The organism is Shinella sp., from assembly GCF_052438155.1.
GTDB lineage: Bacteria > Pseudomonadota > Alphaproteobacteria > Rhizobiales > Rhizobiaceae > Shinella.
The window spans coordinates 1-54,276 of the sequence record NZ_JBQVPI010000028.1; the positions used below are offsets into that span (position 1 = coordinate 1).

64 protein-coding genes and 1 pseudogene are annotated in these 54,276 nt (G+C 61.8%); 19 read left to right on the forward strand and 46 right to left on the reverse strand.

Translation table 11 applies throughout. The features are described from left to right. Positions 1–138 (reverse strand): alanine--tRNA ligase-related protein (locus ACT6VE_RS28905; protein WP_444801777.1); only part of this gene is annotated, 138 nt, incomplete at its 3' end. A gap of 374 nt (positions 139–512) precedes the next feature. Then, complete coding sequence (gene recA, locus ACT6VE_RS28910) at positions 513–1,595, reverse strand: recombinase RecA (protein ID WP_444801734.1); 1,083 nt, start codon at positions 1,593–1,595, stop codon at positions 513–515. Between the two features lie 230 nt (positions 1,596–1,825). On the opposite strand from recA, the gene ACT6VE_RS28915 reads away from it, so the two are divergent. Next, complete coding sequence (locus ACT6VE_RS28915) at positions 1,826–2,773, forward strand: carbohydrate kinase family protein (protein WP_444801735.1); 948 nt, start codon at positions 1,826–1,828, stop codon at positions 2,771–2,773. A 46-nt stretch (positions 2,774–2,819) separates the two neighbouring features. Next, positions 2,820–3,746 (forward strand): pseudouridine-5'-phosphate glycosidase, encoded by a 927-nt coding sequence (locus ACT6VE_RS28920; RefSeq protein ID WP_444801736.1) that lies wholly within the window; start codon positions 2,820–2,822, stop codon positions 3,744–3,746. A gap of 45 nt (positions 3,747–3,791) precedes the next feature. On the opposite strand, the gene ACT6VE_RS28925 is transcribed toward ACT6VE_RS28920, so the two are convergent. From ACT6VE_RS28925 to ACT6VE_RS28950, 6 genes are all read right to left on the reverse strand, one after another. Next, the gene (locus ACT6VE_RS28925; protein WP_444801737.1) at positions 3,792–4,553 is read right to left on the reverse strand and encodes an ABC transporter permease; all 762 of its coding nucleotides are present in this window, start codon (positions 4,551–4,553) and stop codon (positions 3,792–3,794) included. Continuing rightward, the gene (locus tag ACT6VE_RS28930; protein ID WP_069058986.1) at positions 4,550–5,476 is read right to left on the reverse strand and encodes an ABC transporter ATP-binding protein; all 927 of its coding nucleotides are present in this window, start codon (positions 5,474–5,476) and stop codon (positions 4,550–4,552) included. Before ACT6VE_RS28930 ends, ACT6VE_RS28925 begins: the two co-directional genes overlap by 4 nt. A 93-nt stretch (positions 5,477–5,569) precedes the next feature. After that, entirely contained in the window at positions 5,570–6,391 is an 822-nt protein-coding gene (locus ACT6VE_RS28935) for a sulfite exporter TauE/SafE family protein (RefSeq protein ID WP_444801738.1), read from the reverse strand. Between the two features lie 372 nt (positions 6,392–6,763). Continuing rightward, positions 6,764–7,417 (reverse strand): glutathione S-transferase family protein, encoded by a 654-nt coding sequence (locus ACT6VE_RS28940; protein ID WP_444801739.1) that lies wholly within the window; start codon positions 7,415–7,417, stop codon positions 6,764–6,766. Positions 7,418–7,531: 114 nt separating this feature from the next. Beyond that, a complete protein-coding gene (locus tag ACT6VE_RS28945; RefSeq protein ID WP_444801778.1) occupies positions 7,532–8,764 on the reverse strand; it encodes an extensin-like domain-containing protein in 1,233 nt (410 codons plus the stop codon). A gap of 275 nt (positions 8,765–9,039) precedes the next feature. Continuing rightward, a complete protein-coding gene (locus ACT6VE_RS28950) occupies positions 9,040–10,860 on the reverse strand; it encodes a methyl-accepting chemotaxis protein (protein WP_444801740.1) in 1,821 nt (606 codons plus the stop codon). Between the two features lie 204 nt (positions 10,861–11,064). Here ACT6VE_RS28950 and ACT6VE_RS28955 point away from each other — a divergent pair, with 204 nt between their 5' ends. Together ACT6VE_RS28955 and ACT6VE_RS28960 are read left to right on the forward strand one after the other, a co-directional pair. Continuing rightward, on the forward strand, positions 11,065–11,445 hold the full coding sequence (locus ACT6VE_RS28955) for an acyl-CoA thioesterase (protein ID WP_069058990.1): 381 nt from the start codon (positions 11,065–11,067) through the stop codon (positions 11,443–11,445). A gap of 19 nt (positions 11,446–11,464) precedes the next feature. Next, positions 11,465–12,055, forward strand: a complete 591-nt coding sequence (locus tag ACT6VE_RS28960; protein WP_444801741.1) for a hypothetical protein — start codon at positions 11,465–11,467, stop codon at positions 12,053–12,055. 1 nt (position 12,056) lies between these two features. On the opposite strand, the gene ACT6VE_RS28965 is transcribed toward ACT6VE_RS28960, so the two are convergent. From ACT6VE_RS28965 to ACT6VE_RS28975, 3 genes are all read right to left on the reverse strand, one after another. Next, complete coding sequence (locus tag ACT6VE_RS28965; RefSeq protein ID WP_444801742.1) at positions 12,057–13,226, reverse strand: DUF1501 domain-containing protein; 1,170 nt, start codon at positions 13,224–13,226, stop codon at positions 12,057–12,059. A 10-nt stretch (positions 13,227–13,236) separates the two neighbouring features. Beyond that, complete coding sequence (locus ACT6VE_RS28970) at positions 13,237–14,703, reverse strand: DUF1800 domain-containing protein (protein ID WP_444801743.1); 1,467 nt, start codon at positions 14,701–14,703, stop codon at positions 13,237–13,239. A gap of 67 nt (positions 14,704–14,770) precedes the next feature. After that, on the reverse strand, positions 14,771–15,124 hold the full coding sequence (locus ACT6VE_RS28975; protein WP_444801744.1) for a DMT family protein: 354 nt from the start codon (positions 15,122–15,124) through the stop codon (positions 14,771–14,773). A gap of 170 nt (positions 15,125–15,294) precedes the next feature. Between ACT6VE_RS28975 and ACT6VE_RS28980 the strand changes: the two genes are divergently transcribed. After that, on the forward strand, positions 15,295–17,292 hold the full coding sequence (locus ACT6VE_RS28980; protein WP_444801745.1) for a putative bifunctional diguanylate cyclase/phosphodiesterase: 1,998 nt from the start codon (positions 15,295–15,297) through the stop codon (positions 17,290–17,292). Here ACT6VE_RS28980 and ACT6VE_RS28985 read toward each other — a convergent pair whose 3' ends face one another. Then, positions 17,293–17,712, reverse strand: a complete 420-nt coding sequence (locus ACT6VE_RS28985; RefSeq protein ID WP_444801746.1) for a DUF6220 domain-containing protein — start codon at positions 17,710–17,712, stop codon at positions 17,293–17,295. A 3-nt stretch (positions 17,713–17,715) separates the two neighbouring features. Continuing rightward, positions 17,716–18,303, reverse strand: coding sequence for an NAD(P)H-dependent oxidoreductase (locus tag ACT6VE_RS28990; RefSeq protein WP_444801747.1), 588 nt, complete (start codon positions 18,301–18,303; stop codon positions 17,716–17,718). 88 nt (positions 18,304–18,391) lie between these two features. Between ACT6VE_RS28990 and ACT6VE_RS28995 the strand changes: the two genes are divergently transcribed. From ACT6VE_RS28995 to ACT6VE_RS29010, 4 genes are all read left to right on the forward strand, one after another. After that, positions 18,392–19,300 carry a LysR family transcriptional regulator gene (locus tag ACT6VE_RS28995; RefSeq protein ID WP_444801748.1) on the forward strand — a complete coding sequence of 303 codons (909 nt, stop codon included), beginning with the start codon at positions 18,392–18,394 and terminating at the stop codon, positions 19,298–19,300. Between the two features lie 199 nt (positions 19,301–19,499). After that, positions 19,500–19,796, forward strand: coding sequence for a hypothetical protein (locus ACT6VE_RS29000; protein ID WP_069058996.1), 297 nt, complete (start codon positions 19,500–19,502; stop codon positions 19,794–19,796). A 14-nt stretch (positions 19,797–19,810) separates the two neighbouring features. After that, positions 19,811–22,255, forward strand: coding sequence for a hypothetical protein (locus ACT6VE_RS29005; protein WP_444801749.1), 2,445 nt, complete (start codon positions 19,811–19,813; stop codon positions 22,253–22,255). A gap of 22 nt (positions 22,256–22,277) precedes the next feature. After that, positions 22,278–22,526 (forward strand): hypothetical protein, encoded by a 249-nt coding sequence (locus ACT6VE_RS29010; RefSeq protein WP_444801750.1) that lies wholly within the window; start codon positions 22,278–22,280, stop codon positions 22,524–22,526. A gap of 50 nt (positions 22,527–22,576) precedes the next feature. Here ACT6VE_RS29010 and ACT6VE_RS29015 read toward each other — a convergent pair whose 3' ends face one another. Further along, a complete protein-coding gene (locus ACT6VE_RS29015; RefSeq protein WP_444801751.1) occupies positions 22,577–23,524 on the reverse strand; it encodes a DUF3137 domain-containing protein in 948 nt (315 codons plus the stop codon). Positions 23,525–23,637: 113 nt separating this feature from the next. On the opposite strand from ACT6VE_RS29015, the gene uvrB reads away from it, so the two are divergent. After that, entirely contained in the window at positions 23,638–26,736 is a 3,099-nt protein-coding gene (gene uvrB / locus ACT6VE_RS29020) for an excinuclease ABC subunit UvrB (protein ID WP_444801752.1), read from the forward strand. Positions 26,737–26,742: 6 nt separating this feature from the next. Here uvrB and ACT6VE_RS29025 read toward each other — a convergent pair whose 3' ends face one another. Continuing rightward, positions 26,743–27,204 carry a hypothetical protein gene (locus ACT6VE_RS29025; protein ID WP_444801753.1) on the reverse strand — a complete coding sequence of 154 codons (462 nt, stop codon included), beginning with the start codon at positions 27,202–27,204 and terminating at the stop codon, positions 26,743–26,745. A gap of 257 nt (positions 27,205–27,461) precedes the next feature. Between ACT6VE_RS29025 and ACT6VE_RS29030 the strand changes: the two genes are divergently transcribed. The 6 genes from ACT6VE_RS29030 (at position 27,462) to ACT6VE_RS29055 (ending at position 32,425) form a co-directional block, all read left to right on the forward strand. Continuing rightward, positions 27,462–28,436: a hypothetical protein gene (locus ACT6VE_RS29030; RefSeq protein ID WP_444801754.1), complete on the forward strand. Its 975-nt coding sequence runs from the start codon at positions 27,462–27,464 to the stop codon at positions 28,434–28,436. 1,520 nt (positions 28,437–29,956) lie between these two features. Next, positions 29,957–30,157: a hypothetical protein gene (locus tag ACT6VE_RS29035; RefSeq protein ID WP_444801755.1), complete on the forward strand. Its 201-nt coding sequence runs from the start codon at positions 29,957–29,959 to the stop codon at positions 30,155–30,157. 107 nt (positions 30,158–30,264) lie between these two features. Then, positions 30,265–31,257 (forward strand): endonuclease/exonuclease/phosphatase family protein, encoded by a 993-nt coding sequence (locus ACT6VE_RS29040; RefSeq protein ID WP_444801756.1) that lies wholly within the window; start codon positions 30,265–30,267, stop codon positions 31,255–31,257. A 64-nt stretch (positions 31,258–31,321) separates the two neighbouring features. Next, on the forward strand, positions 31,322–31,492 hold the full coding sequence (locus ACT6VE_RS29045) for a hypothetical protein (protein WP_444801757.1): 171 nt from the start codon (positions 31,322–31,324) through the stop codon (positions 31,490–31,492). A gap of 21 nt (positions 31,493–31,513) precedes the next feature. Further along, positions 31,514–32,149, forward strand: a complete 636-nt coding sequence (locus tag ACT6VE_RS29050) for an alpha/beta hydrolase family protein (RefSeq protein WP_444801758.1) — start codon at positions 31,514–31,516, stop codon at positions 32,147–32,149. A 99-nt stretch (positions 32,150–32,248) separates the two neighbouring features. Then, entirely contained in the window at positions 32,249–32,425 is a 177-nt protein-coding gene (locus ACT6VE_RS29055) for a hypothetical protein (protein WP_160859753.1), read from the forward strand. 107 nt (positions 32,426–32,532) lie between these two features. Here the strand turns inward: ACT6VE_RS29055 and ACT6VE_RS29060 are convergent, their stop codons facing one another. Further along, the gene (locus tag ACT6VE_RS29060; protein ID WP_444801759.1) at positions 32,533–33,474 is read right to left on the reverse strand and encodes an alpha/beta fold hydrolase; all 942 of its coding nucleotides are present in this window, start codon (positions 33,472–33,474) and stop codon (positions 32,533–32,535) included. 264 nt (positions 33,475–33,738) lie between these two features. Here ACT6VE_RS29060 and ACT6VE_RS29065 point away from each other — a divergent pair, with 264 nt between their 5' ends. After that, positions 33,739–34,053, forward strand: a complete 315-nt coding sequence (locus tag ACT6VE_RS29065; RefSeq protein WP_444801760.1) for a DUF1883 domain-containing protein — start codon at positions 33,739–33,741, stop codon at positions 34,051–34,053. Here ACT6VE_RS29065 and ACT6VE_RS29070 read toward each other — a convergent pair. Together ACT6VE_RS29070 and ACT6VE_RS29075 are read right to left on the reverse strand one after the other, a co-directional pair. Then, complete coding sequence (locus tag ACT6VE_RS29070) at positions 34,050–35,357, reverse strand: replication-associated recombination protein A (protein WP_444801761.1); 1,308 nt, start codon at positions 35,355–35,357, stop codon at positions 34,050–34,052. The genes ACT6VE_RS29065 and ACT6VE_RS29070 overlap by 4 nt on opposite strands. Next, on the reverse strand, positions 35,354–36,757 hold the full coding sequence (locus ACT6VE_RS29075; protein ID WP_444801762.1) for a DegQ family serine endoprotease: 1,404 nt from the start codon (positions 36,755–36,757) through the stop codon (positions 35,354–35,356). The genes ACT6VE_RS29070 and ACT6VE_RS29075 overlap by 4 nt, the downstream gene beginning before the upstream one ends. A 204-nt stretch (positions 36,758–36,961) precedes the next feature. On the opposite strand from ACT6VE_RS29075, the gene msrP reads away from it, so the two are divergent. Beyond that, the gene (gene msrP, locus ACT6VE_RS29080) at positions 36,962–37,903 is read left to right on the forward strand and encodes a protein-methionine-sulfoxide reductase catalytic subunit MsrP (RefSeq protein ID WP_444801763.1); all 942 of its coding nucleotides are present in this window, start codon (positions 36,962–36,964) and stop codon (positions 37,901–37,903) included. Further along, the gene (msrQ, locus tag ACT6VE_RS29085) at positions 37,903–38,547 is read left to right on the forward strand and encodes a protein-methionine-sulfoxide reductase heme-binding subunit MsrQ (RefSeq protein ID WP_444801764.1); all 645 of its coding nucleotides are present in this window, start codon (positions 37,903–37,905) and stop codon (positions 38,545–38,547) included. Before msrP ends, msrQ begins: the two co-directional genes overlap by 1 nt. Before the next feature lie 54 nt (positions 38,548–38,601). Here the strand turns inward: msrQ and rplQ are convergent, their stop codons facing one another. From rplQ to tuf, 28 genes and pseudogenes are all read right to left on the reverse strand, one after another. Next, positions 38,602–39,024, reverse strand: a complete 423-nt coding sequence (gene rplQ, locus ACT6VE_RS29090) for a 50S ribosomal protein L17 (protein WP_444801765.1) — start codon at positions 39,022–39,024, stop codon at positions 38,602–38,604. A 141-nt stretch (positions 39,025–39,165) separates the two neighbouring features. Beyond that, the gene (locus ACT6VE_RS29095) at positions 39,166–40,176 is read right to left on the reverse strand and encodes a DNA-directed RNA polymerase subunit alpha (RefSeq protein WP_069059013.1); all 1,011 of its coding nucleotides are present in this window, start codon (positions 40,174–40,176) and stop codon (positions 39,166–39,168) included. A gap of 100 nt (positions 40,177–40,276) precedes the next feature. Next, positions 40,277–40,666, reverse strand: coding sequence for a 30S ribosomal protein S11 (rpsK, locus tag ACT6VE_RS29100; protein WP_069059014.1), 390 nt, complete (start codon positions 40,664–40,666; stop codon positions 40,277–40,279). Between the two features lie 244 nt (positions 40,667–40,910). Next, entirely contained in the window at positions 40,911–41,279 is a 369-nt protein-coding gene (gene rpsM, locus ACT6VE_RS29105) for a 30S ribosomal protein S13 (protein ID WP_444801766.1), read from the reverse strand. Between the two features lie 263 nt (positions 41,280–41,542). After that, on the reverse strand, positions 41,543–42,127 hold the full coding sequence (locus ACT6VE_RS29110) for an adenylate kinase (RefSeq protein WP_444801767.1): 585 nt from the start codon (positions 42,125–42,127) through the stop codon (positions 41,543–41,545). Next, the gene (gene secY, locus ACT6VE_RS29115) at positions 42,124–43,464 is read right to left on the reverse strand and encodes a preprotein translocase subunit SecY (protein ID WP_444801768.1); all 1,341 of its coding nucleotides are present in this window, start codon (positions 43,462–43,464) and stop codon (positions 42,124–42,126) included. Before secY ends, ACT6VE_RS29110 begins: the two co-directional genes overlap by 4 nt. A gap of 414 nt (positions 43,465–43,878) precedes the next feature. Further along, a complete protein-coding gene (gene rplO, locus ACT6VE_RS29120; protein WP_444801769.1) occupies positions 43,879–44,358 on the reverse strand; it encodes a 50S ribosomal protein L15 in 480 nt (159 codons plus the stop codon). A gap of 11 nt (positions 44,359–44,369) precedes the next feature. Continuing rightward, positions 44,370–44,573, reverse strand: coding sequence for a 50S ribosomal protein L30 (rpmD, locus tag ACT6VE_RS29125; protein WP_069059019.1), 204 nt, complete (start codon positions 44,571–44,573; stop codon positions 44,370–44,372). A gap of 13 nt (positions 44,574–44,586) precedes the next feature. Further along, positions 44,587–45,153 carry a 30S ribosomal protein S5 gene (gene rpsE / locus ACT6VE_RS29130; RefSeq protein ID WP_069059020.1) on the reverse strand — a complete coding sequence of 189 codons (567 nt, stop codon included), beginning with the start codon at positions 45,151–45,153 and terminating at the stop codon, positions 44,587–44,589. Positions 45,154–45,277: 124 nt separating this feature from the next. Further along, a complete protein-coding gene (gene rplR / locus ACT6VE_RS29135) occupies positions 45,278–45,640 on the reverse strand; it encodes a 50S ribosomal protein L18 (protein ID WP_069059021.1) in 363 nt (120 codons plus the stop codon). Between the two features lie 12 nt (positions 45,641–45,652). Further along, entirely contained in the window at positions 45,653–46,186 is a 534-nt protein-coding gene (gene rplF, locus ACT6VE_RS29140) for a 50S ribosomal protein L6 (protein ID WP_069059022.1), read from the reverse strand. 42 nt (positions 46,187–46,228) lie between these two features. Further along, entirely contained in the window at positions 46,229–46,627 is a 399-nt protein-coding gene (gene rpsH, locus ACT6VE_RS29145; RefSeq protein ID WP_069059023.1) for a 30S ribosomal protein S8, read from the reverse strand. A gap of 12 nt (positions 46,628–46,639) precedes the next feature. After that, on the reverse strand, positions 46,640–46,945 hold the full coding sequence (gene rpsN, locus ACT6VE_RS29150) for a 30S ribosomal protein S14 (RefSeq protein WP_444801770.1): 306 nt from the start codon (positions 46,943–46,945) through the stop codon (positions 46,640–46,642). A gap of 34 nt (positions 46,946–46,979) precedes the next feature. Beyond that, positions 46,980–47,537, reverse strand: a complete 558-nt coding sequence (gene rplE / locus ACT6VE_RS29155; RefSeq protein ID WP_444801771.1) for a 50S ribosomal protein L5 — start codon at positions 47,535–47,537, stop codon at positions 46,980–46,982. Beyond that, positions 47,530–47,841, reverse strand: a complete 312-nt coding sequence (rplX, locus tag ACT6VE_RS29160) for a 50S ribosomal protein L24 (protein ID WP_069059026.1) — start codon at positions 47,839–47,841, stop codon at positions 47,530–47,532. Before rplX ends, rplE begins: the two co-directional genes overlap by 8 nt. Before the next feature lie 12 nt (positions 47,842–47,853). Next, positions 47,854–48,222, reverse strand: coding sequence for a 50S ribosomal protein L14 (gene rplN, locus ACT6VE_RS29165; protein WP_003495199.1), 369 nt, complete (start codon positions 48,220–48,222; stop codon positions 47,854–47,856). 236 nt (positions 48,223–48,458) lie between these two features. Further along, positions 48,459–48,695 carry a 30S ribosomal protein S17 gene (gene rpsQ / locus ACT6VE_RS29170; RefSeq protein ID WP_069059027.1) on the reverse strand — a complete coding sequence of 79 codons (237 nt, stop codon included), beginning with the start codon at positions 48,693–48,695 and terminating at the stop codon, positions 48,459–48,461. A gap of 13 nt (positions 48,696–48,708) precedes the next feature. After that, positions 48,709–48,909, reverse strand: a complete 201-nt coding sequence (rpmC, locus tag ACT6VE_RS29175; RefSeq protein WP_069059028.1) for a 50S ribosomal protein L29 — start codon at positions 48,907–48,909, stop codon at positions 48,709–48,711. 12 nt (positions 48,910–48,921) lie between these two features. Beyond that, positions 48,922–49,335 (reverse strand): 50S ribosomal protein L16, encoded by a 414-nt coding sequence (gene rplP, locus ACT6VE_RS29180; RefSeq protein WP_069059029.1) that lies wholly within the window; start codon positions 49,333–49,335, stop codon positions 48,922–48,924. Positions 49,336–49,373: 38 nt separating this feature from the next. Beyond that, positions 49,374–50,108, reverse strand: a complete 735-nt coding sequence (gene rpsC, locus ACT6VE_RS29185; RefSeq protein WP_444801772.1) for a 30S ribosomal protein S3 — start codon at positions 50,106–50,108, stop codon at positions 49,374–49,376. Next, a complete protein-coding gene (rplV, locus tag ACT6VE_RS29190) occupies positions 50,108–50,497 on the reverse strand; it encodes a 50S ribosomal protein L22 (RefSeq protein WP_069059031.1) in 390 nt (129 codons plus the stop codon). Before rplV ends, rpsC begins: the two co-directional genes overlap by 1 nt. A gap of 2 nt (positions 50,498–50,499) precedes the next feature. Beyond that, positions 50,500–50,778 carry a 30S ribosomal protein S19 gene (gene rpsS, locus ACT6VE_RS29195; protein ID WP_023517272.1) on the reverse strand — a complete coding sequence of 93 codons (279 nt, stop codon included), beginning with the start codon at positions 50,776–50,778 and terminating at the stop codon, positions 50,500–50,502. Between the two features lie 15 nt (positions 50,779–50,793). After that, the gene (gene rplB, locus ACT6VE_RS29200) at positions 50,794–51,630 is read right to left on the reverse strand and encodes a 50S ribosomal protein L2 (RefSeq protein WP_444801773.1); all 837 of its coding nucleotides are present in this window, start codon (positions 51,628–51,630) and stop codon (positions 50,794–50,796) included. Positions 51,631–51,661: 31 nt separating this feature from the next. Beyond that, positions 51,662–51,955, reverse strand: coding sequence for a 50S ribosomal protein L23 (locus tag ACT6VE_RS29205; protein WP_444801774.1), 294 nt, complete (start codon positions 51,953–51,955; stop codon positions 51,662–51,664). Beyond that, positions 51,952–52,572, reverse strand: coding sequence for a 50S ribosomal protein L4 (gene rplD / locus ACT6VE_RS29210; protein WP_444801775.1), 621 nt, complete (start codon positions 52,570–52,572; stop codon positions 51,952–51,954). Before rplD ends, ACT6VE_RS29205 begins: the two co-directional genes overlap by 4 nt. Before the next feature lie 12 nt (positions 52,573–52,584). Further along, entirely contained in the window at positions 52,585–53,268 is a 684-nt protein-coding gene (gene rplC, locus ACT6VE_RS29215; RefSeq protein ID WP_444801776.1) for a 50S ribosomal protein L3, read from the reverse strand. Between the two features lie 168 nt (positions 53,269–53,436). After that, positions 53,437–53,745, reverse strand: coding sequence for a 30S ribosomal protein S10 (rpsJ, locus tag ACT6VE_RS29220; RefSeq protein WP_003507767.1), 309 nt, complete (start codon positions 53,743–53,745; stop codon positions 53,437–53,439). Between the two features lie 189 nt (positions 53,746–53,934). After that, positions 53,935–54,276: pseudogene (tuf, locus tag ACT6VE_RS29225) on the reverse strand (elongation factor Tu); the annotation flags it as partial.

Consider the following 54,276-nt stretch of genomic DNA (forward strand, 5'->3'; position numbering starts at 1 on the left):
GAACTGCACCATGCCGGCGTTGGTGAACATCAATGTCGGGTCGTTGCGCGGCACGAGTGGACTGGACGATACGACCTCGTGGCCGTTCGTTCGGAAATAGTCGAGGAAAGTCGACCGGATCTCATTCACGCCGTTCATATCGCGTCCTTCATCTCTGCACTGTCTGCACCTGTCTACGGCGCATTACCCACCCAATTGCATTTCAGCAGATGCGAAACCGCCCCGCCGGCCGGAGTGCCCGCCCGGAGGCCACTGGAAAGACCATCCATCCGCGAATTCCGTCGAACTGCGCACGACCGCCGCCTATCTTGCGGAAAGGTCGAAAACCTTGGGGGCGCGCGCGAGAACTCAAGGCTTTTATCGCCCGCCTCGGCACCTGTCCAGACACCAAAAAACCGGCCTTTCACGAAGAAGAGGCCGGTTTTTCAGGAATTTCGCATTTTGTTGAGCGCATGTCGCTTTCGCAAAACCCATGCCCGCTTTGCGCAACGCGTTCCGGCGTTGCGCAGCGCTTAGCTTTCGCCGTCGGTATCGTTCGAATCCGGACCGCTATTCTCCAGGAAACGTTCGGCGATCAGGCCGGCATTCTGGCGCAGCGACGTCTCGATCTCGCGGGCGAGATCCGGATTGTCGCGCAGGAACGTCTTGGCGTTTTCACGACCCTGGCCAAGGCGCTGGCTGTTGTAGGAGAACCAGGAGCCCGACTTTTCGACGATACCGGCCTTGACGCCGAGGTCGACGAGTTCGCCCGTCTTGGAGACGCCCTCGCCATACATGATGTCGAATTCGACCTGCTTGAAGGGCGGTGCCATCTTGTTCTTGACGACCTTGACGCGGGTCTGGTTGCCGATAACCTCTTCACGCTCTTTGACGGCGCCGATGCGGCGGATATCGAGGCGGACGGAAGCATAGAATTTCAGCGCATTGCCGCCCGTCGTCACTTCCGGCGAACCGTAGACGACGCCGATCTTCATGCGGATCTGGTTGATGAAGATCACCATCGTCTTGGACTTGGAGATCGAGGCCGTCAGCTTGCGCAGCGCCTGGCTCATCAGGCGTGCCTGCAGGCCCGGCAGGCTTTCGCCCATCTCGCCTTCGATTTCGGCGCGCGGGGTCAGCGCTGCAACCGAGTCGATGACGAGCACGTCGATTGCACCGGAGCGCACCAGCGTGTCGGTGATTTCCAGCGCCTGTTCGCCGGTGTCGGGCTGCGAGATCAGCAGGTTTTCGAGATCGACACCCAACTTGCGGGCATAGATCGGGTCGAGGGCGTGTTCGGCATCGACGAAGGCGCAGATGCCGCCCTTCTTCTGGGATTCTGCAATGGTCTGCAGCGCGAGCGTCGTCTTGCCAGAGCTTTCCGGGCCGTAGATTTCGACAATGCGGCCTTTCGGCAGGCCGCCGATGCCGAGCGCGACGTCGAGGCCGAGCGACCCCGTCGAGACGGTCTCGACCTCGATGATGCTGTCCTTGCCACCGAGCTTCATGATGGAGCCCTTGCCGAAGGAGCGCTCGATCTGGGAGAGTGCCGCTTCGAGTGCCTTGCTTTTGTCCACTGATTTTTCCTCTACGAGCCGCAAAGTGTTCTGTGCCATTTGGTCCACCTTTAGGTTATTGAAGCAGGACAGGCAATGAAGCCGCCGATGAATGCTATGTACACATTTTGTTCTCGTCTTGCAAGCTACGTTCAACAATTTGAATATATTTGCAAATCGGCGGTGTGTTCTTTTTTTGTTTCCCGTGGATAAGCGCCGCGCGGGAATAAGGGCGAACCCACCGGGACAACGGACGTAGCGTGCCGAATCGGTGGGCGAAAAGGAAGATGATGACGGGCAAGACGATACTGGTGATGGGCGGGGCCCATGTGGACAGACGCGGACGCATCGCCGGTGAAACCGCGCCGGGGGCGAGCAATCCGGGCGCCTGGTTCGTGGAGGCGGGCGGCGGCGCGTTCAATGCGGCGCGCAACCTTTCGCGGCTGGGTCACCGGGTGCGGCTGATTTCGCCGCGCGGCGGCGATGCGGACGGGGATATCGTCGCGGCGGCGGCGGAAGCAGCGGGCGTCGAGGATACGCCGTTCATCTTCCTCGACCGGGCGACGCCGAGCTACACGGCGATCATCGAGCGGGACGGCAATCTCGTCATCGCGCTGGCGGACATGGAGCTCTACCGGCTGTTTTCGCCACGCCGCCTGCAACAGCGCGCGATGCGCGAGGCGATGGCCGATGCCGGGCTCATCCTCACCGATGCGAACCTGCCGGCCGAAACGCTGGCAGTCATGACGGAGGCTGCAAAGGCGGCCGGCGTGCCGATCGCCGGCATCGCGATTTCGCCGGCCAAGGTGGTCCGGTTCCGCGAAAGCCTTTCCGCCCTAGCCTTCCTGTTCATGAACGAAGCGGAAGCCCGCACGCTGACGGGTGCGGCACCGGAAAACCCCGCAGACTGGCCGAAGGCGCTGCGCGCGACGGGCCTCTCCGCAGGCGTGGTGACGCGTGGCGGCAGAGGCGTCATCGCTTTTGACGACAAACAGGCAGCCCTCGTCGTGCCGCCGGACATACCGGCGCTCGGCGATGTCACGGGTGCTGGCGATTCGCTCGCTTCCGGCTTTCTCAGCGCCTGGCTCACCGGCTCGTCCATCGGCGAAGCGTTGCGTCGCGGGGTGGCGGCAGCGGCGATCACCGTGCGCTCGCCACTCGCTGCCGCTGAAGAATTGTCGCAGGCAGCCCTTGCGGACGCACTTTCTCTTGTACCCGGGGCCGAATGGATGGCATGAGACTCTTTTGCCTGAATTTCCGCCCAAAAAGCTGCGAGGACACAGCATGACCAGACCCGTATCCCCCCTTCTGCCGGTGCAGTTTTCGGCCGAAGTCGCCGCCGCCCGGGACCGTGGTGCGCCGATCGTCGCACTCGAATCGACCATCATCACGCACGGCATGCCCTATCCGGGCAATCTCAACATGGCGCGCAGCGTCGAGCGCATCATCCGTGAGGAAGGCGCCATACCGGCGACCATCGCCGTCATCGATGGCGTGCTGCATATCGGCCTTGAGGATGCGGAGCTTGAAACGCTCTCGCAAACGCAGGGCGCGATGAAGCTTTCACGCGCCGACCTCGCCTTCGCCATCGCCGAGCGGCGCACCGGCGCCACGACGGTCGCGGCGACGATGATCGGTGCGGCCCGCGCCGGCATCAAGGTCTTTGCGACGGGTGGCATCGGCGGCGTGCACCGCAAGGCGGAAGAGACGTTCGACATTTCCGCCGATCTCGACGAGTTGTCGCGCACCGGCGTCATCGTCGTCTGCGCCGGCGCCAAGGCGATCCTCGACATTCCGAAGACGCTGGAAGTGCTGGAAACACGCGGCGTGCCGGTGGTGACCTATGACAGCCCGATCTTCCCGGCCTTCTGGTCGCGCGATTCGGGCATCAAAAGCCCGCTGACGCTGAACAGCCCTGCGGCGATCGCCAATTTCCAGAAGGTGCGCGACCAGCTTGGCATCGACGGCGGCATGCTGATCGCCAATCCGGTTCCGGAGGCCGACGAGATCGAGCGCGAGGAGATGGAAATCTATATCGCCCGTGCACTCGACAATGCCGAGCGCGACGAGATCGCCGGCAAGGCCGTCACGCCCTACCTGCTCGACAGCCTGTTCCACCTGACGAACGGCCGCAGCCTGAAGACGAACATCGCGCTCGTGGAAAACAACGCGCGTCTGGCGGCGGAAATCGCCGTCGCGCTGGTGGACTGAGTTTGCGCAAGCGGCCGGTTTACACCGGCCGCATCCTCTCCGTCTTCAGTTCTTCAGCTTGTACCCTGTCTTGAAGATCCACGCCGTGATCGACAGGCACACCAGCAGGAAGCCCAGCACCGTCACCAGGCTGACGATGGGGTTCACGTCGGCGATCTCGTAGAAACTCCATCGGAAACCCGAGACAAGGTAGAGCACCGGGTTGAAGTGGCTGACGGTCTGCCAGAAGGGTGGCAGCATGTCGATCGAGTAGAAGCTGCCGCCGAGGAAGACCAGTGGCGGCACGATGAGCATGGGGAAGAGGTTCAGCTGCTCGAAATCCTTCGCCCAGATGCCGATCATGAAGCCGAACAGGCTGAAGGTCACCGCCGTCAGCACGAAGAACAGCACCATCATGAACGGATGCTTGATCGATATGTCGACGAAGAACGAGGCGGTGATGAGGATGATCGTGCCGACGATCAGTCCCTTCGTCGCCGCCGCCCCGACATAGCCGATGATGATCTCCGTCATCGAGATGGGCGAGGACAGGATTTCGTAGATCGTGCCCATGAATTTCGGAAAATAGATGCCGAAGGAGCCGTTGCTGATACACTGGTTGAGCAGGGTCAGCATGATGAGGCCGGGCGCGATGAAGGCGCCGTAGGACACACCCTCCACCTCCTGCATGCGCGAGCCGATCGCCGCGCCGAAGACGATGAAATAGAGCGACGTGGTGATGACCGGCGAGACGACGCTTTGCAGCAGCGTGCGGCGCGTGCGCGCCATCTCGAACGCGTAAATGGACTTGATCGCCTCGACGTTCATTTGCCCTCTCCCACCAATTCCACGAAAATGTCTTCCAGCGAACTCTGCTCGGTGGAGATGTCCTTGACCCTGAGGCCCGCCTGCGACAGCGCGGCGAGCAGCGACGAAATGCCGGTGCGCTCGCCGGATGCATTGAATTCATAGACGAGGCGCGCGCCCTCCTCCGAGAGCGTCAGCCCGAAGGGCGACAGTGTGTCGGGGATCGCCGCCAGCGGCTCGGCAAGTTCCACGGTCATCTGCTTGCGGCCGAGCTTGGCCATCAGCGCCTTCTTCTCTTCCACCAGCAGGATTTGACCGTGGTTGATGACGCCGATGCGATCGGCGATCTCCTCGGCTTCCTCGATATAGTGGGTCGTCAGGATGATGGTGACGCCGTTGGCGCGCAGCCGCTCGACAAGCTGCCACATGTCCTTGCGCAGGTTGACGTCGACGCCCGCCGTGGGCTCGTCGAGGAACAGCACCTTCGGCTCATAGGACAGCGCCTTGGCGATCAGCACACGCCGGCGCATGCCGCCCGACAGGTGACGCAGCATCGTGTCCTTCTTGTCGTAGAGCGAGAGCTCCCTGAGGATGCGCTCGATCAGCGCCGGGTTGGGCTTGCAACCATGCAGGCCACGCGAAAAGGAGACCGTGTTCCACACCGTTTCGAAGGCGTCGAGCGTCAGTTCCTGCGGCACGAGACCGATGATGGAACGCGTCTGGCGGAAGTCATGCAGGATGTCATGCCCGCCGACCGTTACCGTGCCGCTGGTCGGCGTGACGATGCCGCAGATGATCGAGATCATCGTCGTCTTGCCGGCGCCGTTCGGCCCGAGCAGCGCGAGGATTTCGCCCTCCTCGATATCGAGATCGACGCCCTTCAGCGCCTTGAACCCGGTTGCGTAGCTCTTGGTGAGATTGCGTATGGAGACGATGGGCGCCATGGGATGGTCCGAAATGAGGAAATTTCATGCGGAAGGACACCCTATATGGCGTGTCCCTTGTCAATTTTCACCCGGGTGAGAGAAAAAATTCGCTCATCCGTAGATGCTGTAGAGAAAGCGCAGCGAAACGAGGATCAGGAAGACGCCGAAGCCCAGCTCGAGCTGTCGTTTGCTCATCCAATGGGCGAGCCGCACGCCCCAGGGTGTGACGACAAGCGCGATCGGCACGATGAGCGCGACGGCGATCCAGTTGATAAAGCCGGTGGAGCCGAGCGGCAGACCGGCTTCGCCCCAACCGGCCCAGATATAGCCGAAGATGCCGGGAATGGAGATGAGCACGCCGACACCGGAGGAGGTTGCCACCGCCTGATGGATCGGACGGCCGAACGAGGTCATGTAGGTGTTGTTGAGCACACCGCCGCCAATGCCCATCAGGCCGGAAAGCGTGCCGATGACGACGCCGGCGAGCTGGTTGCCGATGCCTTTCGGTAGCTCGGTGCCGATCCGCCAGGTATCGCGGTTGAACAGCATGCGCAGCGCGACCAGCATTGCGATGCCGACGAAGACGAGGCGCAGCCCGACGCTGGAAATGAAGGCCGCGATCACCGAGGCGAGGATCGCGCCGAGCGGCAGGGCGACGATCCAGCTTTTCAGCAGGTCCGTATCCACCGCGCTGCGCTGGCGGTGCGCCGTGAAGGAGCGGATCGACGTCGGCACGATGATGGCGATCGAGGTGCCGATGGACAGGTGCATGCGCACCGCCTCCGGCACATCGAGAGAACCGAACACCTGATAGAACACCGGCACGAGGATCGCCCCGCCGCCAATGCCGAAGATGCCGGCGAGCAGGCCCGACACCACGCCGGCGGCAACGAGCGCGAGCGCTAACAGAAACAGGTCGGTGATGGGCGGCATGGGGGCTTCCGGACAGGGCCATCAGGGGCGGCGGCGACTCGCGAAAATTTCGCGGCGGCGAGACGCCAGATGTCATCAAACCGTGACCCATTTCAACCAGTCTCTGCGCGAGGCCGACGGGAACGGTTTGCACCCCGCACCACCCATCGCTCCCCCTGCGCTCCGCAGCGGCCTTGCTCCCGAACCCTGAGGGAGCCACCGGCGGCCCCATCCGCCCGCTTCCCCCGCGGAAGCCCGCATGCATCTTCGCCGGTCCGCGCCGGCGCAGGTGACGGAATGTGACGTTCCAGGCAGCAACCACCCCTATGTGCGCTGCCACCCCTTTCGACCGGCTCCCCGCCGGTCTTTTTTTGCCTGCCGTTCGGGATCGCATTATCCGCCAGCCGTTGCGGCGGTGAAAACCGCCAGCTGGTCGGCAAAGGCCCGCTTGTAGGCAGGCCGCGCCTCGCCGCGGGCGATATAAGCGGCGAGCTTCGCGTAGTCCTCCAGCAGGCCCGACGATTCCAGCCGGCGCAGCACATGCACCATCATCAGGTCCCCGGCGCTGAAGGCGCCGTCGAGCCATTCTGCATCGCCAAGGTGGTGGGAAAGCCGATCCAGTTGCGCGCGAACGCGGCCATCGAGCATCGGCAGCCGCTCGGCATACCAGGGCTTGTCGCGCTCCATCAGATACGCGGCCGAACGCTCGACGATCGCCGGTTCCACCGTGCCGATTGCGGCAAACATCCACATGATCGCCCGCGCCCTGGCATTTGCATCGGTTGGCAGCAGGCCGGCATGGTTTTCCGCGATATGGAGCACGATCGCCCCGGACTCGAACAGCGCGAGATCGCCCTCTTCATAGGTCGGAATCTGCGCGAAAGGATGGAGTGCCAGATGCGCGGGCTGCCTCATCGCCTTGAAGGACAGAAGACGGACCGCGTAAGGCTGGCCGACCTCTTCGAGCGCCCAGCGAACGCGCATGTCACGCGCCAGCCCCCTGCCGCGATCAGGCGATTGTGCAAATCCGGTAATCGTCGCCGTCATCGTCTTTCTCCCTGGCTTGCCTATCTGGAAGACGGTTGGCCGGGCGAAGTTCCGACACGATGCCGCAGATAATTCCCGTGCAAACACTAGGCCGATAAAGGCAATGCAACACGGTTATAGGCTGCAATGCCGGTAGCCGGAGTTGCGGGCACGCAGATCGAAGTGAAAGTGATCCTTGTGATAGCGGTCGCTACCCGGGCCAAGCACGGTGGAAAAATACTTGCAGCTGTCGCTGCGCACCGATTTCAGCAGGCCCTTTTCGCGGAAGGCGAAGAAACCCTTCTTCTCGATGGTGATCGCCTTGCCGCTCTTCAGCACGATCTTGCCGACATCGATGGCATTGCCCTTGGCATGTTCGGACATGGAGGCACCACGCTGCGAATTCATGGTGCGGCAGGAATAGGACGACATCTGGTGGATGGCCGAGACGCCGGAGAGGTAGCGCGTGCGCGTCGAAGGCACGAGTTCCTGCTTCACCCAGCGGGCGAAGGCCTCGGTAATCTGGCAATTGACCTGTGCGGCCGGCTTGATCTGGATGCCGCCGGAAAGGCCGGACAGTTCGACCGGCCACGCGATGCCGCAGGAACGCCCCTTGGAGATGCGCGGCACGTCGCGGAATTTCACACCCAGCTTCTGGAGCCGCTGACGGCAGGCCTTTTCCGAGGCCGGCATGCCGCCCATGGTTTCCGGGATCTGCATCGGGTTGTTGAGCCGCGGCAGGAAGGCGACCTGGTCTTCCTCGACAACCTTGTGACGACGGGTCGTGGCCTTGTCCGGCACCCGCAGATAGTCGTCGCCGTCAGCCGCCGTACCAAGTTCCGTGCCGGCCTCGGTCATCGGGATCGTATCCGGCTGGCCGACCTGCTGCGGCGTATCGGTGCCGATGCCATCGACGACGACCTGCGTGGCATTGCCCTCGGCGATCTCGTTGGCCTGCGATTCCGCGAGCCCTTCGACCCGCTCGACGCCGAGCCCCTCATCCATGTTCACGCCGCCCTCCGGCACCGTGAGCACGCCGGAAGACGCTTGCACGGGTTGCGAAATGCCCATGGCCTCGTCGCTGTCGATCATCGGCAGGCGTTTGTTTTCCATGACGGGCGTCATCATGGCCGTATCCGCCGTCGCCACCCGCCCGGCGGGTTCCTCGACGGGATAGGCGGTGAGATCGCCACCCGTATCACCCATGTCGTCGGTCTGTCGCCGCGAGACATCTGTCGCCGGCCGGATGGCGCCGACGCCGGCACCGTCGATGTCGTCCGGCGGGGTCAGACCACCGGAACAGGCGGCGAGCAGCACCGGGATCAGAAACAGCCCCAACGGCCTGCGGAGACGAGAAACGAACGCAATACTCATGTCACTTCCGCCTGGCATCCGCCTCGCACCATCGCGAAGTCCCGGTTGCACACACCTTTGTCCGGTGATGGTGCAGGCCGCTTTTGTCCGCATTCGGACGGCGAAAGCCTGAAACCGGACCTGCAGGGCGACGTGCCTGCATTTCCAGAAGATTTTCTCGCAACAGGGTAAAGGAAACGTTCCCGCCGACCCCACCAAATCAGAGGTCAACGAAAAACCCCGGCGCTTGTCGAGCGCCGGGGCAAGGAAGTCCGGAGATCGTCTTCTGGTTATGCGGCGCGGCGCCTGGGGGCGGCCGCTCCGGCTGGGTTCAGCCGGAAGTTCCCGAGCAACGTCTTCAACTGCTCGCTTTCCTGGGTCAGCGTCTGGCCGGCGGCGTTGGTTTCTTCCACCATCGCGGCATTCTGCTGGGTCATCTGGTCCATCTGGTTGACCGCCGTGTTGACCTCGGCAAGGCCGGTGGCCTGCTCGCGGGCAGAGGTGGCAATCGACGTCACCTGGTCGTTCACCTTGTTGACCAGCAATTCGATCTCGGTCAGCGCATCGCCCGTCGAGCGCACCAGCGCCACGCCGGTGCCGACTTCGGTGGCCGAGTTGCTGATGAGGCCCTTGATCTCCTTCGCCGCATTAGCGGAGCGCTGGGCAAGTTCGCGCACTTCCTGCGCCACGACCGCAAAGCCGCGACCCGCCTCGCCTGCCCGCGCCGCCTCGACGCCGGCATTCAGCGCAAGAAGATTGGTCTGGAAGGCGATCTCGTCGATCACGCCGATGATCTGGCTGATGCGGCTGGAGGCGTCCTCGATGCGGCTCATCGCGGCGACGGCATCGCGCACGATCGCGCCGGAGCGACCGGTCGACTGCTTGGTCTCGGCCACCATGCGGCTTGCCTCGGCGGCCCGTTCGGAGGCGTTGCGAACGGTCGCGGTGATCTCGTCGAGTGCGGCCGCGGTTTCCTCCAGCGACGCCGCCTGCTGTTCAGTGCGATGCGAGAGATTGTTCGCGGCTTCCGCGATACCACCGGCGCTGCCGTGCACGATCTCGGTCGAGTGGGCGATGGCGTTGATGACGCTGGAGAGCGCATCGACGGCCCGGTTGAAGTCGCCGCGCAATTTTGCATATTCCGGCGCGATCGAGCCGATGGAGACCGTGAGGTCGCCATTGGCAAGGCGTTCCAGCGCACCGCCGACGACATGCATGGCATCCGTCTGGCTCTGGCTCACCTGCCGCTGCCGGCGTTCGCTTTCGCCGCGCTCCTCGTCGAGACGAACCTGCTGCTCGCCCTCGCGGACACGCAGTTCAGAACGCTCGGCCACGGACTGGCGCAGGATCGATACGACCTTGGCCATCTCGCCGATCTCGTCCTTGCGTTCGGTTTCAGGCACATCGCTGGAAACATCCTCCTCGGCGATCGCCTGCATGGACGCCTTGAGGCGCAGGATCGGGCCGGTGACGCTCTTCACGATCGCATAGGCGACAAGAATGATGGCGAGGCCGCCGATGGCGAGGATCATTGCCGTCTCGATGGCATTGCTGCGGAACATCGCGGCGAGGTCGTCGGCATAGACGCCGGTGCCGACGATCCAGCCCCAGGGCGCAAAACCGGCAACGTGCGAATACTTCAGCACCGGCTCCTCGAAGCCCGGCTTCGGCCAGTAGTAATCGACGAAATCCTGTCCCGTCGGGCTTGCCTTCACCGCCTTCACGAATTCAGCGAAGATGCGTTTGCCGGTGGGATCCGCCATGCCGGTCTGGTCGGTGCCGTCGAGCGCCGGCTTGATCGGATGCATGATGATCACGGCATTCATGTCGTTGATCCAGAAGTAGCCGCTGTCCTCGTAGCGCAGCGCCCGCACCGCGTCCTTCGCCCGTGTCTGTGCCTCTTCACGCGTCAGCGTGCCGGCCGTTTCAAGCTCGTGGTAGTGCTTGAACAACGTCAGCATGCTCTGGTCCATCGCGGCAAGTTTTGCCTTGCGCTCGACAACCATCGCATCCTGATAATGGTATAGACTATAGACGAGTGCCGCTGCGAAGATGGTCAGGGCGAGACCGACAAGCAATGAAAGTCGCGTGGAAATTCTGAAATTCTTCACCGGGCTCTCCTCGACACCACTGGACGCAGTGCGCCTTGTCGGCGAAGGTCTCGGAAACCTTTTAAAATCATCTAAAATTGCAATTATCAATTTTAGAGTCTGAGCATGCTTGAAAATGGCGCCGCCGGATCTGCGGCTACGCACCCGCCCTCTTTCTCCGCTGGCCGCATTGAGCTAGACCGGAGGGAAACGGAGAGGACCCGCATGACCAGCACGCCCAACGGACAGCTCACCCTTCGCACGCTCGCCATGCCGGGCGACGCGAATGCCGCGGGCGATATTTTCGGCGGCTGGGTCATGGCACAGATGGACCTTGCGTCCGGCATCCGCGCCGCGGAGCGCGCCCAGGGCCGCGTGGTCACCGCCGCCGTCAAGGAAATGGCCTTCGACCTGCCGGTGAAGATCGGCGACACGCTCAGCATCTACACGGATATTGCCCGCGTCGGCCGCACCTCGATCACGCTGTCGGTCGAGGCCTGGGCGCAGCGCTATCTCACCACGACGCTCGAAAAGGTGACGGGGGCGACCTTCGTCATGGTTGCACTCGACAAGGACGGCCATCCGACCCCTGTTCCCGTCGAATAAGGCGACAGGAGGCGCCCCCATGGAGCACACGACCCCGGATCCCGCCATTTTCGGCCATGTGCGCATCGTCATCGGCATGGTGGTGAGCCTCACCGTCGCGCGCCTCCTGACCGGCGTCGCCCTGTTCATCCAGCATCCCGGCAAGGTGAAGGCCTATCCGGTGCACCTTGCCTGGGCCGCCTTCCTTCTATTGTTTCTGCTGCATTTCTGGTGGTGGGAGTTCCGCCTGCAGGCGCTGACGACGATTGGTTTCGGCGTCTACCTGTTCCTGATCAGCTATTGCTGCCTGTTCTTCCTGCTCGCCGTCTTCCTGTTCCCGACGACGCTCGACGACTATGCCGGCTACGAGGACTATTTCTATTCCCGCCGAAAATGGTTTTTTGGCGCGTTCGCTCTCGTCTTCACCGTCGATCTGCTGGACACGGCATTGAAGGGAGAAGCCTATTTCGGCTCCTTCGGCTACGAATACCCGGTCCGAAACGTCGCCTTCATCGTGCTCTGCCTGACGGCGGCATGGACGGCCAGCCGGCGCTTTCACACTGCCTTCGTCAGCCTCGGAATCCTCTACCAGCTGAGCTGGATTTTCCGCGCCTTCGACATGCTGGAGTGATCTATCCGCGCAGGAACGCCGGCCGCTTGTCGACGACGAGCCCCGGGAAAACCGATGACTCGAGGTCGCTTGTGGAAATGCCGAACTGCTGGCGCAGCATGGCCGCCGCGATCTGGCGCAGGTCCATCGTCGGCCGCAGGTCGCGATCATCAAGCAGGTCACCATCGGCAAGCGACGGCCAGTCACGATAGACCTTGCCGCCGGCAACGGCACCGCCCGCCAGAATGGCGACGCCGCCCGTACCGTGGTCCGTACCGAACGAACCGTTCTCGCGCGCCGTCCGGCCGAATTCGGTGATCGCCAGGACCGCGGTCTTGCGCCAGATTTCCGGAGAGAGGTTCGCCTTCAGCGTGGCGATGGCCGCAGCAAGGTCCATGGCCGGCCGCTGGAAGATCCGCGACTGGCTGAGATGCGTGTCCCAGCCATTGATGGAGAAACTCGCGATGCGATGATCGGCCGAAAGCATGCCGGCAGCGAACTTCGCGACGGCGGCGAGACCGCCTCTGGGTTTCCCCTGCATGTCGTGGATGGTGTCCGACAACAGGTCCGTCTCGGTCGCCTCCTGAAGGGCGGCGGCAAACGCCAGATCATTCTGGTAGAGCCGGACAAAAAATGCCAGTTCATCCTCCGCCAGTGCAAGATCGGCGCGCGCCGACCAGACATCGACCGGGCTTTGTCCAGACAGGATAAGCTCCGCCGTGGTTGTCACGTCGATCGCCCGGCGGTCGGCGGGTCGCGGAATGACGGCGATGGCACGGTTGAGCCAACCCGTGCGCTCCCCCTGAACGGCGCTGCCGCTTTCCAGCATGTCCTGCCCATCGAAATGGCTGCGACCGTCGCGATAGGGCGTGGAGGTTGCGTGGACGAATGCGAGTTCGCCCGCCCGCCAGAGCGGCACCAGATCCTTCGCGGCCGGATGCAGGCCGAAGAAGCCGTCCAAATCGATCAGGCCGTCGTCGGCGCCGAGCGCCAGCTTCGGCCGCAACAGCGAAAGGGCCGGGTCGCCATAGGGCTGCACCAGCGCCAGTCCATCCATCCCGCCGCGCAGCACGATCGTCACCAGCCGGTTGTCACCGGGCATGGCCGCAAAGCTGACCGGCGTCATGAGCGGCGAGGCCGCTACGCAACAAGCACCGGCAAGGAAGGCGCGGCGGTTGATTTCTGTCGTCATCGCCACGCTCCTAACGTCGGTTGAATTCCGGAGACGCCAGCACCATCGCCATCGCCACCTCGCGGTTGGGCGCCCGTGAAACAGTCTCGATCGTATCCGCCCGCGCCGCATCCGAAAGCGTCGCCTCGAGAAAAGCCCGCGGATCGGTATCTCCACCGAAACGCGCGACGAGGCGCCGGGCCCAGGCGATACGTTCCGTGAGCTGGCTGGCGGTAACCCAAGCCGAAAGATCTTCTGCCCAGCCCGCCGGGCTCGGTGGAGACCAGATCGGCTGTCCGAGCCGGTCGATGGCAGCAACGGAAAACGGATTGGATCCCAAGGCAGGTCGCCCCTCCGCCGTCATCATCAGCACGTCCTCCAAGGCCGCGACGTCTGATGCCAGCTGCCACGTGCTCTCGTTCGCGCCGCCTGGTCGGAGTGCCGTTTTGGGCGCGCTCACCGCCCGAAGCGCGGCAACGACGAAATCGAACGGCTGCCGCGCCTTCTGCCCCTCTTCCGCAAAACTCCGCGGGTGCTCGAGCATCGCCCGATACACGTCGAGCAACGCCCCATCGCTACGCGTCCACGCCACCACCATGGCCTCGACAACCGCCTGCGGCGGATCGTCGGCGATGAAGTGCACGACGAGTTTGCGGCAGATGTGGCGACGGGTTTCCTCACGCGCGGCCAGGTCGTCGAGCAGGTCATGTACCCTTTGCATCTGTGCGTCCGCGCCGCCGTAGGAACGGCCGAGCACCTCGTAGCCGTCGGGCTCCGCAAAACGCGTCCGGAAGACCGTGTTGTAGTGCGGCGCCCGATACCACAGGCCGGTGAGAACATAGGCGGCGGCGCGGACATCCGTCTGGGTGTAGCCGCTCCCCGCCCCCATCGTATGCAGTTCGATCAGTTCGCGGGCCAGGTTTTCGTTGAGCCCACGGCCCGACTTGAGACCAACCGGCGAATTCGGCCCGACCGAGCGGATCTGGTCGAGATAGATCAGCATGGCCGGATGCAGCACTGCGGCCTTCAAAAGCTCGTCGAACCGTCCTGCAATATTGGGCCGCACCGCCTCGGCCTCGAACAGCGCCACCAGAAGGCGCGTGGTGGCGCCCTTGCGCGTATCGATCGCGAAGTGATCGCACCAGAAGGCGGCAAGCCGCTCGAAGAAGCCATTTGGCGACAGGACCGCCTGTTGAACCTTCCTGTGCCGGTCCAGCTGAAGCGAATTGTTGAGCGCTACGCTGTAGGGATTGACACTGCGTTCGCCAATCATCCGCAGTGTGCCGGCCTCGCGCGCGGCCTTTGTGGAGGATTCGACCGCGCGATAGTCGACAAAACGCGCGCGGCGCTCGGCTATGCCCTCGTAGGGGAAAAGACAGGTTTCGCCTGCCCCGCGCTCCACCTGCCGGATCAGCGTGTCCACATCCTCCGGCGGCGCCTCGCCCGGCCGTCTGCCGTAACCGAAGCGTATCGCCGCCATGCTGGCGAAAGTTGGCATCAAAAGAGTTCCATCCGGTTCATGCGCAATGCTTGCGCCTGATTGCGACTATTTTGGGAGACGCGGCCTATCCCTTGAACACGAAGGCGGCACCGGCCGCGATCAGCATGAAGCCGATGGCGTGGTTCCAGGTAAGGCTTTCCTTCAGCCAGAACACGGAGAAACCGGCAAAGACAAGGAGGGTAATGACCTCCTGGATGGTCTTCAGCTGGGCGGCGGAATAGACCCCATTGCCGAAGCGGTTTGCCGGTACCGCCAGGCAATATTCGAAGAAGGCGATGCCCCAACTTGCCAGAATGGCAATGAACAGCGGTGTCGACTTGAACTTGAGGTGCCCATACCAGGCGAAGGTCATGAAGATGTTGGAAAGGCAGAGCAGCACGATCGGCCAGACGGCCGCGGGGGTGAGGCTGAAAGGCATCGGTGGATCCTGATTCCCTAGGAGATGAAGAAGGACATAGCCGACAGGTCAACGCCGTCAAGATCGGCGGGCCACTGATTCTCGCGATCCACCGTTAAGACAATCTTATGCGCGCCGACACACCATCCCCGCGAGCCGTCCAGACGGCAAGTCGACGGGGCCGGACCAGAATGACGGATGCGAGCCGGCTGATGCCGGCGGATGAACCGACAAGACGCCAGATCCTTTCAGCGCAGGCGCTGTCCGTGCTGGACGGCATCGTATTGTCGCTTGCCGCCAACTGCTTCCTCGCCGCAACGACCGCCGCGATCCTCTGGCTCGACGGTCCCGATATCAGTATCTATCTCTGGCTGGCCGCCGTGTTTGCCGTCAATCTCTCGCGCTATGTCGGCGTGCGCGTCGTCCGGCGCCTGAACTGTGCAGTGGAGCGGCCACGGCGCGCGCTTGGCGTGTTGTCGCTCGGAGCGCTCGGCGGCGGTATTGCGTGGAGCCTCGTGCCCTTCATCGGCACCGCCCATGGTGCCAGCGGGCTCAATCCCTACCTCATCTTCATCATCGGCGGCATCTGCGCGGGCTCGCTGATGCAGAGCACAGCCTATGCCCGCACCGCCCTGCTCTTCGCAGGCCCGCCGCTGCTCACCGCCATCGTCTCGCTGCTGATATCCGGTACGACGGATGCGCTGGTCATCGCCGCCGACGCCCTGCTGCTCGCCATCATGATGGTGCGGGCCGGCCAGCTCAGCGAGGCAGGCTTCATCCGCAGCCAGATCGACCGGTTGAAGGCCGTGGCGCTGGCCTCGTCGCTGTCGGATGCTAATGCGGAAATCCGCCTGTCCTATCACCAGCTCGCATCGCTGGCGAACCGCGACCCGCTGACCGGCCTCGGCAATCGTGCCCTGTTCAACCAGCGACTGCGCGGCCTGCTTGCCAGCGATTTCCCCGCGGGAACGCTCGCCCTGCTTGTGATCGACCTCGACCGTTTCAAGGCGATCAACGACACGATGGGGCACGGTGCGGGCGATACCGTCCTTGTCGAAATTGCCGGGCGGCTCGTCAGTCTCACCGGCCCGACAGATACGGTCGTGCGTCTCGGGGGCGACGAATTCGCCGTCATCGTCGAGGGCGAGCAGGCAGAGGGGCGCGGCCGCGAGATCGGCGATGCCATCGTGCGGTTGGCCGGCGATCCCATCTTTATCGGCGAACGCCCCGTGACGGTCGGCGCCAGTGCCGGGCTGGCGCTCCATCCGCAACATGGGGAAACGGCGGACGATCTTTTCGCCAGCGCCGACATCGCGCTCTATGCCGCCAAGGAGGGCGGCCGCCGCCGGCTCGGCCTGTTCAATCCCGTGCTGAAAGCCCGCATCGAGCGGCAACGCCTTATCGAGGCGACGCTCGCCGAGGCAATCGAAGACAATCAGCTGCTGGTGGTCTTCCAGCCGCAGGTGGAGCTGGCCACCGGCCGCGTCACCGGTTTCGAGGCCCTGCTGCGCTGGGCGCATCCCGATCTCGGCCCGGTCAATCCGCCGGATATCGTGCGCGCCGCCCAGGCCCTGCATATCGCCACCGAACTGACAGGCTATGTCGCCAACCGCGCCGCGGAACTGCTGCGCACCCTGCCCCGCCTCGGCCTGCCGGAGGCCTGCGTGGCCGTCAACGTTTCGCCGCGCGAATTTTCCGGCGACACGCTTTCCCGCCTGTTGAGCGGCATTGTCGCCGCGCACGAGATTTCCCCGGCCTTGATGGAGATCGAGATCACCGAAGAGGCGACGCTCGACACACAGGCCGCCGGCGCCGAACTGGCCCGGTTGGAGGCTGCAGGCTTCCGCCTCGCCGTCGACGATTTCGGCATGGGCCATTCTTCGCTGGCCTATCTCGTCAGCCTGCATATCGACCGGTTGAAGATCGACCGCAGCTTCGTCAAGGGCATCGCCAGAAGCCGCGAGAACCAGGCCCTCATCGCCGCCCTCGTCGGCATCGGCCATGCGCTTTCCATCGATATCGTCGTGGAAGGCGTCGAGGACGAGGAAGAGGCCGAAGTGCTCAGGATGCTCGGCTGCCGCCACGCCCAGGGTTACCACTTCGCCCGCCCCATGCCGGCCGCCGACATCCCGCGCTGGCTTGACCAGCATGCCTTGCGCATCAGCCGCAGCATGGCTGGCACGCCCTGATCACCGTACCGTTCGTGCCCGGTTGCGTTCTACCTTGGCGACGATGACCAGCGCCGCCACGAGCATCAGCCCGCCGTTGAACGGATGCAGCGCCTGCAACAGGCCGGATTCCAGGTTCTGCCCGCTCACGATCAACACGATCTGCGTGACATAGAGCCCCGCGAGCAGGCCCGCCCACCAGCGCAGCGGCCTCGTCTGCGCAAGAAGCCAGGCCGCAAGGGCCATCGCGGAGATCGGCACGGAGAGCAGCATGCCAAGCCCGCCATGCCACGCCCAGAAAACCCCGTCCTGGAAGAGCGCGAGCCCCGCGAGCAGATATTGCGCGAGAATGCCGGCCGGCACCGAGCGTGCCGCCTGCAGATACCAGAACGGCACGGTGCGTCGCGGCTTTGCCGTGACGGCAAAATCGGTCGTCGTCATGGCTCACCCCCAGGCTTCCACGAGGAAACGTCGGAAATCTTCCTGTGGTTCGGTCGCCTTGCGCCAGTCCTTGAGAAGCCCCGCATAGCTCTTCGCCGCGCCATGCAATGCGATGTCGTCCAGCTTGTTGGCCCGGAAGAGTACGAAGGGCGCCTGCCATGGCAGGCCGCAACGATGCGCGGTCGCTTCCAGCGGGCGCAGCAGTTCAGCCATGGTGAACTTGTTGGCGCCGTCCGGTGCATAGGCTTCCGGCACATTGCCGGCCGTTGCGGCAACGAGCAGCGGCGTGCCCTCCAGCAACCGGCCTTCCGTTTCGTAGTTGATGTAATACATGCGCGTCAGCACCGCATCCTGCCAGGCTTTCAGCAGTGGCGGCGTCGAATACCACTGGATCGGGAACTGCAAAACGATGCGGTCGGCCGACAGCAGCCGGGCCACTTCCTGGTCCGCATCGATCCTGCCGTCCGGATAGAGGGCATGGAGGTCGATGACCTCGACGCCGGGAAGGCGGAGGGCGGTGCCGGCGAGCGCGACATTGGCGCGCGAACCGCTGAGATCGGGATGGAAAAGAAGGATCAAGGTCTTGCTCATGACGTCATCTCCTGTGTTGACGCCATCAGAATGCCGTGCCCGGTAAAATCATTCCAATGGATGGTTTGTATATGCTATTATCGATTTCATGAATTTAAGATCGATCGACCTCAACCTTCTCGTCATCCTCGACGCGCTGCTCGACGAGGCCCATGTCTCACGCGCCGCCGCCAAGCTGAACCTGTCGCAGCCCGCCACCTCCAGTGCGCTGGACCGTTGCCGCCACCTCTTCGCCGATCCCCTGCTGGAACGCGGCAAGGGCGGCATGCGCCTGACGCCGAAGGCGGAAGCGTTGCGCGATCCCCTGAAAAACCTGCTCATCGGCATTGCCGCCGTCGTCGACGCCCCGGAAGAACCGCTTGCCGACATCCGCCAGACCGTGCGCATCGTCACCGCCGACCATCCCGGCATCCTCGTCGCCGGCCCGTTGCACCACGCCCTCGCCCGCTCCGCCCCCGGCATCGATCTGGTCATCCAACCCTGGCATGGCGCCGCCGCGGTTCTCGAATCCCTCGCCCGCGGCGCCAGCGACATCGCGCTCTCGGTCTTCCCGGCCATCGACGAAACGGCCTTCCACTGCGAAACGCTGCTGCAGGAGCATTATGTGATCGCCATGCGGAAGACCCACCCGGCGGGCGCCGATTTCACCCTCGAGCGCTGGCTGGCCTATCCGCACATCCTCGTTTCCGGCCGGGGCGACACGCGCACGCCCCTGGACGACCAGCTTGCCGCCCTTGGCAAATCCCGCCGCGTCGGCATCGTCGTGCCGAGCTTCCTGATGGTGCCGTCGCTGCTGGAGGGCAGCGATCTCATCGCCATGATGCCGAGCCATTGCCTGCCGTCGGATGCGGCCGAGCGTTTCCACATCGTCCTGCCGCCCATCCCCGTTGCCGGCTTCCCGCTCCACCTCGCCTGGCACCGTCGGCGCGACAAGGACCGGGCGGTGCAGCACGTCGCGGATGAATTGCGGACGTTGCTTGCAGCGGCGCGTCGATAAAACAGCAAAACGGGATCGCCGGTCGGCCTCAACCCGGGTGCCCGCCGAAGCCGCGAATTCCCACTTTTGCTTGCATTCGCAATCCCTTATTATATACTACCTTGCATTTCTCAATATGACACAGACTGCACTTACGCGCGAATGACGAAAACAACCGTCTGGCGTCGCGAGGCCCGATTTTCAGTGCGAGGAGGGATGAATGTCCCTGATGGCATCTTCACACTCTGTCGCGCGGCAGGCCGTCGCTGTCTCCGCGCTTCTGCTGCTGAGCCAAATGCCGGCCAGCGCCCAGGAATGCCGCGCCGGAACCAATGGAACAAAGGTCACCTTGCCCTATGCGGGCTGCCCGTCCGGCGTTGCGCGTTTCCTGTGCTCGAGTGGAAGAGCGGTCTTTCAGCGGTGTGAGCCGCCCGTCGCGAGCCAGAGGACGAATGGGGCGGTGCCGGCGACCACCGGCAGCGGAAAAGACAAGACCAAACAAGACAAACGGAACTGAGGTGGATGGTGGTGGTGAACGAACCGGATCCCGCGCAACCCACACCCCGATATGCCTTCCGGCTTCCGACGGGGTGGCGTGCCGGCGTTTCGGCCGGCGCCACCGTGATCGCCCTCTTTCTGGCCTATCTCGTCTATCTGTTCGGCCTGCCGGATCTCTACTTCTGGCGCTCACCAGGCCGCATCTATGTGGAAAGCCCGGAAATCTATACCCGCGAGCGGCTGGTCAACGATCGCTACCTGCAAGCGGCCTGGCTTAACAACAAGCTCGACACCGTGGAGAAATCCACCTTCAGCAGGACGCGCATATCTTCATCGTTGAAAATCGGTATCGGCGCAGAAGAAGCCGGAGACGGAAAAACTGAACCCGTCGCTGCGGAATCGTCCGATGCATCGAAAACGGAGACGGCCCCCGCCACGTCAGTGAGAACCGATCCGGTGGGCGAGTTTCCCTACGATGTCGACTACGACCTCAAGTCCGCCATGCGAGACAAGATCCGTCAGGACATCATCGAGAACATGCTCGACGACCGGCACGACCTGACCGGCAATTCTCTGGTGGCAATGAAATTCGATACGACGGTGCTCAAGCGGCGCGGCTCAAGCTACCACGCACGCGTCGCCTTCAAGATCACCGCGGAAAAGCTTTTCTCACCTCCGACTGCGGCTGACGGCAATCCGATGTCCGTCGAAGAGGCGCTCATAAACACCTTCTATTTCTCCAAGGAAGGCAACACCATCCTCACAAACGAGGCGCATCCGCTTTACCGGTCTTATCTTCAGTACAACGAGTGGCTCAAAAACCTCGAACACAGGCTGAACCGTGAGCTTGATCGCTCCTGCAAGCGATTGCTCGGCCCGTCGAATACCCAAATCCTTCAACTCAATCTGGCCGTGGTCAATTTTAAGAACGTGCGGGCCATGTTCCGCGAAACACTCGCGAAAGTCCTGTCCATACAGAGCGACTTCGAGTTTCCGGAAACGGATCTCGCGGCGGTGCCGCTGCCGGCACCATGGTCCGATGTGATCAGCCTGCAATATTCCAGCAACATCATACAGGAAGCCAACTGCTCGGCGCTCAGAATGCGTGTTCTGCCGCTGACAACGACCATTTTCTCGCTTACGGCGAGCACCGACGATGAGTTTCAGGCGCTGATCAGCCGTCTGAACGACCTCCAGTCAAACTTCGCGACGATCATCGTCAACGATGAGGAGCGAAGGGTCTATTTCACGACCAAGATCAAGACCGCCTCCGCCACGGACCCGATACCACCCCTCGTCTACGGCCTCGCCGCCCAGATCTACGAGACCCTGGCGACGGAATCCAAACCCAGCATCTACCACCTCGCCGATGCCGGCAAACTGTGCCTGCCTTCGAGCACGTCGCCCACCAAGGAACTGGAAAGGCGCGAGGACGCGGGAACGGCCATCGCCGGCATCGGCGATTATTGCGGCCAGACGGACATATTTCCGAAAACCGGTTCATTGTCGTCTATCTTCTTTCCGGCCGGCTATTTCGCCTTCATGAAGAAGGTCGAGCGTTCGGATTCCTATCTCTACTCGCTCATCCCCAATGGATCCTCCACAGCGCGGGTACTTTCGAAGTCGGCCAGTCTCCGCCTCGGCCTGAAGGGCGGAGAAGGACGGCTCGGTGGCATACTCGACCACGGCGAAGACATTTCCGCCTTCGATACGGAGCCGGAGGTGTTGACCTTCGGCATGGCCAGCCCGGCCGACGTGATCGAGTTCGGGTGGATCGCTATCGGCAATGACCGCACTTCCGGTCCCGAGACCTTTTCCCAGACCGCGCTCTTGTCCGTGCCGGCCTGGGCAAACCAGATCGAAGCCGAGGTTACGACCGGTTGGGTCAACGATTCGGGTTCCGTCGTCTTCGAGGATCCAACGCGCCGCTTTCCCATTCCCATGCCGTCGGACTACGAGATTTTCGACGCGTTCATTTCGGATGGCCTGACCTATCGACGGCCCAACATCGATGAGGACGCCTTCGGTAGCGGGCACCTGCTGCGCGTGGGGCAACCGGGCTCGATCATCATCCCCGGTGTCCGCCTCTGGCGCAGCACCGTTGTGACCCTCGGCAGCCAGAAGGCGGACGAGATTTTTGTCCTGCCGGACATGGAAGGCGTCATCGCGAGCTTCAAATCGGTCAGCGCCTTCTTCGACGACTTCATCGATTGCAAGACGATCGTCCAAACGACGATTGAGGACGTGCAGCCCCTTGCGGCCCTGACAGGCATGCCCTCGAACATCACAAACGAACCCACGGCGCGACGCTGCACCAAGACATTGCCGCTCCGGGTTTGGACGAGCGAAGGCATGGATGAGATCGATGGCAAGGTGACGGTGGTCGACATTCTCAGCAAGGTCCCGGCGGCCGCGGACGGCAACAAGCTGGATGCCGTCACCACCCAGGCCACCACTTCGGACGCCGCAGCGCAGTAGCTGGACAATGGAGAACCGAGAGATGACGCGATTTTTTGGACACAGAACCAAAGCGGGGCGCCGGCAGCTGCCGGTTCTGGTGCTCGCCGTCGTGGCTGCCCTGCCTCTATCGGCCGCCGACAGCCGTCTCGTCGAGCGTGAGGCCATCATGCAGACTGCGCAGGCCTTCGGCTTCCGGTGCGCGACGCCGCAATTCGTCTGCCAGATCCCGCCCGCGATGCTCGGCTCGATCTGCTTCTGCGGCGCTTTCCAGGGCGTCGTCGTGCCCTGATCGAGAGTATTGTTTTATCGCATTATCCGACGCCGACGCGGTGCGATGCCCTAACCGATCCTGTTCACCAGCTGCGCCGTCGCCAGCAGCATGACGAGATCGCGGATCATCGGCCGGAGGTGCCGGTCGAAGTCGATCGGCGTGTCGACCGGCGGCAACTCGAAAAAGTTCTTCTTCGCCGGCACCAGCAGGTAACAGTCCCGGCCGTCCAGCGCGATGCGCACCACGTCGTCGCGCCATTCCGTCGCCAGATAATCGAGCGCTTTCGCCAACGTGCCCTGCACGATCGGTGTCGCGGCGTCCAGCCGGTTGGTGCGGAACTCGTGCGAGGAGTCCACTTCGGGATTGCCGCTGATGACGAGCGCCAGGCTGGAGCCGCCGAACAGGTCGCGCATGAAGCGGTGCACGGCATTGGGCCGGCGCGCCGCCAGAAGCTGGCCGGGAAACTCCTGCTCCCGCTCGAAATGGAAGATCACGCCCTTGAAGGTGGTCTGCCGGCTCTTGCCGCTGCCGGTGATCAGTTCGGTCTCCGACAGGGTGAAGGCCAGCCCATCGTGCCTGCCGGCGATCATGTCGCCATGTTCGTTGCGGTCGCGCGGCACGAGGTCCTTGCCGGGCATGGTGTGGATGAAGCGCGGCTCCGCCCCGTTCACATACTGCACGTTGTCGACGAAACCGAAGACCAGCGGCAGCATGCGGTCGCGCAGGCTCTGCTGGAACTGCTTGGCCGGCGCGAGGGCGAAACGCCAGACGAAGCCGCCGCCGACGAACAGCAGCCCGAGCACGATACCGACGATATCGTTCGCGATTTCCACCCAGGCGATGTAGGCCACGAAAGCCGAAAACACCAGGTAACCGCCGAAGATCAGCGCCACGCGCACATACATGTCCCCGGTCACGCTACCGCGCGATGCATTATAGGCGGTCACCGCGGCGTGGAGGTTTTCCAGCGCCGCGTCCTTCGGCATCAATGCTGCTTCGTCAACGACTGCGCTCATGACCGCCCCCTCACCGTAGCTCACGGATAACGGGTGGAACCGGCCGCAAATTCGTTTCCCTTTTGTACTCATGCCCTCTTTTCTTTCCCGGTGACTCTCTCCATATTCCCCGCATGGCCAGATCCCCGAAAAAACCCTCGCCCTCGAACGCCGGTTTCGAGGAAGCCCCGCAATCGCCCTTCGAGGGAGAACCGTTGTCCGGCAGCGTCTCCGACTGGGTGAAGCAGCTCGAGGCGGAGGCCGAGGCCGCAGGCATCGAAAGCCGCCGCGAGGTCGCGTCGAAGGCCGGCAAACACCGCAAGACGGTGGAGAACGCCGCGCGCCGCCACACGGAAAACGTCACTGTCTCGAAAACCTCACGCGGCGTCTCGATCGGCGGCTCGTCCGACCCGAAGACCCGCGCCGCCGCCGGCCTCAATCCGGTGTCCGGCATGGACACCTCGCTGGAGGACGCCGTCTCGCAGAATGCGGGCGCCGCCGTCACCGCGACGGTGGAGGCGCTGTCGGCGCTCATCGAGAGCGGCAATCCGCTGTTCAAGGACGGCAAGCTGTGGACGCCGCACCGCCCGGCCCGGCCGGAAAAGTCGGAGGGCGGCATCCCCATCCGCATGATCTCCGAATACCAGCCCGCCGGCGACCAGCCGACGGCGATCAAGGACCTCGTCGAGGGTCTTGGCTCCGGCGAGCGCAACCAGGTGCTGCTCGGCGTCACCGGCTCCGGAAAAACCTTCACCATGGCCAAGGTGATCGAGGCGACGCAGCGCCCGGCGGTCATCCTCGCGCCGAACAAGACGCTGGCCGCCCAGCTCTATTCCGAGTTCAAGAACTTCTTCCCGGAAAACGCGGTCGAATATTTCGTCTCCTACTACGATTATTACCAGCCGGAAGCCTATGTGCCGCGCTCGGACACGTTCATCGAGAAGGAATCCTCGATCAACGAGCAGATCGACCGCATGCGCCATTCGGCCACCCGCTCGCTGATCGAGCGCGACGACTGCATCATCGTCGCCTCGGTCTCCTGCATCTACGGTATCGGCTCGGTCGAGACCTACACCGCCATGACCTTCCAGATGCAGGTCGGCGAGCGGCTCGACCAGCGCCAGCTGCTCGCCGACCTCGTCGCCCAGCAATACAAGCGCCGCGAGATGGATTTTCAGCGCGGCTCGTTCCGCGTCCGGGGTGACACGATCGAAATCTTCCCCGCCCACCTTGAAGATGCCGCCTGGCGCATCTCGATGTTCGGCGACGAGATCGACTCGATCACCGAGTTCGACCCGCTGACCGGCCAGAAGACCGGCGACCTGAAGTCGGTCAAGATCTACGCCAACAGCCACTACGTCACGCCCCGCCCCACCCTCAACGGCGCCATCAAGTCGATCAAGGAGGAGCTGAAGCACCGCCTCGTCGAGCTGGAAAAGGCCGGCCGCCTGCTGGAAGCGCAGCGCCTCGAGCAGCGCACGCGCTACGATATCGAGATGCTGGAGGCCACCGGCTCCTGCGCCGGCATCGAGAACTATTCGCGCTACCTGACGGGCCGCAAGCCCGGCGAGCCGCCGCCGACGCTGTTCGAATACATCCCCGACAACGCGCTGATCTTCATCGACGAAAGCCACGTCACGATCCCACAGATCGGCGGCATGTACCGCGGCGACTTCCGCCGCAAGGCGACGCTGGCGGAATACGGTTTTCGCCTGCCCTCCTGCATGGACAACCGCCCGCTGCGCTTCGAGGAATGGGATGCCATGCGGCCGGATACGATCGCCGTGTCGGCGACGCCCGGCAACTGGGAGATGGAAGCGGCCGGCGGCGTCTTCGCCGAGCAGGTCATTCGCCCGACGGGGCTGATCGACCCTCCCGTGGAGGTGCGCCCGGCGAAAAGCCAGGTGGACGACGTGCTGGGCGAAATCCGCGAGACGGCGCAGGCCGGTTACCGCACGCTCGTCACCGTGCTCACCAAGCGCATGGCCGAGGACCTCACCGAATACCTGCACGAGCAGGGCGTTCGCGTGCGCTACATGCACTCGGACATCGACACGCTGGAGCGCATCGAGATCATCCGCGACCTGCGGCTCGGCGCCTTCGACGTGCTGGTCGGCATCAACCTGCTGCGCGAAGGCCTCGACATTCCTGAATGCGGCTTCGTCGCCATCCTCGATGCCGACAAGGAAGGCTTTTTGCGATCCGAAACCTCACTGGTCCAGACCATCGGCCGCGCGGCGCGAAACGTCGACGGCAAGGTCATCCTCTATGCCGACCGGATCACCGGCTCCATGCAGCGCGCCATGGACGAAACGAGCCGACGCCGCGAAAAGCAGGTCGCCTACAACGAAGAGCACGGCATCACCCCGGAATCGGTGAAGGCCAGGATTTCCGACATCCTCGACTCGGTCTACGAGCGCGACCACGTCCGCGCCGACATTTCCGGCGTCTCCGGCAAGGGTTTTGCGGACGGCGGCAACCTCGTCGGCAACAACCTCCAGACCCACCTCAACGCGCTGGAAAAAGCCATGCGCGACGCCGCCGCCGACCTCGACTTCGAAAAGGCCGCCCGCCTGCGCGACGAAATCAAACGCCTCAAGGCCGCCGAACTCGCCGTCATGGACGACCCGATGGCACGGCAGGAGGCGAGAGCGCAGGAAGGCGCGAGCGGGAAATCAAAAGGCGCCGCTAAGGCGCAGGATGCCGGAAAGAAGAAATCCAGCACCAGCCACGAGTCAATCTCCCCCCTTGTGGGGGGTGAGGAGCAGTCCGCGCAGCGGAGCAATCGATCCAGTGAATCGATTGCAGCGACGAACGCCGGCAGGACAGAGGGGGGTGTCCCCTCCAGCGCCGGCGCGATACCCCCCGCTGCCCCTCAAGAGGAGGGTAAAGCCAGCACCAGCTATTTCCAGAAACCCGCCCTAGACGACATGGGCCGCGACGTCGCGACCCCGGCCGGCAAATCCCTGTTCCGCAAGAACAGCCTGGACGAAATGACCGTCGGTCGCACCGAAAAACCGGTCACCGGCACCCTCCCCGCCCGCCCGGACGAAACCCTCGCCAGCAAGAAACGCACCGCCCCCCTGCTCGAAGGCCAGCCGGAACGTGCAATCGGCGCCGACGACGCCAAACCGGTGGTGCGGGGGAAGGTCGGTGTGGGGAGCTATGAGGATCCAGCGGAGGCGAAGCGCAAAGGGCGCACGAAGGGGAAAACGGGGCGGCCGGGGCAGTGAGTTAGATCAGCTTTTACGGCTTCTCTTAATCACATCGGCGACGAGATCGTCTTCCGATTCGATATAAGGCTGTAGATCGTCAAGAAACTTGTTTAATTTGTCCGCTGGCGAGAGATTTCTTCGAATTTTTCTTGAGGCTGAGCCGGCCACGCGCGCTAGTCTTACACTCAATTTCTCCAAAAGAATTCGCGCACCCCTCTTCTCGGAGACTCCCAGAACACGGGCATCATAAGATGTTTGTAGACCTGCTAGTTCGGGGAAGAATTCGCCTTGGTCCGAATTAAAGGTTCGCGTTCTGTGCCCCTCAATATCTGACAACATCTTCCTCAGAGCGATATCCTCAAGCTTTCGCGCCTCGAACGCAACGGCTTCTGCGTGATTTTCTCGCAGAGTCCCGATGACGTCTTCGGGGGTATATTCACCTTTCAACCCAGCTTCGTACGCTATTTTTCTAAGAAGACTACGCAAGCTCGTCACCTGAGGCTCCTCTGCGTCTTTTAACCGCATTGACCATATCCGAATCATATAAACTGGATCGTGAACGCCCCTTCTAATCACGTCAAGCACTCCGCAATCGCGAGTGCCAACAGTCCCCTGTTGATTTAAATCCTCCACCCCAAAATGAAGTATCTGCGGAAAACAAAAAGATCCTCATCCAATTACTTTGCAAACCAGTAAACTAAACCTATTATTGAGAAGAAATCACAGCCTTCAAGGATAAAAGCATGAAAGCGAATGAGCGCCTAATTTACTTCTTTGAGGTTCAGATATCGACCAACAAGGAGGCGGCCACAGCTCCTCCGCTTAATGAAGTCGTCGAAAAGCTCCGAGAAGCGGTGGCAACAAATGACGCTCGCTTCGAACATAGCAAGGGAACTGCCATCGCCGAAATAGTAGAAATATTAGATGATGTCCCTTCTAACACAGTGACTTTGTTTATTCGCTGCTCCGACAAGAATGCTGCGGACGTTTATTTTGCGAACTCCGTACTAAGGCAATCTAGGGTTGAGAGAAAGCGCGAGGGCGAAGGCCGAGCTTTCGGTGCTCATTTGACGGTTTCGTTAGCGCCAAAGAATGTTGGCGGAACTGCCTATAGTGCTGCCTTAGAAAAAGCTAACGGAGTGAGTTCGACAATAGTTGTTCGCATGATACAAGGGATTTTCCGCCGGATGTATCAAGCCGACCCAAACCTATTCACGTGCCCAGATTTAAATGGAGCGAGAACAAGAGAAGGGCATATTAAAAGAATTGGCTTCAGACCTATGATTGAATTAGCCGGTCTGCCCTCAGAACAGTTCATCATGGATATTGAAAACGGTGAAATAAAAGAAATCCAGCTAATCGAAGAATCTGAAGAACGACAGATAGGCGCCAGACCTTGGCTTATCGAAAATCAGAAAGTTCTCAAATTAGCTGTACAGGCTAATGGACGCCCTATTGGCCGAATGTGGGAAAACCTCACCGGCCTTTTTGCCGAAAAGGCCCAAGAGGGAATTAGCCGAGCGAGGATTAAATTCAAAAGACCTGATGGACAGGTGGACACTGTCGATGTCGACCCGGAAACCGGCGGCCTTCTGGATCAGAAGTATGTTAAAGCGAAGAGGATCTCTGATTTAGATCCGCCTATGGACGAATGCTCCGACGGAGTGGTGCCGCATTTTGCCGCCATTCTGAGAAGAGAGCTTCTTGAAAATCCATAAGACAAACGCTACAAAGGGCTCCGGAACAAAAACGGAACAAAAAAATATGCTCACGTATGAATTCACAAGGTGGTGGGCGTATCGCCGGATTAACGATCCTGCGATGAAGCACTACATTTGGACCGCTCCCATCTTGGTTACAGCCTGCTTAATCGTACTGTATTATGCTCTTCCGATAAAACCAGAGATCGTCGGAGTCGGTGGCCTTTTGGAGAAGATCTCTTCCGCACTCACACTCCTTCCTGGTTTTTTTATTACTGCGCTTGCGGCTGTCTCCACCTTTAACAGGCCAGAGATGGACGAAACCATGCCGGAGCCCTGCCCAACACTTGAAGTCAGATATCAAGGGAAAATTATAAATATAGACCTAACAAGAAGGCTATTTCTATCCTATCTTTTTTCATATTTGACAATAATAACCTTCATTTTGCTCATAATAACTAGCGCATCCCCGAATTTATATAAAAATATTCTATATATACAGCACCATTGAGCTGAATAAATATTTGATAATATTATTGATAATTTAATATTATCAATAATAATTTACACAATTTCATCAATAACGATCTCGTCGCTGCATGGAATATATTTCCTGTGCGAGAGAATACATATGCCAAACAATTAGCACTGCATCTTATTCCCCCCCATCTAATAAATTAAATCGAAGCATACATCGCTTACCATTTTCCCCGCCCCAAAACCCCATGCCATAATCTCCTCATCCCGCCGCGGATACACCGCAAGGCGTTGCGGCGAGGCGGGGGCGGCGCTTTTGGGGTGGGCGGGACGTAATCCTGCTCCAGGAGGGCCTGCGGAAAATGGTCTCCCTCCGGCGACACGGGGGAAGCGGCGGGGTGTCGGACCGACCCTGTCGCTTTGCGCCCCGAACGGCGCGCCGGATGTGCCTGTGCGGCACGCAAGGAGGCTGGCCCGGAGGATGCGTCGGCATCGTCCGCCGGGGTGACGTCTTTCTGGGACGGGTGCGGATCGCGCCTGTCCGGGCGGCGGGGCTCATGGAGAGCGCTGCCGTTCCGTCAACCGGACAGGACCCACCCCGAAAACCGACGGCAACCGCCCGCCGGCGCCAGCCTTTTCAGAGAGACCGGAGTCGCAGGCAAAAACCGCTGAACGGGGTGCCGCGAGGTGCCAGTTACTTTCTTTAGATGCGGCAGCTCCGGCGCCCCGTCCGACGTTCGTTTGTCCAGAGCCCGGCGTGGTTTCACGCGCGGGACCGATGCCGCGTATCCGCAGTCCGGCGACCCCGGCCGGAGCGCACGCGCACCCGACCTCCCACAGACAGGAGCCCCCATGTTCGACCGCAGCCGGCTTCCCCCGCTCGACGAGGCGCTGCTTTGCCACACCGCCGATATGCTCGCCTTGCCGTCGCACGCCTGCTCTGTGCGCGCATGCCGGCGCGCGCGCCGCTGCTCGTTCTTCTATCGGGACGACCGGCAGCCCGGCTGCGTCGACAATCTCGACGACGGTAGCGCCGCCTGTTCGACGCCTTCGCCGAACTGGTGCGCGATGTCAGGGACTACAGCACGCCCGCCAGCAAGCTGCTCTTCGCCTCGTGCTGGCGCGGTGAACGGGAGATGGATGCGGCCGTGGCGGTGGCGCGCACGCTGCTCGCCGGGCGGCGGCTACGGTCGTTCCGGGCCTTCGAGGCATTGCGGGCCAAGGAGCCACCGCCGTGGCTGGACGGTTTTCCGCCCGACTGAGCGCGTCTTCGCGGCCGTGTGCATTGCGGCATCCGGCATCGCGGGGTAAAGGCTGGACATCCCTTTACGGGACTCTGGCGAATCCCCTGATGCGGAAGGAACAGCCGATGCCGATAGCGCCGCGCCGGGGACCGATCGCCCTCGCCTACCGCGTCCTCGTCCTGCCGGGCGTCATCGCCTATCTGTTCGCCGTCAGCATCGTCGTGCTCGCCGCCGACCGCTTCTGGCTGGTCGACCTCGCCACCTTCGCCTGGCCCTATATCGTCGTCGTGGGCGCGCTGCTCGTCGTTGCGGCCTGCGTGACGCGGCGGGTGAAGGCGATCGTCATGGCCGTCGCCGGCCTTGCCGTCGCGCTCATCCCCGCCGCCGACGTGCCGACCGCCCGCCTCTCCACCGCCGCCACGGGTCTGAAAGTGCTCACCGCCAATCTCTACGTGCTGAACGCGCAGACCCCGGAGACCTTCGTCGACCTGCTGCGCCGGGAAAAGCCTGACATCGTCGTGATGCAGGAAACCACGCGGCGCTTCGTGACTGCCATCACGGCCTCACGCCTCTTCCCCTATGAAAGCCAGTTCGATCCCTCCGCGCGCGACGGCATCAAGGTCTATTCGCAGCTGCCGATCCGCGCGCAGACCGCCCTGCAACGCGCCTTTACCGAGGAGGACGCCTACAAGCAGCCGCTGCGCCTGGAGCTCGATGAGAATGGCAAGCCGCTCTTCCTCTACGCCTTCCACCCCGAGACGCCCCGCCGCCTCTGGCAATGGCGCGACCGCAACGCCTATCTCTCGGCCGCCGCCGACGCCGTGAAGGGCGATCTCGAAAAGGCGCCGGTCATCGTTGCCGGCGACTGGAACACGCCGACCTGGTCGCCGTTCTTCCGCAATTTTCTGAAGCAGGCGGGCCTTGCCTCCACCGCTGGCGGCTGGCTGCAGCCGGTCACGCGCTTCAGCCTGAAGCTCGCGCCGCTCGCCTATATCGGCGCCTCGATCGACCACATCGCCGTCTCGCCCGACATTTCGTTACACGCCCGTCGCATCGGCCCGGATTTCGGCTCCAACCACCTGCCCGTCATCGCCGAACTCTCGCTGCCCGAAAGCTGATCGGGGCCTCGTCACGGCGGAAAAACACCCTATCTTGGATGCAGGACTTTCACGGGAGATGACGATGCCGACAGAGAAGGACAGCCCGAAAGCCTCGGTCGAACAGGAGCGCGCGCGCCAGAAGCAGAAGAGCGAGAAGGCCGAGCAGGACGACTATCTGGAAGAAGCGCTGGAAGAGACCTTCCCCGCCAGCGACCCGATCGCCCCCGGCGATGCGAAGGACCACGCCAAGTGAGACGGGGTCGTTGACGCAGCGATGAGCACCCCCTTCCTCTTCACCGGTCCGGAAGACGCCGCCACCACGATCCTGCTTGCCCATGGCAGCGGCGCGCCGATGGATTCGGCTTCGATGAACGCGGCCGCAGCGGCGCTCGCCGACGAAGGCCTGCGCATCGCCCGCTTCGAATTCCCCTACATGGCCGCCCGCCGCACCGAGGGCAGCCGCCGGCCACCACCGAAGGCCGAGACGCTGAACCCGGAGTTCCGCGCCACCGTCGAGGCGCTCGCGGCGAAGCGCAAGCTCGTCATCGGCGGCAAGTCGATGGGCGGGCGCGTTGCCAGCATGGTGGCGGACGCGCTTTTTGCCGAAGGTCGCATCGCCGGCCTCCTCTGCCTCGGCTACCCCTTCCACCCACCGGAAAAGCCGACACAACTGCGCACCGCCCACCTGATGGCGCTGAAAACGCCGACGCTGATCTGCCAGGGCACCCGCGATCCCTTCGGCACGAAGGACGAGGTGCCGACCTATGGCCTGCCGGCCAGCATCCGTCTGCTCTGGCTGGAAGACGGCGACCATGACCTGAAGCCGCGCAAGAGCATTTCCAGCTTCTCCGCCGCCGATCACCTCACCACCATGGCGAAGACCGTGAAGGCCTGGACGGAAGATCTTTAGCGCCTGTTCCGCGCGGAACAACGCGGAGCCGCGTCCCATGCGAAAGTTCGGTCACTGGATGGAACGAACCATCCCAACCGAACCAGAAGGGACACCACCATGCGCAACCTCATCCTCGCCGCCGCTGTCGCTCTCACCGCCGTCGCCTCCTTCGCCGCCCCCTCGCAGGCCGGCTATTACAGCTACGACTACCAGCCCTATTGCTTCATCAAGAAGATCAAGAGCTACGACTACTACGGCAACCTGATCATCAAACGCGTCCGCGTCTGCCGCTAAGCGGAGCCCTTCGACCGGGGTCGCTCGAAGCGCGGCTCCAGCGGCCAGACGGCCTCACGGACGTGTGAAGCCCGGATGCGATCACCGCATCCGGGCTTCAGACTTTTTCAATTGCCGTCAACCTGCCCGGCCCAGCTCTGCGTGGTAGACTGGCCATCGAGGAAAGGCAGTGCGGTATTGACAAGGGCGGGTGCCGCAAAGGTTTCGTAGTGGGTCAGGCCCGGCAGGACGGCCAGACGGTTCTTTGACATGTTCTCCCGCATCCAGCCGGCGTCCTTCAGCCCGCCGCCGAGCTTCTGGTAGAACTCGACCATATGCTCCGGCCGGATCATGTCGCTGTCGCCGAAGATCAGCATGACCGGCATGGAGAGTTTTGCGACGGCGTCGGAGGCGTCGTAATCCTGGCGCATCGCCGCCCCCATGGCATCGAGCAGCTTCGGGAATTCGGAAACATCGGGTGCCACAGCCGCATAGGACTTATACATCGGCGTCTCCTTCATCATGTCGGCCATCGCACCCGAAACCGCCTCCTGCTGCGGAATCATCTCGGGGAAGAAGCCGTTGCGGGCAAAGGGCGCGGAGGCGATGACGAGACGACGCACCTTGTCCGGCGCCTGCGCGGCCATCTGGAGCGCGACACCGCCGCCGAAGGAGTAACCGAGCACATCGACCTGGTCGTAACCGAGTGTCGTGACTAGATCGGCCATGTCTTTGCCGATGGCCGCAATGTCGATCGGCCGGTTGCCGAGCGGCGTGCGACCATGCCCCTGGAGATCAACGCCGATCACCTGGCGCTGATCCTGCAACGTCTTGAGATTGGCGCCGAACATCTCGATCTGGCCAAGGCCGCCGTGAAGCAGCAGCAGAGGTTCGCCCTTACCCCGGATCTCGTAGTAATAGTTGATGCCGTTGACCTCGAGATGGCCCGCCTTGTCCGGCTTGCCGGCCTCGCCCTGCAACGGGTTGTCCCTGGCCTCCTCCGCAGCTGCAATGGGTGCGAAAGCGGCAAGTGCTGCGGTCAGAAGGGTGATGATGGTCATTCTGGGCATGTCGTTCTCCTCGGTTCCAACCGGCGCCCGCCGGTTTCATGCACCAAGGACGCCAGCCGGACCGACGAGCCGACACGGCCCTCGAAATTTTTCCGCGGCGCTTGAAAAGTTGAATCAACGGATTGCCGGACTGAATCCGGTTTCTCCAGCAACATTATGAAATAATTAGACTATTCAATTCTCTGGCGGTCTTCTGCGCGGAAGAAAACATTAACCGGCGCGTGGCAATATTAGCGCAAAACCAGATACGTTCCCGGGCAGACCATGGCACACAGCTTTTCCTATACGCACTACGATCTCGACATGCAGCGCAGCGGAACGGTGATCGAGATCACGCTTTCGGCGGTGGCCAATGTGCGCCTGATGAGCCACGCCAACTTCGACCTGTTCAAGAACGCTCGCCAGCACAAGTTTCTCGGCGGCGTCGCCAAACAGTCGCCGATCCGCTTGAAGATTCCGAAGAGCGGCCACTGGCACGTGGTGGTCGACATGGAAGGGCACCCGGGCAAGGCGGATTCGTCGATCAAGATCGTGCCGCTGGCCCCGCAGAAACCGGCACCACGCTTCAGCGCGGCCTAACCGCGCTCCCGCCGCAGCTTCGCCCACCATTCGAGCCGTTTGCGTAGCTCGCGCTCGAAACCGCGCTCCGGCGGGTCGTAGAATTGCCGGCGGCCCATCTTTTCCGGAAAATAGTCCTGGCCGGAAAAGGCGTCGGGCTGGTCATGGTCGTAGCGATAGCCGTCGCCGTAGCCCTCGCCCTTCATCAGCTTGGTCGGCGCGTTCAAAATGTGCTTCGGCGGCAGCAGCGAGCCGTTTTCCTTGGCTGCGCGCATGGCCGATTTGTAGGCGGTGTAGACGGCGTTCGATTTCGGTGCGGTGGCGAGATAGAGGCAGGCCTGCGCCAGTGCCAGGTCGCCCTCCGGCGAGCCGAGGAAGTCGTAGGCATCCTTCACCGCATTGCAAACGACCAGCGCCTGCGGATCGGCAAGGCCGATATCCTCGACGGCCATGCGCACCATGCGGCGGCAAAGAAAGAGTGGATCCTCCCCGGCATCCAGCATGCGGGTAAGATAGTAGAGCGACGCATCGGGGTCCGATCCGCGCACGGCTTTGTGCAAAGCGGAGATGAGATTGTAATGGCCGTCCTGCGATTTGTCATAGACCGGCGCGCGGCGCTGCACGATGCGGAAGAGATCGTCCTGCCCGAAGGTTTCGCCGGCGCGCGCCGCGCGCCAGACTTCCTCCGCCAGCGTCAGCACCGCCCGTCCATCGCCGTCGGCCATGCGCAGCAGCGATGCCCGCGCCTCCGCGTCGAGCGGCAGGGGTTTTTCCTGGACCGCCTCGGCGCGCTTCAGCAGTTCTTCCAGGCTCTCTTCGTCATGCGGCTTGAAGGTGAGCACGCGGGCACGGGAGAGAAGAGCGGCGTTGAGCTCGAAGGACGGGTTTTCCGTCGTCGCGCCAACGAGCACGATGGTGCCATCCTCCATGACCGGCAGGAAACTGTCCTGCTGGGCGCGGTTGAAGCGATGGATCTCATCGACGAAGAGCAGCGTCTGGCGCCCGCCCATGCGGCGCTGGCGGGCCGCATCGAACATCTTCTTGAGATCGGCGACACCGGAGAAGATCGCCGAAATCTGCTCGAAGGCGAGACCGGTTTCGCCGGACAGCAACCGCGCCACCGTCGTCTTGCCGGTGCCGGGCGGCCCCCAGAAGATCATCGAGCCGAGCGAGCCGGCCTCGATCATGCGCGACAGCACGCCGTCCGGCCCGGTCAGGTGCTCCTGGCCGGACACCTCGCCCAACGTGCGGGGGCGCAGGCGATCGGCAAGCGGGCGCTTGGCTGCCATGTCCTCCGGTTCACGCGGGGCGAAGAGATCGCTCATCGGAAGAACTGGCGGATGCGCTGGCCGTCCCGTTCGATCTCGACGCGCCAGATGGACGGGTCCTCGTTGACGAGCTTGGCAAGGATTTCACTCGACGTGACCGCCGTGCCGTTGAGTTCGACGATGATGTCGCGTGGCTGGAGACCGATGCGTGCTGCCGGCGAACCGCGGTTGATCTCGGTGACGACCACGCCGGTTGCCGCCTGGTTGACCGGCATGCGCAGCTCTTCAGCAATACGCGGCGACAGATTGGCAACGACAGCACCGGAGAACGGATTGCGGCCATCGATCAGCCGTTCGTCGCGCGGCGTCGTTTCGGGCGCTCGGTCGAGCGACAGCGTCAGGTCCTCTTCCTTGCCGTTGTTGACGATGGTGATGCGCGCCGTGCCGCCGATGCCGACGGTGGTCAGGCGATAGCCGAGGGCATCGGGATGTTCGACCGGAATGCCATTCACCGCCGTGATGACCTGCCCCGGCTTCATACCCGCCTTTTCGGCCGGGCTGCCGGCCTGCACCTGCGAGATCAGCGCGCCACGCGCCCTTTGCAGGCCGAGCGCTTCGGCCACTTCCGAGGTGACCGCCTCGAAGGTGGCGCCGACGAAGGGGCGGTCGAAGCTGGCGCTGCCGTTCTCCGCACTGGCGATGAAGGTTTTCACGAGGTTGGCCGGAATGGCGAACCCGACGCCATTCGAACCGCCGCCACGCGAAAAGATCGCCGTGTTAATGCCGATCAGCTCACCGTTCATGTTGATCAGGCCGCCGCCGGAGTTGCCGGGATTGATCGACGCATCCGTCTGGATGAAGAAGCCGAAATCGCCCGAACGCACCTGGTTGCGCGCCAGCGCCGATACGATGCCGCTGGTCACCGTCTGGCCGACGCCGAAGGGATTGCCGATCGCAAGGACGAGATCACCCACCGCGACCGCGTCGCTATCGCCCAGCGGCAGTGCCGTGAATTCGAAGTCCCCCTTGACCTTGAGCACGGCGAGGTCGACGCGCTCGTCCTTCAGCACGACGGTGCTTTCATACTCGCGGCCATCGGCCAGCGCGATCTTGATGTCGCTGGCGCCCTCGATCACATGGTTGTTGGTGACCACGATGCCCTTCGTGCCGACGATGACGCCGGAGCCGAGCGAGGATTGCTTCTCGCTGCGATTCGGCATGCGCTGGCCAAAAAATTCCTCGAAGAAGGGATCGCCCTCGAAGATCGAGCGGCGTTCGACGACGCGCTCGGCATAGACGTTGACGACGGCATTCTCGACCTGCTTGACGAGCGGCGCGAAGGAGAGCTGCATCTCCATGCGCGATTGCGGCACAGTGCGCTCCTGGGCCGTTGCGGGCGACACAAGCGCCAGCGCGAGAACGACCGGGGCGGCAAGCAGAGTGCGGACTTTCAGCATGGACGAGTCTCCTTCGTTTCTGCGCTACGATCAGATAGGATTTCGCAGGAAAAAAGGCAAACTGCGCCGGTGCCTTCAATTGCGACGATGTCACGCGCAAAGCACGAAAAAGTGGTCGCCATAAATCTTTTGCTGCCGTTGAAACAACACGACTGCTGTTTACGTAGGTACCAGGGAAAGCAACCGAACAGATCGAGCCTCACCATGTCTCTCTACCGCCCGCCCCGCATCGCCGCTTCGGATATCACGCCGGAACACTGTTTCCTCAATCGCCGCACCTTTCTCGCCGCTGCGGCAGGTAGCGCGATAGCTGCGGCCGGCACACCGGCTTTTGCAGAGGCGCTTAAGGCGTCGCCGAGCCAGTACAAGGTCGATGAGAAGCTGACGCCGGAGAAGGACGTCACGACCTACAACAATTTCTATGAGTTCGGCCTGGGCAAGGGCGACCCGGCGGCGAATTCCGAAAAGTTCAAGCCGACGCCGTGGACCATCAAGGTGGATGGCCTCGTCGGCAAGCCGAAGGAATTCGGGCTGGAAGAGTTGATGGCCATACCGCTCGAGGACCGGGTCTATCGCATGCGCTGCGTCGAGGCCTGGTCCATGGTCATTCCGTGGATCGGCTTTCCGCTCGCCGCCCTGCTCGACCAGGTGGAGCCGCTCGGCGACGCGAAATACGTTGCCTTCGAAACCGTGGTGCGGCCGGAGGAAATGCCGGGCCAAGGGGGCTACTTCCAGTCGCTGCCCTGGCCCTATGTCGAGGGGCTCAGGTTGGACGAAGCCCGCCACCCGCTGACGATCCTCTCCGTCGGCGTCTACGGCAAGACCCTGCCGAACCAGAACGGCGCGCCGATCCGTCTTGTCGTGCCGTGGAAATACGGCTTCAAGGGCATCAAGTCGATCGTCAAGATCACGCTCACCGACAAGCAGCCGCCCTCCACCTGGAACCTCGCCGCCGCAAACGAGTACGGCTTCTACGCCAACGTCAATCCGGAGGTGGATCACCCGCGCTGGAGCCAGGCGAGCGAGAACCGCATCGGCGAAGGCGGCTTCTTCGGCGCCAACCGCCGGCCGACTTTGCCCTTCAACGGTTATGCCGAGGAGGTCGCAGGCCTCTATGCCGGCATGGATCTGAGGGCGAATTTCTGATGGCCAGCCTGCCCGCCCTGCCCCGCAAATATCATGCGGCGTCGATCTGGCTGCTCTATGCCGTCGGGCTCGCGCCGGCGGCCTATGGCTTCTATCTCGGCGCGACGGGGCTGTTGCCCGGCAATCCGGTAAAAGAGTTCGAGCACCTGCTCGGCCTTTGGGCGCTGCGCTTCCTCGTGGCGACGCTTGCGATCACGCCCCTGCGGGATCTCTTCGGCATCAACTGGATCCGCTACCGCCGCGCGCTCGGACTGCTGGCCTTCTGGTATGTGCTGATGCACTTCCTGACCTATATGGTGCTCGACCAGTACCTGAATTTCGCGGCTATCCTGACCGACATCGCCAAGCGCCCCTTCATCACCATCGGCATGGCCGCCTTCGTGATGCTCATCCCGCTCGCGCTGACATCCAACAACTGGTCGATCCGTAGGCTCGGACCGCGCTGGGTGAAACTGCACCGGCTCGTCTATGTGATTGCGGCGGCAGGCGCGTTGCACTTCGCCATGGCGGTAAAAGTCGTCGCGCTGGAGCAGATGATCTATCTGGGGCTCGTGGCCCTGCTCGTCGCCTGGCGTCCCATACGGCCGCGCTTCAATCGCTGGAAACGCGGAAGCGACGGGCGAACACAGTTCAACAGGGCATAGAAAAGGCCGGGAGATCGCTCTCCCGGCCTTTTTCAACTGTGTATCCCGAAAGGATCAGGCGGCTTCAGCTTCGGCTTCAGCAGCAACGCGCGCCTTGTCGGCTGCGCCCTTGGCGTCGACGTCGCGTTCAACGAACTCGATGACGGCGAGCGGGGCGTTGTCGCCGTAACGGTAGCCGGCCTTCATGATGCGAAGGTAGCCGCCGTTGCGGGTGGCGTAACGGGTCGCGATGGCGTCGAACAGCTTTGCAACGACGGTAACGTCACGGATCTGCGAGATCGCCTGACGACGAGCGTGCAGGTCGCCGCGCTTGCCGAGGGTGACGAGCTTCTCGACGATCGGACGAATTTCCTTCGCCTTCGGCAGCGTCGTTACGATCTGCTCATGCAGGATGAGCGAAGCAGCCATGTTGGCGAACATCGCCTTGCGGTGGCTGGGGGTACGGTTGAGTTTGCGACCGGAATTCTGGTGGCGCATCTCTATTCTCCTTCACATGCAGGCAGTTGCCTGCCGTTTGATGGTTCCGCATGTCCGTCCCGCTCCGCGGAACAAAGGTACATGCGCGTTTGTACATGCTAAGGCCAGCTTTACGCGCCCCCGTGGGGGGCGCGCGCGGCCTTAGTACTGGTCTTCGTAGCGCTTGGCGAGATCTTCGATGTTCTCGGGCGGCCATGCCGGCACTTCCATGCCGAGGTGCAGGCCCATGGAAGCGAGAACTTCCTTGATTTCGTTCAGCGACTTGCGACCAAAATTCGGAGTGCGAAGCATTTCGGCTTCGGTCTTCTGAATGAGATCGCCAATGTAGACGATGTTGTCGTTCTTCAGGCAGTTCGCCGAACGGACCGAAAGCTCCAGTTCGTCGACCTTCTTGAGGAGCGCCGGGTTGAAGGCGAGCTCGGTGACCGACTCTTCTTCGGCTTCCTTCTGCGGTTCGTCGAAGTTGACGAAGACCGAGAGCTGGTCCTGAAGAATGCGGGCCGCGAACGCGATCGCATCTTCGCCGGTGACGGAGCCGTCAGTCTCGATGGACATGGTCAGCTTGTCATAGTCGAGAACCTGGCCTTCACGGGTGTTTTCCACCTTGTAGGACACTTTCTTGACCGGCGAGTAGAGGCTGTCGACCGGGATAAGGCCGATCGGCGCGTCTTCGGAACGGTTGCGGTCGGCCGGGACGTAACCCTTGCCGTTGTTGACCGTGAACTCCATGCGGATTTCCGCGCCCTCGTCGAGGGTGCAGATGACATGGTTGGGGTTCAGGATCTCGATGTCGCCGACCGTCTGGATGTCACCAGCCGTAACAACGCCCGGACCCTGCTTGCGCACGACCATACGCTTGGAATCGTCGCCATCCATCTTGATGGCGATTTCCTTGATGTTCAGCACGATATCGGTCACGTCTTCGCGGACACCCGGGATCGACGAGAACTCGTGCAGGACGCCATCGATCTGCACGGCGGTAACAGCCGCGCCACGCAGCGATGACAGGAGAACGCGACGCAGCGCGTTGCCGAGCGTCAGGCCGAAGCCACGCTCCAGAGGCTCTGCAACAAGGCTTGCCTTGGTGCGGCCGGAGGAGGCGAATTCCACCTTGTTCGGCTTGATCAGTTCCTGCCAGTTTTTCTGGATCATATGTATTGCCTTCCGTTCGCCGCCACCATTCAATCGTGACGGCCGAGCCCTGAAGATCCATGGAAGCCGACCGGCTCCCATGGTTGTTCGAATGCGATGATCAGACGCGACGCTTCTTGCGCGGACGGCAACCGTTGTGCGGGATCGGGGTCACGTCGCGGATCGACGTGATCATGAAACCGGCAGCCTGAAGGGCGCGCAGAGCCGATTCACGGCCGGAACCCGGACCGCAGACTTCGACTTCCAGCGACTTCATGCCGTGTTCCTGCGCCTTCTTGGCAGCATCTTCAGCAGCGATCTGGGCTGCGAATGGGGTCGACTTACGCGAACCCTTGAAGCCCTTGGCACCGGCCGACGACCAGGCAATTGCGTTGCCCTGTGCGTCGGTGATGGTGATCATCGTGTTGTTGAACGAAGAATTGACGTGAGCAACACCCGAGGTGATGTTCTTGCGTTCGCGACGGCGGACGCGTGCGGCTTCTTTGGCCATGGGTAGTCCTTTCGTTGATCTCGACACCGCCGTAGTACCAGCGGCTCCACCGGGAGAGACTGAAGTCCCTGCCCTGAATAACAAATGCACGCGGGACCCGTAGGGCGATGCGTGCGGCGATATCGTCACTGCCGTAATGCCAGCAGCTCCACCGAGCGGGACCCACGCATGACGCAAGGCCCCGTTCGAAACTCAAAAGAGGCCGGCGCGCAGCGCCAGCCTCTTGTTCCCCGTTACCGGGAAATTACTTCTTCTTGCCTGCGATGGCCTTGGCCGGACCCTTGCGGGTACGTGCGTTGGTGTGCGTGCGCTGACCGCGGACCGGAAGGCCACGACGGTGACGCAGGCCACGGTAGCAACCGAGGTCCATGAGACGCTTGATGTTCATCGAGGTATCGCGACGCAGGTCGCCTTCGACCTGGTAGTCACGGTCGATGGCTTCGCGGATCTGCAGAACTTCTGCGTCCGTGAGCTGGTGTACACGACGATCAGCCGGGATACCGACCTTCTCGATGATTTCCTGTGCGAATTTCGGGCCGATCCCGTGGATATAGGTCAGCGCGATGACTACGCGCTTCGCGGTCGGGATGTTGACGCCAGCGATACGTGCCACGCCTGTTCTCCTTGCTTCCAGTTGCCATCCGGCAAGTGGTTTTCTTCATATGAAACGGCCCAGAAGCCGCATCGCTCAATCGATGTTCGGGTCATGTCGAAAACGACCGAACCCGGACTTCGTCTTTGGAAGTCCGCGCCGATCGCAATGGAATGTCGCGAGTTGGCGCTGTCTTAAGGGGGAATCGGCCAAAAAGTCAACTCCCCGGCCGGCCCTTTTTAGGCTTTGAGCCTGTAAAGCAGTTCCTGATGGAACATTGCTTCTCAGGCCTTCTCCAGAATCCCGTCGATTTCGGCGGTTACGACATCGACATTGGCCATGCCGTCGATCGTCTGGAGCTTGCCGGTCGAAGCGTAGTAGTTCGACAGCGGCGCAGTCTTTTCACGGTATTCCGTCAAGCGGCGCTTGAAGGCTTCCGGATTGTCGTCGGAGCGGACCGTGCCGCCGGCGGCGAGCGTTTCCGCCACACGAGTCTCCATGCGCTTGACCAGCGCATCCTCGTCGACCTTCAATTCGATGACGGCATCAAGGGCAATGCCCTTGCCGGCGAGGATCTTGTCGAGGGCCTCGGCCTGCGGAACCGTGCGCGGGTAACCGTCGAGGATAAAGCCCTTGGCACAGTCGGCCGAATCAACGCGATCGGAAACGATCTCGTTGACAATCGCATCGGAAACGAGCTGGCCGGCGTCCATGACGGCCTTCGCGCGCTTGCCGACATCCGTGCCGGCGGCAACAGCCGCCCGCAGCATGTCACCGGTAGAAAGCTGCGGAATACCGTGCTTTTCCGTCAGGAGCTTGGCTTGTGTACCCTTGCCAGCGCCCGGCGGCCCCAGAAAAATCAGTCTCATCGTCCCCTCTTTCCTCCACGCAGCTTCGACTTCTTGATCAGCCCCTCATACTGCTGAGCGATCAGGTGACCCTGTATCTGTGCTACAGTATCCAGGGTCACGCTGACAACAATCAAAAGCGACGTACCACCAAGGTAGAACGGCACACCGGTCTGCGCGATAAGGATTTCGGGAAGGATACAGACGAACATCAGGTAGGCCGCACCGATGACCGTGATACGGGTCAGCACGTAGTCTATATATTCAGCTGTGCGCTCGCCCGGACGGATGCCTGGAATGAAGCCGCCGTGCTTCTTCAGATTGTCGGCCGTGTCCTTCGGATTGAAGACGATAGCCGTGTAGAAGAAGGCGAAGAAGGCGATCATGCCTGCATACATCAGCATATAGAGCGGCTGGCCGTGGCCGAGCGCCGCGATGATCGTGGTCGCCCAGGACGGCAGTTCCGCGGTGTTCGAGAAGCCAGCCAGCGTTGCAGGCAGCAGCAGCAGCGACGATGCGAAGATCGCCGGGATAACGCCTGCAGTGTTGAGCTTCAGCGGCAGGTGCGAGGTATCGCCCTGGAACATGCGGTTGCCCACCTGTCGCTTCGGATACTGGATCAGAAGCCGGCGCTGGGCGCGTTCTACGAAGACGATGAGCGCGATGACGCCGACAGCCATGACCACAACGGCAATGACGACACCGATCGAGAGCGCGCCCGTACGGCTGAGTTCAAGCGTACCGGCCAGCGCACCCGGCAGGGCGGCGACGATGCCGGCGAAGATGATCAGCGAAATGCCGTTGCCGATGCCGCGCGAGGTGATCTGTTCACCCAGCCACATCAGGAACATGGTGCCGCCGAGCAGCGAAATGACGGTCGAGATACGGAAGAACCAGCCCGGATCGTTGACCAGCCCTGCCCCGCTCTCGAGGCCCACCGCGATGCCATAGGCCTGCAGCGTGCCGAGCAGCACCGTGCCGTAGCGGGTGTACTGGTTGATGATCTTGCGACCCTGCTCGCCTTCCTTCTTCAGCTGTTCCAGCGAAGGAACGACCGAGGTCATCAGCTGCACGATGATCGACGCGGAAATGTACGGCATGATGCCGAGCGCGAAGATCGCCATGCGCTCGACGGCGCCGCCGGAGAACATGTTGAAGAGGCCGAGGATACCACTCGACTGGCCACGGAAGGCCTGCGCAAAGGCTTCGGGGTTGAGGCCCGGCAACGGGATATAGGTGCCGAGACGATAGACGAGCAGCGCGCCCAGCGTGAACCAGAGGCGCTTCTTCAGATCTTCCGCCTTGGCGAAAGTCGAGAAGTTGAGATTAGAGGCAAGTTGTTCCGCTGCCGAAGCCATGCATTTCTCCGCGAAGCCGATCCGGCGGCGGGGAGCCCGGCCAGGTCCGGAATGGCTGATCCGTTGGCACATGCGCCCGGCCCTCCTCGGACCGATTGCACATGCTAAAATTCGTCGTGCCTATTTTGCCGTTGCGGCAAACCTGGCGGATGGAGCCTAAACCGGTTGAAACGCGGATTGTCAAGCAATCCCGGCCTCACCGCGCTGCATAATTCCTTAAATCGCGATCGATGTAAGGAATTATGCAGCAGATTCAAAATTCTACAGCAGCCTTGGTGCATCACGAACGACGCGCGGCGTTGCAGTTTCTCTTCCGGATAACAACGGCCCAGAGAATCCGGCCGTCGTCGTGAGGCTCACATATGGGAGCAAAATCGCCCGGTGTGAAGCACACCGGGCGAAGTTTTCGTCGAATTATTCGGCTGCTTCTGCTGCTGCCGAAAGAAGCTTGATCGAGCCACCGGCCTTTTCAATCTTCTCGACAGCCGGCTTCGAGGCGCCGGCGACTTCGAACGTCACCTTGGTCGTCAGTTCGCCATCAGCGAGGATGCGAACGCCGTCCTTGAGGCGGCGGATAACGCCAGCGGCCTTGAGAGCGGCTGCGTCAACCGTTGCCTTCGCGTCGAGCTTGCCAGCGTCGATTGCGACCTGGATGCGGCCCAGCGACACGATAGCAAAGTCGGACGAGAAGATGTTGTTGAAGCCGCGCTTCGGCAGGCGACGGTAGATGGGCATCTGACCGCCTTCGAAGCCGTTGATGGCTACACCCGAACGTGCCTTCTGACCCTTTACACCGCGACCACCGGTCTTGCCGGAGCCAGAACCGATACCGCGACCTACGCGCTTACGGTTCTTGGTGGAGCCTTCGTTGTCTTTGATTTCATTGAGCTTCATGATCTATCCCCTCACTTCTCGTCGACGACGCGAACGAGGTGCTGGACGGCACGGATCATGCCGCGGACAGACGGAGTGTCTTCCAGCGTGCGAACCCGATGCATCTTGTTGAGGCCCAGGCCGACCAGCGTTGCGCGCTGTACGGCCGGACGGCGGATGGGGCTGCCGATCTGCTCGACAGTCACCGTCTTCGATACGGTTTCTTTCTTAGCCATGGATCAAACTCCCTTATTCTTCGGAAGCGACGCCGGCGGACGTACGACGAGCCTGCAGCGTTGCATATTTCATGCCGCGCTGAGCTGCGATGTCCTTCGGGTGCATCTGGCTCTTGAGAGCGTCGAACGTCGCACGGATCATGTTGTACGGGTTCGAGGAGCCGGTCGACTTGGCGACGACGTCATGAACGCCGAGCGTTTCGAAGACGGCGCGCATCGGACCACCAGCGATGATACCGGTACCGGCCTTGGCCGAACGCAGCAGAACCTTGCCGGCGCCGTGACGACCGTGCACGTCGTGGTGCAGCGTGCGGCCCGAGCGCAGCGGTACGAAGATGAGGTCGCGCTTGGCGGCTTCAGTGGCCTTCCGGATGGCTTCCGGAACTTCACGAGCCTTGCCGTGGCCGAAGCCGACGCGGCCCTTCTGGTCGCCAACGACGACGAGAGCTGCAAAGCCGAAACGACGGCCGCCCTTGACGACCTTCGCGACGCGGTTGATCGCGACGAGCTTGTCGACAAACTCGCTGTCGCGCTCTTCGCGGTTCTGGCGGTCATCGCGACCGCGCTTTTCCTGTGCCATTGTCCTTTTCCTTTTTATTTTCCGGGTGCAATCGGCAGATTGACGAAAATCGCCTCCATTCAGGAATGGAAGCGACTGATATCCAACTGAAGTCGGCGGGCGCTCTAGGCGCCCGACCGGTAGATCAGAAGGTCAGACCACCTTCACGAGCAGCTTCGGCAAGAGCCTTGATGCGGCCGTGATAGATGAAGGCGCCACGGTCGAAAACGACCTCGTTGACGCCGGCCTTGACAGCACGCTCAGCAATGAGCTTGCCGACGGCAGCGGCTGCTGCCGTGTCGGCGCCCGTCTTCAGGGACGAGCGCAGATCGGTGTCGAGCGTGGAGGCAGCCGCAAGCGTCTTGCCGGCCACGTCGTCGATAACCTGTACGTAGATGTTCTTCGACGAGCGATGAACCGACAGGCGCGGACGGCCGTTGGCGACCGCCTTGATGGAACGGCGCACGCGGTTGGCGCGGCGCACGAGAGCTTCTTTCCTGCTAGCCATTTCGCGTGATCCTTACTTCTTCTTGCCTTCTTTGCGGACAATCCGCTCTTCGGCATACTTGACGCCCTTGCCCTTGTAGGGCTCGGGGCCACGATATTCGCGGATTTCCGCAGCGACCTGGCCGACCTTCTGCTTGTCGATACCGGAGATGACGATTTCCGTCGGCTTCGGGACAACAATCGAGATGCCTTCCGGCGTCTGGTAGACCACGTCGTGGCTGAAGCCGAGTGCCAGCTGCAGGTTTTTGCCCTGCAGCGACGCGCGGTAACCGACGCCGTTGATTTCGAGCTTGCGCTCGTAGCCGTCCTTCACACCCTTGAAGATGTTCTCGACCATCGTGCGGGACATGCCCCACTTGGAACGAGCATCCTTGGATGCGTTGATCGGCTGTACGACAACAGCGTTGTCTTCGAGCTTCACCGAAACTTCGTCGTTTGCGACGAAGAACAGTTCGCCCTTCGGGCCCTTTGCGGTGACCTTTTGACCATCTACGGTCGCGGTGACACCAGCGGGAACCTGAACGGGCTTCTTACCGATACGAGACATTGTTTTATCCTGTCTGTTCGTTATGGAGATCCTTGCTCAGTCTTAGAAGACCGAGCAAAGAATCTCGCCACCAACGTTCTGTTCGCGTGCCTGGTGATCGGCCATCACGCCCTTCGGGGTCGAAAGGATGGTGATGCCGAGGCCGTTCGCGACCTGCGGAATGGACTTGACCGAGACATAGACCCGGCGGCCCGGCTTGGAAACGCGGGCGATCTTGCGGATCACGGACGCGCCTTCATAGTACTTGAGTTCGATGTTCAGCTCGGCCTTGCCGTTGCCGAATTCGACTTCCGAATATCCGCGGATGTAGCCTTCGGACTGAAGGACGTCCAGAACGCGGGCGCGCAGCTTGGAAGCCGGCGTGGAAACGCTCGACTTGCGGCGTGCGGCGCCGTTGCGGATGCGGGTGAGCATATCGCCCAGAGGATCAGTCATTGACATGTGCCCGTCTCCTTACCAGCTCGACTTGACAATGCCCGGCACCTTGCCGGAATTGCCCAGTTCACGAAGCGCAATACGCGACATTCCGAGTTTGCGATAAAAGGCGCGCGGACGGCCAGTAACTTCGCAGCGGTTGCGGATGCGGGTCTTCGAACCATTGCGCGGCAGGGCCGCGAGCTTCAGGGTAGCCTGGAAGCGCTCTTCGATCGGAAGAGCCTGGTTCTGAGTGATCGCCTTCAGGGCCGCACGCTTTGCGGCATGATTGGCAACCAGTTTGCGGCGGCGCTTGTTCTTTTCAACTGCGCTCGTTTTCGCCATAACAGTTATCCTTCTTTACGCTTGTCGTTACGGATCAGGCGCGGAACGGGAAGCTGAACTCTTTCAGAAGAGCCCGTGCTTCGTCGTCCGTCGGTGCCGTCGTGCAAACGATGATGTCCATGCCCCACATCTGATCAACCTTGTCGTAGTTGATCTCAGGGAACACAATGTGCTCCTTGATACCCATGGCGAAGTTGCCACGGCCATCGAAGGACTTCGGGTTCAGACCACGGAAGTCGCGTACGCGGGGCAGCGCGATGTTCACGAGGCGATCCAGAAATTCGAACATGCGGGCGCCGCGAAGGGTAACCTTTGCGCCGATCGGCATGCCTTCGCGGAGCTTGAAGCCCGCGATGGAGTTACGAGCGCGCGTGATGACCGGCTTCTGGCCGGCGATCGCTGCGAGGTCGGCAGCCGCAACAGTCGGCTTCTTCGAGTCGCCAGTCGATTCGCCAACACCCATGTTGATGACGATCTTCTCGAGGCGCGGGATCTGCATCTCGTTGGCGTAGGAGAACTGCTCCCTCAGCGCCGGGCGAATCCGCTCGACATAGTCCTTCTTGAGCCGGGGCTCATACTTGGTGTCAGCCATCGATCGACACTCCCGAACGCTTTGCAACACGAACCTTCTTGTCGCCCTCGACCTTGAAACCGACGCGGGTCGGCTTGCCGTCCTTGGGGTCGGCGATCGCGATGTTCGACAGATGGATCGAAGCTTCCTTGGTGATGATGCCGGCTTCCTGGGTCTGGGACTGACGCTGGTGACGCTTCACCAGGTTGATACCCTTGACGACCGCACGGTCTTCCTTCGGCATGACCTGAACAACTTCACCGGTACGGCCCTTGTCCTTGCCGGTGAGTACGACGACCTTGTCGCCCTTACGAATCTTTTGCATAGCCATCGCTCCTTAGAGTACTTCCGGAGCCAGCGAGATGATCTTCATGTGGTTCTTTGCGCGAAGTTCGCGCGGAACCGGTCCGAAGATACGGGTGCCGATGGGCTCTTTCTTGTTGTCGATCAGGACGGCTGCGTTGTTGTCGAAACGGATCACGCTGCCGTCAGCGCGACGGATGTCCTTGGCGGTACGAACAACAACCGCCTTCATCACGTCACCCTTCTTCACGCGGCCGCGCGGGATGGCTTCCTTGATCGAGACGACAATAATGTCGCCGACCGAAGCGTACTTGCGCTTGGAGCCGCCCAGAACCTTGATGCACATGACACGACGTGCGCCGGAATTATCCGCGACGTCGAGGTTAGTCTGCATCTGAATCATGTCAGGTCGCCTTCTTGTTTTACCGGACCGGTTGGGTGTTAGCCCCCTGTTCCAGCTTATGGAAATTCATGTTTTCGCGCGGGATGGTGTGTTGCCAAGGTGGTTTCCACGTCGGCGAACCGATGGACCTTCCGTGCGCTAAAAGCAAAAGAACGCTCGCGAGTCCGAGCGTCCTTACGCTGCTTCATACAGAGATTCGCGCCAGAAGCAAGAGCCCGGCGGTCAATCTGATGTTTTTAAGCCTGGGCCGATACAACGGTCCAGCACTTGTCCTTGGAAATGGGCGCACATTCCTCGATGGAAACGACGTCGCCAACCTTGAACTGGTTGGTTTCGTCATGCGCCTTGTACTTCTTGGACCGGCGAACGGTCTTCTGAAGCAGCGGATGGGCAAAGCGGCGCTCGACGCGAACGACAACTGTCTTGTCGTTCTTGTCACTGACTACAGTGCCCTGCAGAATGCGTTTCGGCATCTTTTTCTGGTCCTTAGGCCTTGGCTTCTGCCGCCTTCTGGCGGGCAATGGTCTTGACGCGCGCGATGTCCTTGCGGACTTCGTTGATACGCGAGGTCTTCTCGAGCTGGCCTGTCGCCTTCTGGAAGCGCAGGTTGAACTGCTCTTTCTTCAGCTTGGCAAGCTCGTCGTTGAGCTGATCGGCGCTGAGCGCCCGAACGTCTACGGCTTTCATAGCTTCTGCCCCTTACTCTGCAATGCGCTGTACGAAGCGCGTCTTGACCGAGAGCTTGGCCGAGCCGAGACGAAGCGCCTCACGGGCGATCTCCTCGGTAACACCGTCGATCTCGAACATCATACGGCCAGGCTTGACCTTGGCCGCCCAGTATTCGACCGAACCCTTACCCTTACCCATGCGGACTTCGGTGGGCTTCGCGGTGACCGGAACGTCCGGGAACACGCGGATCCACACACGACCAGCACGCTTCATGTAACGGGTGATCGCGCGGCGAGCCGCTTCGATCTCGCGAGCGTTCACGCGGTTAGGTTCCTGAGCCTTCAAGCCGAACTCGCCGAAAGCGAGGTCGGAGCCGCCCTTGGCGACACCCTTGATGCGGCCCTTGAACTGCTTGCGGTACTTGGTACGCTTTGGCTGCAACATTTTTTTACTTCTCCGATATTGGCTGCCAAACGCGACTGTTACGCGTTTTCACGGCGACGGTCGCCACGATCACCGCGCTGTTCGCGGCTGGCGGGGCCCTGGCTGTCACTTTCGCTTGCGCGACGCTCAGAGGCCATCGGGTCGTGCTCAAGGATTTCGCCCTTGAAGATCCAGACCTTGATGCCGCAGATGCCGAATGCGGTCTTGGCTTCAGCCGTACCGTAGTCGATGTCTGCACGCAGCGTGTGAAGCGGAACGCGACCTTCGCGGTACCATTCCGTACGGGCAATTTCTGCGCCGCCGAGACGACCGCCGCAGGTGATCTTGATGCCTTCGGCGCCAAGACGCATTGCGGACTGAACAGCACGCTTCATCGCACGGCGGAAAGCCACGCGGCGTTCGAGCTGCTGGGCGATCGACTGCGCGACGAGCGTCGCGTCGACTTCCGGCTTGCGCACTTCAACGATGTTGAGGTGCGTTTCGGAGTTCGTCATCGCGGCAAGCTTCTTGCGAAGCTTCTCGATGTCTGCACCCTTCTTGCCGATGATCAGACCCGGGCGAGCCGAGTGGATCGTGATGCGGCACTTCTTGTGCGGACGCTCGATGACGACCTTGGCGATACCGGCCTGCTTCAGATCTTCCATGACGAAAGCGCGGATCTTCAGGTCTTCGTGGAGCAGCTGGCTGTATTCAGCATTGTCGGCGAACCAACGGCTGTCCCAGGTACGGTTGATGCCGAGGCGGAAACCGATTGGATTAATCTTCTGACCCATTATGCGGCCTCCCCTTTGGCTTCGACTTCACGGACAACGATCGTGAGATGCGAGAAAGGCTTCTCGATCCGCGATGCGCGACCGCGGCCACGGGCGTGGAAACGCTTCATGACAATCGACTTGCCGACATACGCTTCCGCGACGATCAGCGAGTCCACGTCAAGGTCGTGGTTGTTTTCTGCGTTGGCGATAGCAGATTCAAGCGTCTTCTTGACGGTCTCGGCGCTACGCTTGCGCGAGAATTCAAGCTCAGCGAGAGCCTTGTCCACCTTCTTGCCGCGGATAAGCGCAGCAAGCAGGTTGAGCTTCTGGGGGCTGACGCGGATCGTGCGCGCGATGGCCTGCGCCTCGTTATCCTTCAGCCGACGTTCGGCTTTAGCCTTACCCATCGTTACTTCCTCTTCGCCTTCTTGTCCGCGCCGTGACCGTAATAGGTCCGGGTCGGAGCGAATTCACCAAACTTGTGGCCAACCATGTCTTCGTTGACGGCCACCGGGATGTGCTTGCTGCCGTTGTAGACGCCGAAGGTCAACCCAACGAACTGCGGCAGGATCGTGGAGCGACGGCTCCAGATCTTGATCACTTCGCTACGACCGCCTTCACGAACCTTCTCAGCCTTCTTGAGAAGATAGCCGTCAACAAACGGGCCTTTCCATACTGAACGAGCCATTCCTGACTACCTCTCTTACTTCTTCTTCAAGTGGCGCGAGCGCATGATGAACTTGTCGGTCGACTTGTTCGAGCGGGTACGCTTGCCCTTGGTGGGCTTGCCCCACGGGGATACCGGGTGACGACCACCAGAGGTGCGGCCTTCACCACCACCGTGCGGGTGGTCGACGGGGTTCATGACGACACCGCGGTTATGCGGGGTCTTGCCGCGCCAACGCGTGCGACCGGCCTTGCCATCGTTGATGTTGCCGTGATCCGGGTTGGAAACGGCGCCGATCGTCGCGAGGCAGGACGAGTGAACCAGGCGCTGTTCGCCCGAGTTCAGGCGAAGGATCGCCATGCCCTGGTCACGACCGACCAGCTGAACGAAGGTGCCGGCGGAGCGGGCGATCTGGCCGCCCTTGCCCGGCTTCATTTCGATGTTGTGAATGATCGAACCAACCGGGATGTACTGCAGCGGCATGGTGTTGCCGGGCTTGACGTCAACAGCCTTCGCCGAAGCGATGACCTTGTCGCCGACTGCCAGACGCTGCGGAGCCAGGATGTAGGCCTGTTCGCCGTCAGCATAGTCGATCAGCGCGATGAACGCAGTGCGGTTCGGGTCGTATTCCAGACGCGCGACCGTACCCTCGACTTCGAACTTGCGACGCTTGAAGTCGACGAGACGGTAGGTGCGCTTGTGACCGCCGCCGATAAAGCGGGCAGTGATACGGCCGAGGTTGTTACGCCCACCGCTCTTGGAGAGACCTTCGGTCAGAGCCTTGACAGGCTTGCCCTTGTAAAGGCCCGACCGGTCGACGATGACCAGCTGACGCTGGCTCGGAGTGGTCGGATTGAAGTGTTTCAATGCCATTTTCTTGTTTCCTCTTTAGCCGACTGCTCGATTAGAGCCCGGTGGAGACGTCGATCGACTGACCGTCAGCAAGTGTGACGATAGCCTTCTTGACATCTCCCTGCCGGCCGGCGAAGCCGCGGAAACGCTTTACCTTGCCCTTGCGGACGAGCGTGTTCACAGCCGTGACCTTGACGCCGAAGAGTGCTTCCACTGCAGCCTTGATTTCAGGCTTGGAGGCGCGCTTGGCAACGTTGAAGACGACCTGGTTGTATTCGGAGACCAGCGTCGACTTTTCGGTGATCGAAGGAGATACGATCACATCGTAGTGGCGAAGATCCGTCATTTGAACCGCTCCTCGAGGGCTTCTACAGCAGCCTTGGACAGAACGAGCGTGCCGCGGCGCAGGATATCATAAACGTTGATGCCCTGGATCGGCAGAACGTCCACGTTCGGGATGTTCCGTGCTGCGAGCTTGAAGTTGCCGTCAAGTTCTGCGCCACCGATGATGAGGGCGTTGGTGAGGCCAAGCGTGGCGAAAACGCCAGCCAGAGCCTTCGTCTTTGCTTCGGCAGCAACCAGATCGTCGATGATGATCAGGTTTGAAGCCTTCAGCTTGGCCGAGAGCGCATGACGCAGGCCAAGAGCGCGAACCTGCTTCGGCAGGTCGTGGGCATGGCTGCGAACAACCGGGCCGTGGGCCTTGCCGCCGCCGCGGAACTGCGGAGCACGTGCCGAATGGTGACGAGCGCGGCCCGTACCCTTCTGCTTGTACATCTTGCCGCCGGTGCGGGCAATTTCCGCGCGGCCCTTCGACTTGTGCGTGCCCTGCTGCTTCTTGGCAAGCTGCCAGCGAACGACGCGGGCAATGATGTCCTCACGCGGCTCAAGGCCGAAAATCGTGTCGGAAAGGGAGACCTTGCCGGCGTCCTTCCCCTCGAGGGTCGTGACTTTGAGATCCATGATCAGGCTCCCTTACTTAGCTGCGGCGCGCACGGCGGCCGGACGCGGAGCGTCGGTCGGGGTGCCGGACTTGACGGCGTCACGAACGACGATCCAGGCGCCCTTGGAGCCCGGGACTGCGCCCTTGACGAGGATGAGACCACGCTCTTCGTCGGTCGAAACGACCTCGAGGTTCTGGGTGGTGACGCGCGTCTGGCCCATATGACCAGCCATGCGCTTGCCCTTCCAGACCTTACCCGGATCCTGGTTGTTACCCGTCGAACCGTGCGAACGGTGCGAGACGGAAACGCCGTGCGTTGCACGAAGACCACCGAAGTTGTGGCGCTTCATGGCACCGGCAAAACCCTTACCGATCGTGGTGCCGGTAACGTCGACGAGCTGACCTGCCACAAAGTGGCTGGCGGTCAGTTCTGCGCCGATGTCGATGAGGTTGTCTTCCGAGACGCGGAACTCGACGAGCTTCGCCTTCGGTTCGACGCTTGCAGCGGCGAACTGGCCACGAAGTGCCTTGACCGTGTTCTTCACCTTGGAGGTGCCCGCGCCGAGCTGTACGGCCGTGTAGCCGTTCTTCTCCTGCGTACGCTGAGCGACGACCTGGACGTTATCCAGTCGCAATACTGTAACAGGGATATGCTCACCTGCGTCACTATAGACGCGAGTCATCCCTACTTTCTGTGCAATCACACCTGAACGCATGGTTCAATCCTCTTAGAAGTCCTGTCGGGGTATTCCCGTGAGCGGGAGCCCCTTCATGCCTCTTGGTTTAAGGATTCCACTCCGGCTTTCTAGCCGTCGGGTTTCCCGTTTTCAGAAGACGTCGGCTTACGCCACGTACCTTCCTTGTTATTTCGGCTTACGCCGGACTTAGAGCTTGATCTCTACGTCTACACCGGCCGCAAGGTCGAGCTTCATAAGAGCGTCGACGGTCTGCGGAGTCGGATCTACAATGTCGAGCAGGCGCTTGTGCGTGCGCATCTCGAACTGTTCACGGCTCTTCTTGTCCACGTGGGGCGAGCGGTTGACTGTGAACTTTTCAATACGGGTCGGGAGCGGAACGGGGCCGCGGACGCTTGCGCCGGTGCGCTTTGCCGTCGACACGATTTCACGCGTGGAGGCATCAAGGATCCGGTGGTCAAACGCCTTGAGGCGGATGCGGATGTTCTGGCCGTTCATACGACTTTTTCCTTAGTTCGTTATCCGCGCGATTCTCTTGAGAATACGCGTTTTTTGATTCTGCGGTTGCCTTAAAGGAACACGCACGAAAACACAATGCCGAAAGGCCAGTCCGCTAAATTTTCAAAGACCGGAAGGGCAGGATTACACCCTGCCCTTCCTATTTCAGCGGCCTTAAAGCCTTAAGTCTTACTCGACGATCGAAGCCACGATGCCGGCGCCGACGGTACGGCCGCCTTCACGGATAGCGAAGCGCAGCTTTTCTTCCATCGCGATCGGAACGATCAGCTCGACGGCAACGGTGACGTTGTCGCCCGGCATGACCATTTCCGTGCCTTCCGGAAGCGAAACGATGCCCGTTACGTCCGTCGTGCGGAAGTAGAACTGCGGACGGTAGTTCGTGAAGAACGGCGTATGACGGCCGCCTTCTTCCTTCGTCAGGATGTAGGCTTCTGCCATGAACTTCTTGTGCGGCTTGACCGAACCCGGCTTGCACAGGATCTGGCCACGCTCGACGCCGTCACGCTGTAC

Bases quoted from the DNA above. Each gene is read 5' to 3' on its own strand.
- recA (WP_444801734.1), bottom strand. From the start codon at position 1,595: ATGGCACAGAACACTTTGCGGCTCGTAGAGGAAAAATCAGTGGACAAA.
- ACT6VE_RS28915 (WP_444801735.1), top strand. From the start codon at position 1,826: ATGACGGGCAAGACGATACTGGTGATGGGCGGGGCCCATGTGGACAGA.
- ACT6VE_RS28920 (WP_444801736.1), top strand. From the start codon at position 2,820: ATGACCAGACCCGTATCCCCCCTTCTGCCGGTGCAGTTTTCGGCCGAA.
- ACT6VE_RS28925 (WP_444801737.1), bottom strand. From the start codon at position 4,553: ATGAACGTCGAGGCGATCAAGTCCATTTACGCGTTCGAGATGGCGCGC.
- ACT6VE_RS28930 (WP_069058986.1), bottom strand. From the start codon at position 5,476: ATGGCGCCCATCGTCTCCATACGCAATCTCACCAAGAGCTACGCAACC.
- ACT6VE_RS28935 (WP_444801738.1), bottom strand. From the start codon at position 6,391: ATGCCGCCCATCACCGACCTGTTTCTGTTAGCGCTCGCGCTCGTTGCC.
- ACT6VE_RS28940 (WP_444801739.1), bottom strand. From the start codon at position 7,417: ATGACGGCGACGATTACCGGATTTGCACAATCGCCTGATCGCGGCAGG.
- ACT6VE_RS28955 (WP_069058990.1), top strand. From the start codon at position 11,065: ATGACCAGCACGCCCAACGGACAGCTCACCCTTCGCACGCTCGCCATG.
- ACT6VE_RS28960 (WP_444801741.1), top strand. From the start codon at position 11,465: ATGGAGCACACGACCCCGGATCCCGCCATTTTCGGCCATGTGCGCATC.
- ACT6VE_RS28965 (WP_444801742.1), bottom strand. From the start codon at position 13,226: ATGACGACAGAAATCAACCGCCGCGCCTTCCTTGCCGGTGCTTGTTGC.
- ACT6VE_RS28970 (WP_444801743.1), bottom strand. From the start codon at position 14,703: ATGCCAACTTTCGCCAGCATGGCGGCGATACGCTTCGGTTACGGCAGA.
- ACT6VE_RS28975 (WP_444801744.1), bottom strand. From the start codon at position 15,124: ATGCCTTTCAGCCTCACCCCCGCGGCCGTCTGGCCGATCGTGCTGCTC.
- ACT6VE_RS28980 (WP_444801745.1), top strand. From the start codon at position 15,295: ATGACGGATGCGAGCCGGCTGATGCCGGCGGATGAACCGACAAGACGC.
- ACT6VE_RS28985 (WP_444801746.1), bottom strand. From the start codon at position 17,712: ATGACGACGACCGATTTTGCCGTCACGGCAAAGCCGCGACGCACCGTG.
- ACT6VE_RS28990 (WP_444801747.1), bottom strand. From the start codon at position 18,303: ATGAGCAAGACCTTGATCCTTCTTTTCCATCCCGATCTCAGCGGTTCG.
- ACT6VE_RS28995 (WP_444801748.1), top strand. From the start codon at position 18,392: ATGAATTTAAGATCGATCGACCTCAACCTTCTCGTCATCCTCGACGCG.
- ACT6VE_RS29000 (WP_069058996.1), top strand. From the start codon at position 19,500: ATGTCCCTGATGGCATCTTCACACTCTGTCGCGCGGCAGGCCGTCGCT.
- ACT6VE_RS29010 (WP_444801750.1), top strand. From the start codon at position 22,278: ATGACGCGATTTTTTGGACACAGAACCAAAGCGGGGCGCCGGCAGCTG.
- ACT6VE_RS29015 (WP_444801751.1), bottom strand. From the start codon at position 23,524: ATGAGCGCAGTCGTTGACGAAGCAGCATTGATGCCGAAGGACGCGGCG.
- uvrB (WP_444801752.1), top strand. From the start codon at position 23,638: ATGGCCAGATCCCCGAAAAAACCCTCGCCCTCGAACGCCGGTTTCGAG.
- ACT6VE_RS29030 (WP_444801754.1), top strand. From the start codon at position 27,462: ATGAAAGCGAATGAGCGCCTAATTTACTTCTTTGAGGTTCAGATATCG.
- ACT6VE_RS29040 (WP_444801756.1), top strand. From the start codon at position 30,265: ATGCCGATAGCGCCGCGCCGGGGACCGATCGCCCTCGCCTACCGCGTC.
- ACT6VE_RS29045 (WP_444801757.1), top strand. From the start codon at position 31,322: ATGCCGACAGAGAAGGACAGCCCGAAAGCCTCGGTCGAACAGGAGCGC.
- ACT6VE_RS29050 (WP_444801758.1), top strand. From the start codon at position 31,514: ATGAGCACCCCCTTCCTCTTCACCGGTCCGGAAGACGCCGCCACCACG.
- ACT6VE_RS29055 (WP_160859753.1), top strand. From the start codon at position 32,249: ATGCGCAACCTCATCCTCGCCGCCGCTGTCGCTCTCACCGCCGTCGCC.
- ACT6VE_RS29060 (WP_444801759.1), bottom strand. From the start codon at position 33,474: ATGCCCAGAATGACCATCATCACCCTTCTGACCGCAGCACTTGCCGCT.
- ACT6VE_RS29065 (WP_444801760.1), top strand. From the start codon at position 33,739: ATGGCACACAGCTTTTCCTATACGCACTACGATCTCGACATGCAGCGC.
- ACT6VE_RS29070 (WP_444801761.1), bottom strand. From the start codon at position 35,357: ATGAGCGATCTCTTCGCCCCGCGTGAACCGGAGGACATGGCAGCCAAG.
- ACT6VE_RS29075 (WP_444801762.1), bottom strand. From the start codon at position 36,757: ATGCTGAAAGTCCGCACTCTGCTTGCCGCCCCGGTCGTTCTCGCGCTG.
- msrP (WP_444801763.1), top strand. From the start codon at position 36,962: ATGTCTCTCTACCGCCCGCCCCGCATCGCCGCTTCGGATATCACGCCG.
- msrQ (WP_444801764.1), top strand. From the start codon at position 37,903: ATGGCCAGCCTGCCCGCCCTGCCCCGCAAATATCATGCGGCGTCGATC.
- rplQ (WP_444801765.1), bottom strand. From the start codon at position 39,024: ATGCGCCACCAGAATTCCGGTCGCAAACTCAACCGTACCCCCAGCCAC.
- ACT6VE_RS29095 (WP_069059013.1), bottom strand. From the start codon at position 40,176: ATGATCCAGAAAAACTGGCAGGAACTGATCAAGCCGAACAAGGTGGAA.
- rpsK (WP_069059014.1), bottom strand. From the start codon at position 40,666: ATGGCCAAAGAAGCCGCACGCGTCCGCCGTCGCGAACGCAAGAACATC.
- ACT6VE_RS29110 (WP_444801767.1), bottom strand. From the start codon at position 42,127: ATGAGACTGATTTTTCTGGGGCCGCCGGGCGCTGGCAAGGGTACACAA.
- secY (WP_444801768.1), bottom strand. From the start codon at position 43,464: ATGGCTTCGGCAGCGGAACAACTTGCCTCTAATCTCAACTTCTCGACT.
- rplO (WP_444801769.1), bottom strand. From the start codon at position 44,358: ATGAAGCTCAATGAAATCAAAGACAACGAAGGCTCCACCAAGAACCGT.
- rpmD (WP_069059019.1), bottom strand. From the start codon at position 44,573: ATGGCTAAGAAAGAAACCGTATCGAAGACGGTGACTGTCGAGCAGATC.
- rpsE (WP_069059020.1), bottom strand. From the start codon at position 45,153: ATGGCACAGGAAAAGCGCGGTCGCGATGACCGCCAGAACCGCGAAGAG.
- rplR (WP_069059021.1), bottom strand. From the start codon at position 45,640: ATGGCTAGCAGGAAAGAAGCTCTCGTGCGCCGCGCCAACCGCGTGCGC.
- rplF (WP_069059022.1), bottom strand. From the start codon at position 46,186: ATGTCTCGTATCGGTAAGAAGCCCGTTCAGGTTCCCGCTGGTGTCACC.
- rpsH (WP_069059023.1), bottom strand. From the start codon at position 46,627: ATGTCAATGACTGATCCTCTGGGCGATATGCTCACCCGCATCCGCAAC.
- rpsN (WP_444801770.1), bottom strand. From the start codon at position 46,945: ATGGCGAAAACGAGCGCAGTTGAAAAGAACAAGCGCCGCCGCAAACTG.
- rplE (WP_444801771.1), bottom strand. From the start codon at position 47,537: ATGGCTGACACCAAGTATGAGCCCCGGCTCAAGAAGGACTATGTCGAG.
- rplX (WP_069059026.1), bottom strand. From the start codon at position 47,841: ATGCAAAAGATTCGTAAGGGCGACAAGGTCGTCGTACTCACCGGCAAG.
- rplN (WP_003495199.1), bottom strand. From the start codon at position 48,222: ATGATTCAGATGCAGACTAACCTCGACGTCGCGGATAATTCCGGCGCA.
- rpsQ (WP_069059027.1), bottom strand. From the start codon at position 48,695: ATGCCGAAACGCATTCTGCAGGGCACTGTAGTCAGTGACAAGAACGAC.
- rpmC (WP_069059028.1), bottom strand. From the start codon at position 48,909: ATGAAAGCCGTAGACGTTCGGGCGCTCAGCGCCGATCAGCTCAACGAC.
- rplP (WP_069059029.1), bottom strand. From the start codon at position 49,335: ATGTTGCAGCCAAAGCGTACCAAGTACCGCAAGCAGTTCAAGGGCCGC.
- rpsC (WP_444801772.1), bottom strand. From the start codon at position 50,108: ATGGGTCAGAAGATTAATCCAATCGGTTTCCGCCTCGGCATCAACCGT.
- rplV (WP_069059031.1), bottom strand. From the start codon at position 50,497: ATGGGTAAGGCTAAAGCCGAACGTCGGCTGAAGGATAACGAGGCGCAG.
- rpsS (WP_023517272.1), bottom strand. From the start codon at position 50,778: ATGGCTCGTTCAGTATGGAAAGGCCCGTTTGTTGACGGCTATCTTCTC.
- rplB (WP_444801773.1), bottom strand. From the start codon at position 51,630: ATGGCATTGAAACACTTCAATCCGACCACTCCGAGCCAGCGTCAGCTG.
- ACT6VE_RS29205 (WP_444801774.1), bottom strand. From the start codon at position 51,955: ATGACGGATCTTCGCCACTACGATGTGATCGTATCTCCTTCGATCACC.
- rplD (WP_444801775.1), bottom strand. From the start codon at position 52,572: ATGGATCTCAAAGTCACGACCCTCGAGGGGAAGGACGCCGGCAAGGTC.
- rplC (WP_444801776.1), bottom strand. From the start codon at position 53,268: ATGCGTTCAGGTGTGATTGCACAGAAAGTAGGGATGACTCGCGTCTAT.
- rpsJ (WP_003507767.1), bottom strand. From the start codon at position 53,745: ATGAACGGCCAGAACATCCGCATCCGCCTCAAGGCGTTTGACCACCGG.